Source organism: Gracilibacillus alcaliphilus (assembly GCF_016909015.1).
GTDB lineage: Bacteria > Bacillota > Bacilli > Bacillales > Amphibacillaceae > Gracilibacillus > Gracilibacillus alcaliphilus.
This window is the reverse complement of record NZ_JAFBFA010000037.1, coordinates 1-55096: the sequence shown is the minus strand read 5'-3', so window position 1 is coordinate 55096 and position 55096 is coordinate 1. Positions and strand designations below refer to the sequence as shown.

General features: G+C 39.8%; 42 protein-coding genes, 1 pseudogene and 1 riboswitch. Of the genes and pseudogenes, 13 read left to right on the top strand and 30 right to left on the bottom strand.

Annotated elements, in window-relative coordinates:
• Positions 1-118 precede the first annotated feature (118 nt).
• The 9 genes from JOD18_RS20275 to JOD18_RS20235 form a co-directional block, all read right to left on the bottom strand.
• A complete protein-coding gene (locus JOD18_RS20275) occupies positions 119-2170 on the bottom strand; it encodes a beta-galactosidase (RefSeq protein ID WP_204670947.1) in 2052 nt (683 codons plus the stop codon).
• Positions 2171-2198: 28 nt separating this feature from the next.
• A complete protein-coding gene (locus JOD18_RS20270) occupies positions 2199-3857 on the bottom strand; it encodes a glycosyl hydrolase 53 family protein (protein WP_204670946.1) in 1659 nt (552 codons plus the stop codon).
• Positions 3858-3887: 30 nt separating this feature from the next.
• Positions 3888-5036, bottom strand: coding sequence for a glycoside hydrolase family 53 protein (locus tag JOD18_RS20265; protein ID WP_204670945.1), 1149 nt, complete (start codon positions 5034-5036; stop codon positions 3888-3890).
• Between the two features lie 81 nt (positions 5037-5117).
• A complete protein-coding gene (locus tag JOD18_RS20260; RefSeq protein ID WP_204670944.1) occupies positions 5118-5960 on the bottom strand; it encodes a sugar ABC transporter permease in 843 nt (280 codons plus the stop codon).
• Positions 5960-7270: a carbohydrate ABC transporter permease gene (locus JOD18_RS20255; RefSeq protein ID WP_204670943.1), complete on the bottom strand. Its 1311-nt coding sequence runs from the start codon at positions 7268-7270 to the stop codon at positions 5960-5962. The genes JOD18_RS20260 and JOD18_RS20255 overlap by 1 nt, the downstream gene beginning before the upstream one ends.
• Before the next feature lie 60 nt (positions 7271-7330).
• Positions 7331-8569 (bottom strand): sugar ABC transporter substrate-binding protein, encoded by a 1239-nt coding sequence (locus JOD18_RS20250; protein ID WP_204670951.1) that lies wholly within the window; start codon positions 8567-8569, stop codon positions 7331-7333.
• A gap of 122 nt (positions 8570-8691) precedes the next feature.
• Entirely contained in the window at positions 8692-9534 is an 843-nt protein-coding gene (locus JOD18_RS20245) for a helix-turn-helix domain-containing protein (RefSeq protein ID WP_204670942.1), read from the bottom strand.
• Positions 9535-9680: 146 nt separating this feature from the next.
• The gene (locus tag JOD18_RS20240) at positions 9681-10868 is read right to left on the bottom strand and encodes an ROK family transcriptional regulator (RefSeq protein ID WP_204670941.1); all 1188 of its coding nucleotides are present in this window, start codon (positions 10866-10868) and stop codon (positions 9681-9683) included.
• Positions 10869-11002: 134 nt separating this feature from the next.
• A complete protein-coding gene (locus JOD18_RS20235) occupies positions 11003-11986 on the bottom strand; it encodes an aldo/keto reductase (RefSeq protein ID WP_204670940.1) in 984 nt (327 codons plus the stop codon).
• Positions 11987-12365: 379 nt separating this feature from the next.
• On the opposite strand from JOD18_RS20235, the gene JOD18_RS20230 reads away from it, so the two are divergent.
• Positions 12366-12980, top strand: a complete 615-nt coding sequence (locus JOD18_RS20230; protein WP_204670939.1) for a YesL family protein — start codon at positions 12366-12368, stop codon at positions 12978-12980.
• Between the two features lie 196 nt (positions 12981-13176).
• Here the strand turns inward: JOD18_RS20230 and JOD18_RS20225 are convergent, their stop codons facing one another.
• From JOD18_RS20225 to JOD18_RS20195, 7 genes and pseudogenes are all read right to left on the bottom strand, one after another.
• Positions 13177-14922, bottom strand: a complete 1746-nt coding sequence (locus tag JOD18_RS20225; protein WP_338029583.1) for a glycoside hydrolase family 35 protein — start codon at positions 14920-14922, stop codon at positions 13177-13179.
• Positions 14923-14955: 33 nt separating this feature from the next.
• Entirely contained in the window at positions 14956-16770 is a 1815-nt protein-coding gene (locus JOD18_RS20220; protein WP_204670938.1) for a glycoside hydrolase family 16 protein, read from the bottom strand.
• A 27-nt stretch (positions 16771-16797) separates the two neighbouring features.
• The gene (locus JOD18_RS20215; RefSeq protein ID WP_204670937.1) at positions 16798-17682 is read right to left on the bottom strand and encodes a carbohydrate ABC transporter permease; all 885 of its coding nucleotides are present in this window, start codon (positions 17680-17682) and stop codon (positions 16798-16800) included.
• Between the two features lie 156 nt (positions 17683-17838).
• Positions 17839-18688, bottom strand: a pseudogene (locus tag JOD18_RS20210) (ABC transporter permease).
• A 387-nt stretch (positions 18689-19075) separates the two neighbouring features.
• The gene (locus JOD18_RS20205) at positions 19076-20728 is read right to left on the bottom strand and encodes an extracellular solute-binding protein (protein WP_204670936.1); all 1653 of its coding nucleotides are present in this window, start codon (positions 20726-20728) and stop codon (positions 19076-19078) included.
• A 95-nt stretch (positions 20729-20823) separates the two neighbouring features.
• Complete coding sequence (locus JOD18_RS20200; protein ID WP_204670935.1) at positions 20824-22491, bottom strand: response regulator transcription factor; 1668 nt, start codon at positions 22489-22491, stop codon at positions 20824-20826.
• 32 nt (positions 22492-22523) lie between these two features.
• Complete coding sequence (locus JOD18_RS20195; RefSeq protein ID WP_204670934.1) at positions 22524-24263, bottom strand: sensor histidine kinase; 1740 nt, start codon at positions 24261-24263, stop codon at positions 22524-22526.
• A 234-nt stretch (positions 24264-24497) separates the two neighbouring features.
• Here JOD18_RS20195 and JOD18_RS20190 point away from each other — a divergent pair, with 234 nt between their 5' ends.
• The 5 genes from JOD18_RS20190 (at position 24498) to JOD18_RS20170 (ending at position 31090) form a co-directional block, all read left to right on the top strand.
• Positions 24498-26030: a response regulator transcription factor gene (locus tag JOD18_RS20190; protein ID WP_204670933.1), complete on the top strand. Its 1533-nt coding sequence runs from the start codon at positions 24498-24500 to the stop codon at positions 26028-26030.
• A 10-nt stretch (positions 26031-26040) separates the two neighbouring features.
• Complete coding sequence (locus JOD18_RS20185; RefSeq protein ID WP_204670932.1) at positions 26041-27795, top strand: sensor histidine kinase; 1755 nt, start codon at positions 26041-26043, stop codon at positions 27793-27795.
• 179 nt (positions 27796-27974) lie between these two features.
• Positions 27975-29276: an ABC transporter substrate-binding protein gene (locus JOD18_RS20180; RefSeq protein ID WP_204670931.1), complete on the top strand. Its 1302-nt coding sequence runs from the start codon at positions 27975-27977 to the stop codon at positions 29274-29276.
• 81 nt (positions 29277-29357) lie between these two features.
• Entirely contained in the window at positions 29358-30266 is a 909-nt protein-coding gene (locus tag JOD18_RS20175) for a carbohydrate ABC transporter permease (protein ID WP_420827813.1), read from the top strand.
• A complete protein-coding gene (locus JOD18_RS20170) occupies positions 30263-31090 on the top strand; it encodes a carbohydrate ABC transporter permease (RefSeq protein ID WP_204670929.1) in 828 nt (275 codons plus the stop codon). The genes JOD18_RS20175 and JOD18_RS20170 overlap by 4 nt, the downstream gene beginning before the upstream one ends.
• A 1081-nt stretch (positions 31091-32171) precedes the next feature.
• Here the strand turns inward: JOD18_RS20170 and JOD18_RS20165 are convergent.
• Complete coding sequence (locus JOD18_RS20165; RefSeq protein ID WP_204670928.1) at positions 32172-32666, bottom strand: LURP-one-related/scramblase family protein; 495 nt, start codon at positions 32664-32666, stop codon at positions 32172-32174.
• Between the two features lie 407 nt (positions 32667-33073).
• Here JOD18_RS20165 and JOD18_RS20160 point away from each other — a divergent pair, with 407 nt between their 5' ends.
• Complete coding sequence (locus JOD18_RS20160) at positions 33074-33718, top strand: YesL family protein (RefSeq protein WP_204670927.1); 645 nt, start codon at positions 33074-33076, stop codon at positions 33716-33718.
• 66 nt (positions 33719-33784) lie between these two features.
• Here the strand turns inward: JOD18_RS20160 and JOD18_RS20155 are convergent, their stop codons facing one another.
• A complete protein-coding gene (locus JOD18_RS20155) occupies positions 33785-34489 on the bottom strand; it encodes a tetratricopeptide repeat protein (protein WP_204670926.1) in 705 nt (234 codons plus the stop codon).
• A 190-nt stretch (positions 34490-34679) separates the two neighbouring features.
• Here JOD18_RS20155 and JOD18_RS20150 point away from each other — a divergent pair, with 190 nt between their 5' ends.
• Positions 34680-35432: an HAD-IIB family hydrolase gene (locus JOD18_RS20150; RefSeq protein WP_204670925.1), complete on the top strand. Its 753-nt coding sequence runs from the start codon at positions 34680-34682 to the stop codon at positions 35430-35432.
• Positions 35433-35678: 246 nt separating this feature from the next.
• Here JOD18_RS20150 and JOD18_RS20145 read toward each other — a convergent pair whose 3' ends face one another.
• From JOD18_RS20145 to JOD18_RS20115, 7 genes are all read right to left on the bottom strand, one after another.
• Positions 35679-36449, bottom strand: coding sequence for a DeoR/GlpR family DNA-binding transcription regulator (locus JOD18_RS20145; protein WP_204670924.1), 771 nt, complete (start codon positions 36447-36449; stop codon positions 35679-35681).
• Between the two features lie 129 nt (positions 36450-36578).
• Positions 36579-37433, bottom strand: a complete 855-nt coding sequence (locus tag JOD18_RS20140; protein ID WP_204670923.1) for a Cof-type HAD-IIB family hydrolase — start codon at positions 37431-37433, stop codon at positions 36579-36581.
• 167 nt (positions 37434-37600) lie between these two features.
• A complete protein-coding gene (locus JOD18_RS20135; protein WP_204670922.1) occupies positions 37601-38551 on the bottom strand; it encodes a sugar kinase in 951 nt (316 codons plus the stop codon).
• Between the two features lie 15 nt (positions 38552-38566).
• Entirely contained in the window at positions 38567-39208 is a 642-nt protein-coding gene (locus JOD18_RS20130) for a bifunctional 4-hydroxy-2-oxoglutarate aldolase/2-dehydro-3-deoxy-phosphogluconate aldolase (protein WP_204670921.1), read from the bottom strand.
• A 13-nt stretch (positions 39209-39221) separates the two neighbouring features.
• The gene (gene hxlB / locus JOD18_RS20125; RefSeq protein ID WP_338029582.1) at positions 39222-39788 is read right to left on the bottom strand and encodes a 6-phospho-3-hexuloisomerase; all 567 of its coding nucleotides are present in this window, start codon (positions 39786-39788) and stop codon (positions 39222-39224) included.
• 6 nt (positions 39789-39794) lie between these two features.
• Entirely contained in the window at positions 39795-40799 is a 1005-nt protein-coding gene (locus JOD18_RS20120) for a LacI family DNA-binding transcriptional regulator (protein ID WP_204670948.1), read from the bottom strand.
• Between the two features lie 246 nt (positions 40800-41045).
• Positions 41046-41918, bottom strand: a complete 873-nt coding sequence (locus JOD18_RS20115; protein WP_204670920.1) for a LysR substrate-binding domain-containing protein — start codon at positions 41916-41918, stop codon at positions 41046-41048.
• A gap of 136 nt (positions 41919-42054) precedes the next feature.
• Between JOD18_RS20115 and JOD18_RS20110 the strand changes: the two genes are divergently transcribed.
• The 5 genes from JOD18_RS20110 (at position 42055) to thiW (ending at position 47655) form a co-directional block, all read left to right on the top strand.
• Positions 42055-43029 (top strand): ABC transporter ATP-binding protein, encoded by a 975-nt coding sequence (locus tag JOD18_RS20110; protein WP_204670919.1) that lies wholly within the window; start codon positions 42055-42057, stop codon positions 43027-43029.
• A complete protein-coding gene (locus JOD18_RS20105) occupies positions 43026-44042 on the top strand; it encodes an ABC transporter substrate-binding protein (RefSeq protein WP_204670918.1) in 1017 nt (338 codons plus the stop codon). The genes JOD18_RS20110 and JOD18_RS20105 overlap by 4 nt, the downstream gene beginning before the upstream one ends.
• 58 nt (positions 44043-44100) lie before the next feature.
• Entirely contained in the window at positions 44101-45753 is a 1653-nt protein-coding gene (locus tag JOD18_RS20100) for an ABC transporter permease (RefSeq protein ID WP_204670917.1), read from the top strand.
• Positions 45753-46814, top strand: a complete 1062-nt coding sequence (locus tag JOD18_RS20095; protein ID WP_204670916.1) for an MBL fold metallo-hydrolase — start codon at positions 45753-45755, stop codon at positions 46812-46814. Before JOD18_RS20100 ends, JOD18_RS20095 begins: the two co-directional genes overlap by 1 nt.
• Positions 46815-46952: 138 nt before the next feature.
• Positions 46953-47068, top strand: a riboswitch (TPP riboswitch).
• 86 nt (positions 47069-47154) lie between these two features.
• Positions 47155-47655 carry an energy coupling factor transporter S component ThiW gene (thiW, locus tag JOD18_RS20090; protein ID WP_204670915.1) on the top strand — a complete coding sequence of 167 codons (501 nt, stop codon included), beginning with the start codon at positions 47155-47157 and terminating at the stop codon, positions 47653-47655.
• A 414-nt stretch (positions 47656-48069) separates the two neighbouring features.
• Here the strand turns inward: thiW and JOD18_RS20085 are convergent, their stop codons facing one another.
• The 5 genes from JOD18_RS20085 to JOD18_RS20065 form a co-directional block, all read right to left on the bottom strand.
• Positions 48070-48534 carry a GNAT family N-acetyltransferase gene (locus JOD18_RS20085; protein WP_204670914.1) on the bottom strand — a complete coding sequence of 155 codons (465 nt, stop codon included), beginning with the start codon at positions 48532-48534 and terminating at the stop codon, positions 48070-48072.
• A 135-nt stretch (positions 48535-48669) separates the two neighbouring features.
• Positions 48670-49413: an amidohydrolase family protein gene (locus JOD18_RS20080; RefSeq protein ID WP_204670913.1), complete on the bottom strand. Its 744-nt coding sequence runs from the start codon at positions 49411-49413 to the stop codon at positions 48670-48672.
• A 270-nt stretch (positions 49414-49683) separates the two neighbouring features.
• On the bottom strand, positions 49684-50523 hold the full coding sequence (locus JOD18_RS20075) for an aldo/keto reductase (RefSeq protein WP_204670912.1): 840 nt from the start codon (positions 50521-50523) through the stop codon (positions 49684-49686).
• A gap of 208 nt (positions 50524-50731) precedes the next feature.
• On the bottom strand, positions 50732-53104 hold the full coding sequence (helD, locus tag JOD18_RS20070) for an RNA polymerase recycling motor HelD (protein ID WP_204670911.1): 2373 nt from the start codon (positions 53102-53104) through the stop codon (positions 50732-50734).
• Between the two features lie 421 nt (positions 53105-53525).
• The gene (locus JOD18_RS20065) at positions 53526-54206 is read right to left on the bottom strand and encodes an adenine nucleotide alpha hydrolase family protein (protein ID WP_204670910.1); all 681 of its coding nucleotides are present in this window, start codon (positions 54204-54206) and stop codon (positions 53526-53528) included.
• Between the last annotated feature and the right edge of the window lie 890 nt (positions 54207-55096).

Genomic DNA, 55096 nt, shown 5'->3' with positions numbered 1-55096 from the left:
TTATGCCCTGCAAAGCATACATTTTATGATAGAGTACCTTCTCTTTTTTGGCTAGGGGATTTTTTATCACTTTCGAGTATTATTTTACACATACTGTGACCAATACTTGAGGTTAAAACTATCGCTTCAAAAGGCTGATACCTAATCCAGTTAATCGAACGCTGTTTGTTACTTGTTCACCGGAAAATAAGTCTGTATAAACACTTTCTTCTAACAAGACTTCTTTTGGTCGATCCGAAAAATTCATGAGAAACAGATAGTCATTGGTACCATCTGTACGAATTTGGGCACTTACATCTTTTGGCAAGATATGACCTGTGGCTCGTATTAAGCCGGTTTGATCAGCTAATTTCCGGAAAAATTCTTGATGAAATGCTGCATCGTTACGGGAAGCAATATAATAAGCTTTTCCTTTGCCTTGCTGATTGACAGTTAAAGCCGGCCGGCCAGCAAAAAAGTCGCTGGCATATTCGGCAAGCACTTCCGCTGTTTCGGCATGAATCAGATCACATAATTCTTTGGCTTCAAAGCTGCCTATCAGCTGCAGGTCATTTCCATCTCGACAGATGATCTGTTTGGTTTCCTCATCATAGAGACCATCTATTTCTTCTGACCAAATCCCTAATGTTTCTCGTAACGGGCCTGGGAAGCCGCCTAAGAAACAGAGATCATGCTCATCAACAATACCTGACCAATACGTAGCAACAAATGTACCGCCAGCTTGGACAAATTGTTCGATTCTTTCTGCCACTCCCGGTTTCACCATATATAACATCGGTGCCACGACGACTTTATACTTGGATAAATCCTTATCCGAGTCAATCACATCCACAGTAATCCCTTGTTCCCAAAAGGCCTTATAATGCTCCACTACCGTTCGTTCATAATGTATCCCTTGGTTGCGCGGCCCTTGGGCATCATTGACAGCCCAGCGGTTCTCCGTGTCAAAAATAACGGCCACCTCGGCGGCTACAGTCGTACCGGCAATCTCATCCAATTGATCTAACAGATTCCCTAGTTGCTGTACTTCTTGAAAGACACGCGTATGTTCATGTCCTGCATGATCAACCACAGCGCCATGGAATTTTTCACTAGATCCCCTGCTTTTCCGCCATTGGAAATACTGAACCGAATCAGAACCATGCGCAACTGCCTGTAAGGAAGATAAAACATGCATACCTGGTTTTTTCAGCTTACTGATTGGCTGCCAGTTTGTTAAACTGGGCGTGCTTTCCATTAACAGGAAGGGCTGGCCATCCTTTAAGGAACGGAACCAATCATGATTCATTGCCGTATAAGCAGCTAAATATGATGTGTCTTGCTGATCATGCCAAGTTGGATAGGAATCCCAGGAAATGATATCGATATCGTCTGCCATTTTTGCATAATCTAATCCTGCAAATAATTCCATAAAATTAGCTGTAGCAGGCAATTCCGGCTTTACCGCCTTCAATGGTTTTCTTTCATGGCGGTAAAAATCAAGTGTTTGCTCGGTTACAAATCGCTTCCAATCCAAGTTTTGCCCATGCACCATCGTCTCCCCATGAGGTGCAGGCGATTCTACTTGCGACCAGCTGGTATAGGTATGACTCCAGAAAGTGGTCCACCATGCCTTATTTAAGGCCGTTAATGTTTGATATTTTTGCTTCAGCCAGTTGCGAAAAGCGTCCTGACAGTAGTGACAGTGGCACTCCCCTCCGTATTCATTGGAGATATGCCAGCCGATAACAGCCGGATGGCTGGCATAGCGTTCTGCCAGCTTCGTATTCATGATCGTCACCTTTTCTCGATAAACTGGTGAGGTATAACAATGATTATGACGCATCCCATGCAGATTGCGGACCCGGTTAGCACCTACACGCAAAACTTCCGGATATCGCTCCGACATCCATGCCGGCCGTGCACCGCTGGGAGTAGCCAAAAAGACATAGATCCCATTTTGATGCAGACGATCTAATATTGCATCGAGCCACGCCAAGCTAAATTGTCCTTCTTCCGGTTCCAGCCTTGCCCATGAAAAAATGCCGACAGACATGACATTACAACGGGCTTGCTTCATTAAACGAATGTCTTCCGTCAATATATCTGGCCGATCTTCCCATTGTTCGGGATTATAATCCGCTCCATGAAGTATTTTTGGTATCTTGCTGCTTATGGGTTTGAATTTCATATGGTCACCTTGCTTTCTCTAGTGTCTGCTAATTTTTATAAAACTTCACATTATCTATATTCATCCAATTACCTGCATTGGCATAAGAAATAATGCCGATTTCACATTGGCCATTTGTGACAGTAATATGATCGATCTCTATCTTCACCCACTGATCAGGACTAACTGGTAAAGCCTGTTGTAATTCATTACTGCCAAAGTTTTTAGCGTAGATATATACATCATCTTGACCACCACTGTTTAATACCCATGCAGAGAAGGTATAGTCGCCATCTTCCAGTCCATCTATGACTTGATAGGTAGAAACCGTATAATCCTGATCACTCCAGTGCGTCAATTTATAATCACCATTAATTCCAGGACTTTCGGTAAATACCGCTTCTTTTGAACTGCCTGCTTCTGTCCACACACCCCAGTCTGTAGGTGTGTTTGTCCAGCCGTCTACTTCAAAGTCATGATTTTTTACCAAATTATCTGGTGTATTATATTGAAAAGCAGCCACACTCTCTAAAACATTACCATGAAAATCAAACAATGTTTGATTATCCCATGGATTGGATAACAAACCATGGTCATCATTATAAAGCTTCCCTGCTTCCGTGCCCCAATTTGCTCCTTCTACCGGAATCCATGCAGGTTCCCACCAGAATATTCCCCTGCCTCTGCCATCAGGAATATCCTCCACTATCTCTTGTAAATCGTTCATAAACTCCATTTGTCCTTGCGGGGAGGCTGGATAACCACCTATTCTTTCTTCCTCTTCAAAAAAAGAATTACCTAAGCCATCACCATCGTCAAGTGTAAAGCCATATGCCGTTTCCACAATCATGACATCTTTATTGTACCTGTTACTAATATCATTCATGTTATAATGCAATTCCCCCATTGTTCCGTGCCAAAACGGATAATAAGACAAGCCAATAATATCAAAATCCACCCCTAAATTAGTGATTTCATCAAACCACCATCTATATAAACGATTGTCTCCTCCATGGTCAAGGTGCAACACTATTTCTACCTCTTCTTCACTGCTAAGTGCATCCTGTATCCCAGATATACCTGCAGAGAAAAGTTCTGCCAGCTGGGTGAAGTCATTATAACCCGCTCCTACTTTCCCATCGTCCCATAAAATACCTGAAGTCGTTTCATTCCCTACTTGCACCATTTTCGGCAGTACACCTTCCTGCTTAAATGCTTCTATTACCCCTTTGGAATACTGATATACTTCATTCTTCAATGCATTGTAAGATAAGTTCTGCCATGATTTGGGCTTGGTCTGTGTACCTGGATCTGCCCAGAAGTCGCTGTAATGCAAGTTAAGTAATACTTCCATGCCTTGTGCCTTAGCGCGTTTTGCTAAAGAAAGGGCAGTTTGCAGGTCATTCGTTCCGCCTCCGTAAGGATTGCCTTGTGTATCATAAGGATCAACCCATAATCGCAGCCGCACATAATTCATTCCATTGGCACTGAGAATTTCTAGAGCATCCTTTTCTACACCTTGTTCATAAAAAGCACCTCCAAGTTCCTCCACTTCATGCAGCATCGATACATCGCCACCCATAATAAAGTCACTATTACTTGCAGCATAAACGTTATTGCTCATCTCTCTCAGGCTCAGCATACTGTCTGGAACAAAGAATCCTAGCCACAATACTGCTGCCAACAGGCAAATACTTATTTTCCTCATATCATGTCCTCCTATATTTTAAAATGTTGTTCAGAATAACTTAAAGACATTTAACGATTCTAAAGCATTTCCTTCAAAGTCAAACAAACCTTGATTGGCCCAATGATTTCCTGCATTGCCTAGGTCATCACCATATTTCATCCCTTCTTCACTCGCCCAGCTTGTGTGTTGAACCGGCAGCCATGCAGGCTCCCAATACACAATTCCTAAACCCCTATAAGTACCGGCTTGCAGGCCTTTTACCAATGCCATTAGATCCATTAAGAAGCTTTGCTGTCCGTCCACAGTTGGAGGATAGCCTGCTATATCAGATAATTCCCTATTAAAAATACTATCTTCTCCTTTAGGTGCCTCATCGGTAAAGGCATAAGCGGTTTCTACAATCAATAGATCCTTGCCAAAGCGATCACCTGTATCTCTTAAATTAAACGCTAAGTCTGCTAAACTGCCATGCCAGTATGGATAATAAGACAACCCAATAATGTCGAAATCTACATCTCTTTGACAAATCTCATCAAACCAAGTTCGATATAATATATTGGCACCGCCAAAATCGAGATGTAAAATAATCTTCATCTGATCGGAAGTATAGTCTTCTCTTACAGCTGCAATGCCAGCCTTCAATAAATCAGCCAATTGATCATATGCTTGTTCTCTTTCCTGTTCCTCCCAAGCTTCAAATTCCTTGTCTTCAAACTGGAACTTTGGTGTTTTACCATCCGGCCATAACATGCCATTGGTTATTTCATTCCCTATTTGTATATATTCTGGCCTCAATCCTTCACCGTCAAAAACGGCTAATACCTCTTTTGTGTAGTCATATACTTTATTTTTCAGTGCTTGCCCGCTTAAATCGGCCCATTCTTTTGGTTTCTGTTGTTTTTTTGGGTCTGTCCAGAAATCGCTGTAATGCAGATTAAGCATTAATGCCATTCCGTTTGCCTTCGCCCTTTTTGCTAGTTTAAGAGTCGTTGGTAAATCATTGGTTCCGCCTAAATATGGATTTCCTTGTGTATCAAATGGGTTTACCCACAGCCGAAGTCTGACCGTATTAACCCCTTTCACTTTTAATATATCGAATAAATCTTTTTTCTGAAAATCTAAAAAGAATTCACCGCCATATCTTTCAACCTCATCTAAAATGGAAATATCTACACCTTTTATAAATGTTTGTTTCAAAATATCATGTCCTTCCCCTATAGTTGTTTTTATTAATATAAAGTGAGACTGCCCGCAAAAGGCTGTTATACCGGAATAGCTTTATCCTTTTGTTCCGCCAGCGGTCAAACCAGATATTAAATATCTTTGCAGGAATAAATACAACACCGCTACCGGAGCTGCAATCAGAATGGCACCAGCTGCAAAACGAGTGAAATTATTGGAAAATTGATCATTAATAAAATTAAATAACCCCAATGCTAAGGTATAATTTTCGGAACTTTGCAGTACAATCGACGGCAAAAGAAAATCGAATAAAGGATTCATAAAATTAAATAAAGCTACTACGGCTAGAATTGGTTTTGCCAGAGGCATAATAACCCTTAAAAATACCGTAAAATGCCCTGCACCATCAATTCGAGCAGCCTCATCCAATTCACGGGGAATAGTATCTAAATACCCCTTTACCAGCCAAGCATTAAATGGTATTTGCCCACCGACATAAATAAGAATTAATCCGGTTAATGAATCTAGTAAGCCAACCAGATTTAGTAATATATACAAAGCAACCATTGCCATCATCGCTGGAAACATCTGCAAAATCAAGAACGTATACAATCCTGACTTCTTGCCGACAAAATTATATCTTGAGAAAGCATAGGCGACTAAAGATGTCATTACGACAGAAAAGACAGCCGTTGCGCCAGATACAATCATACTATTCTTATACCAGCTGAGATAATCACTATGAGGATCTGTAAACAGCCATTTATAATGAACCAGCGACCAGTTTTCTGGAATAATCGAAGATGAGTAAAAACTGGTGCTAGAGTTTAGTGACATGCCAATCGCCCAAATAATGGGGTAGACGATAATGACAGTCATGATACCAAAAATAAGATAGATCCCTGCTACTTCTAGGTTTGATTTGAATTTGGCATTCATTAGATTTTACCCTCCTGCTTAAAAGAACTGGTCCGGCGGAATTGTAATATGGCAAAGATAGAAATCAAGATACCGATAATTAAAGAAATCGCTGCAGCCATACTGTAATTATTCGTTTCGAATGTTAACTTATATACCCAAGAGATTAATATATCGGTTCCACCCGCATTCTGTCCCTGAACAGCAGGACCACCTTCATTGAATAGATAAATAACATTGAAATTATTAAAATTGGTCGTATATTGAATAATTAATAAAGGAGCTGTTGCAAATAACACATGTGGCAAGGTAATATTCTTAAATTTTTGCCATCTTGTCGCCCCATCGACTTCTGCTGCCTCATACCAATCCTTTGATACACTTTGCAATACACCTGAAAATAAGGCAAATACAAAGGGATAGCCTAACCATGTTTGAATCAGGATAAGAACGATTCTCGTGTAGAATGGGTCTGACAGCCATGGAATCCCGTCCCCTCCAAACAGAGGAATAATAATATCACGATTAATCGTACCGAATTCATTATTAAACATTGCTGCAAAAATCAAGATCGACACAAACCCTGGTACTGCCCAAGGTAAAATCAAAATAGTTCGAATTGCTTTCTTGAATTTAACTCTTGGATCATTGGCTAATAACGCCAAGAATAATCCCAATACAATTTGAAAAGTGGTTGCCACTAATGTCCAAATAATTGTCCATGCAAAGACACTTACGAAAGTATCCTTCCATAATGGTGCTGTAATTAACTTCGCGAAGTTTTCAAACCCTACCCAGTCTAATAAGTTTTTCGGCGGTGAATTATAGAGATCATAATTGGTAAAAGCCAACGAAACAGCAAACAATAGAGGCAGCAAAACAGAGAAAATTAGCAATATAAATCCTGGTATTGTCAATAGATAGACAAAGGATTTATCGTATGCGATTTTCATAGACTCTCTTATACTTGGCGGCTGCCACCCCTGTGCAATCAGTTTCGCCTGCTTTCTGGCATCTTTCACATTCAGAACATAGAAAATAACCACAAAAACAAGCAGAATCAGTGAGATTAAGCCATATACCAATAAAAAGATGGAATGATCTACTCCAGCTAGAGTTCCTAATGTACTGATTCCCCACAAACCTAAATTAATAAAATCGGCACATGTAATAAGAAAGGCTACCTCCAATAAAATCAGAATGGTCCCCTTCAAGTACCGTCTATTATATAATTGGCCCAGCCCTGCAAAAATAATAGACAGTATTGTTGCGATATTGGGATTGTGTTTCTTACCCTGAACATGGTGAGAAGAATTATCATGCTTGGACATTTCAATCATCCTTTATTTATATTTAGAGTGAAAAGGGAGCCTTTTCACTCTAATGAACTGCTATTCTGAAAGTTGTATCTTTTCTTTTATATTGTTTACAACATCTTGCAAATTGTCTTCCACATCACCGCCATTGACAATTAACTCGATGGCATCATCCATATCCCATACAACGGACATCTCAGGAATATTCGGCATTGACGTTCCGTTAGGAATTTGAGCCGTATACCCATCATAAATAGGATCTTCAATGCTATCTAGAATTTCCGGTCGTGGCGGAACCTCCCCTGTTAAGTCATAATAAAGCTGAGAATTTTCATCATTAGTCATATATTTCGCTAAATCAATAGCCCATTCCGGATATTCTGAATAAGAAGATACTAACCACGCCTTGACCCCGACAAAAGAAGGTGCCACTTCACCATTTATTTTCGGCAGCGGAGCCGTCGCTAAGTCTTCACCAAGCGCCTCCTGATAAACAGGGATATTCCATGGTCCGCTAATCGCCATCCCTACCTTGCCTTCTGTAAATAAGCCATCAATTACATCAACAGTTAAGCTCTTCGGTAAGATGCCTTCATCAATAAACTTCTTATACTCTTCTAAACCAGCAATCGAACCAGCATTATCTAAACCAATATCAGAGGTATCATAGACACCATCTTCTTCACCGAAAATATAACCGCCATATGCATTTATAAACGAATATAAGTAATAAAATTCTGGTGAAACTAAAAATCCATATTGATCCTTATCCGCCTCTGTCAATTCTTGTGAGAGTTCATACACTTCTTCGATAGTTTCAGGCGGTGCATCAACCAAACTCTTGTTATAATAAACAAAATACGTATCAATAGTGACTGGTGAGCCGTATAGTTCACCTTCATACGTAAAAGCCTCTATTGCCGCCTCACTATACCCAGTTAGTTCTTCTTCTGTATATTCCACTGGAACTGCTAATCCTTGAGCAATAACATCCCCTAATCTGTCCTGAGGCTGAAAGAATAAATCCGGTCCATCCCCTGTCGGTCCAGCCAAGCTGAGTTTCTGAAGCTGATCCGGCATCGGCACCTTTTCTAAAATGATTTCTATACCTGTTTCTTCGGTATAATTGCTAAACATTTCTTCCGCAGCTTCAATTGCCTCTTCTTCATCGTTGACCCATACCTTTAGTTGTTCTGGCTTCTCCTCAGATTGGTTCTCTTCTTGTGATACCTCTTCTCGCTCAGGTGCACAGGCAGCCAAAGCAACAGCGATGACAACCACTAATAACAAACCCCAAACTTTTTTTATCTTCATCAACTATGTGACCTCCTCTTAATAAATTAATTTAATTATGTCCACATATTTATTATAAAGCGATTACATATCCATTTATATATCAAATTATTCTAACTTAGTTTCAAAAAACAAAACCCGCATCAAGATTGATGCAGGTTTCGATAGGTACTTGGTGTTATTCCTTCACGCTTTTTAAAGGTAGCCACAAAATGACTGAGTCCGTTAAATCCTACTTGCTTCGCTATTTCTTTCAAAGATAGGTCTGTATCTGTGATTAGAATCCGTTTTGCCTCGCGAATGCGTAATTGAACTAAAAATGAATAAGGGCTGATCCCAAATGTATCATGGAACATACTGTTTAAATGCTGTGAGCTGACTTTTGCCTTTTTCGACATTTCTAGTAAGCCAATATCTTGTGGGTAAACTTGTTCTAACCATTCCACGACCTCTCTAATCTTCTCAAACGATTGCAAGACAGATAGTTTATTATTCATTTGCCCATACTTATTTAAATGCATCAGGAACTGGTACAGATCGACGGATATTTCATGTGACAAGTAATGCGGATCATCATAGCTTTCCAGTTTGTCCAGCATTCTTTCCATATGATCTGTAAACGAAATATTGGCCGTTTCTTCATAAAAGGCAGAATAATTCATATCTAAGGCATTTAAGATCGGATCAACAGCAACACCAGTAAACGTGATGTAATAAGTCTGCCAAAGTATATCTGCCTTATGGTCAGAATAATATTTATGCGGTGTATAAGGTGTTAATAAAACACCACAACCAGGCGGCAATAGATAAGCTTGACCGGCTATCTCGATAGACCCTTTTCCCACTATGGTTTGCAGCCAATGGTAGTATGGATATCCCTCCGGCCGATTAAAGTCCAATTCATGCGGATTGTATCCAATACTCTCAATAAATAACGGCAGCGGATTTTCTGAAATAGAAAAAGTGAATCGCTTTTTCTTATCCACTTCTATCCCTACTTTCTTATAGAGGTTGTTCAAAAAGCTCGATAAAATGAGATATCGTATGGCGGAGTTGGCGGTAGGGGCTTCTCTCAGAATACATTGTGAGGGCAATGACCTAAACAAGTACGCTACTCACCTATTCAAAGCGACTAAGTTTCCGGTTGAAACAATTCACTCAGCACTAAAGCAACAGCTCCAAGTGACGAGCCGTAATCACTCAGCTTCGATAACTGAACGACTGTATCTTGAGCTCTGTCATAGATGACACGTGACTTCATTGCTTCCATAATAGGTTCTAGAATGTAAGACCCTGCTTTCGCAACTCCGCCGCCAATAATAACGAAACCAGGGTTAAACGTATGAATAAGATTAGCTAATGCAATTCCTAAATAGGTTCCGGCCTCATGAAGAATCGCCCTAGCCAACTCATCACCTGCAACTGCCGCCTGATGGACCATTTCTGCCGTGAGCGGCATATGTTGCTGTGCCAAAATGGATGAATTGCCGGCATCGATCAATTCCTGAGCTCTGTCTGCAATCGCAGGCCCTGAGGCAATCGTCTGCAGACAGCCATGATTGCCGCAGCTGCATTTTTTCCCGCGCAGATCAATCATCATATGACCAATCTCTCCAGCAATACCATGCTCCCCGTGATATAACTTGCCATCAATCACCATACCAGCCCCAATACCTTGGCCAATATTTATCGCGATCATACTTTTCTCTGCTGTTCCTACTTGGAACCATGATTCACCAAGTGCTAACGCCTTGGCATCGTTTTCTACTTTTACATTCATAGCAAAGCTTTGTTCGAGCGTCTCCTTAATCGGAATATCGCGGAGGTCTAAATTAGGGGCAAAAATGGAAATACCTTGCTCAGCGTCTACCACCCCATGCATAGCTACACCAATACCAATGAATTGCAGGCTCGGATGTTGATTCATCAGCAATTGAATCCCCTGTTTTAACATCTTCAAAAAGGCTTCATTCTCAATAGATGGATCGATTTCCTGAAGCAGTTCATCAGCGATTTCTCCTGCTAAATCGGAAATAATAAAACGAATCTGACTCGGCCCCACATCGACGCCAATAATGTGGAAACCTTGCACATGTAACACAAGCATCGTTGGTTTTCTTCCGCCTTGAGAGGCGCCCAATTGACTTTCCTTAATCAGTCCTTGCGCTAACAGTTCCTTTACCATCGTTCCTACTGTTGGCGGTGTCAGTTCGGTTTCTTTAGCAATTTGCGCCCGGGAAATCGGGCCATCGATACGAATTTTATTTAAAATAATCGATTTATTTAAGGACTTCATCCATTGAAAGCTTCCTCTTTGCATACTTGTACCTACTTTCTTAAATCTCTTAATTAAGTATAGCACACTCAGAGAAGGTCTGTTAATCGATTCCAAATCCTTAAAAAACACACAAACATGGACAGCCAGTGTTTGTGTGTTTGCATATTTCATAAGAATTAATAAGGACCACGAATCGAATCATGCACCTCATCCTGATAAAATGTGTGCAATTGTTGCAGTTCTTCTTCTGTAAATGGAGGAACTTCCACTGCCGCTAAGTTATCCTCTACCTGTTTAACGTTTTTGAACCCGGGGATAACGGATGAGATCGCATCATAGCTTAAAATCCACTGTAAGGCCGCTCGTGTTAGATTACCTCTGTCTGCTGCAATCCAATTCAGCTTCTCACTCAGTTCTACCCCTTTGGCAAACGGCAGGCCAGCAAAGGTTTCACCAACATTAAAAGCCTCTCCATTTTGATTGAATTCGCGGTGGTCACTGCCTTCAAACTTATGATCCTTCGTAAACTTACCTGTTAACAATCCGCTTGCCAATGGAACACGTGCCAACAAGCCGACCTGCTTTTCTTTGGCAACCGGAAATAATTCTGCAATAGGTTTTTGACGAAAAATATTAAAGATAACTTGCAAAGCAGCAACATTTGGATTTTCCATCGCCAACAGCCCCTCTTCGACTGTTTCTACACTCACACCATAATGACGGATTTTTCCCTGCTCTTGCAGCTTACCTAATACCTCAAACACACTGCCGTCACGCAAAATCTCAATTGGCGGACAATGAATCTGAATCAGGTCTAACTGTTCACGCTGCAAACGACGTAAGCTGTTTTCTACATATGTTGTCACAGAAGCCTCAGAGTAGTTAGCCGGATCATGAATATCACCTGCCCGGCAGAATTTGGTCGCAATATAAATATGATCTTCTTTTCCTTTTGTTGCCTTTGCCAGTAGTTCTTCACTATGACCATCCCCATAAACATCGGCGGTATCAAAGAAGTTCACGCCTTTATCTATCGCACGTGCCAGCCCATTTAAAGCTTCCTTGTCATCTGTCTTCCCCCACGAGCCGCCAATGGCCCAAGTGCCAAAGCTCAATTCACTAATCTTCATACCTGTCTTACCAAATGAACGATACTGCATATGTGACCTCCTCTTTCCAATTTATTCCGATGTAAACGTCTGTCAGATCCTGATTTCCAGCGTTGGCAAGGTATTAACGAACGCGAACATCCCGAAACATTTTCTAGCCTAGTGGAGATAAAACACCAGCCCACTGATAAAAGGCTTCAGATATCTATCATTTCTAGTATATCTGATTGCAGCATTAGATGAAAGTATGCGGTTTCACGTGTAAACTAATTTGCACTTTCCCCTCCTTATTCCTTACTTTGATAGCGCTTTAATTCCTATTGTGAGTTATGGTAAAATAATAAAGAAGGTTTATGATTGTGCTTGTGAAGCATTTGCAGGCTGTTAGCACAATGATAACAGCTATACTATATCATTTAGGAGAGTAATTATGCGAAATTCATTTGTCGGTATAACAGAATGGATCACACGATTCGCTTATCTTAATGTATTATGGATTGCGTTTACCTTGCTGGGCGGGATTATTCTCGGCCTGTTTCCTGCTACGATTGCCATGTTTGCGATAACAAGACAATGGGTGAGAAAGGAAACAGATCAGCCAATTTTTTCGTCTTTTTGGAAGACTTATAAAAGGGAATTCTTCAGAAGTAATTTATTAGGCGTTTGTTTCTATGTGATCGGATTTATTTTTTATATTAATGTGCTGCTCTTAAGTGTGATTGACAGCGGTATATATGATTCTGTAAAAATCCCCGTCTATTTTTCGATGTGTGTGATTGGTTTAATCATGTTGTATGTGCTGCCTGTTTATGTTCATTATGATTTGCGTCTTCTAACAATTTGGAAAAATGCCTTCTTTATTATGATTAGTCATCCCTTACATAATATGATTATGGTGATTGCCTCAGCTCTTTCCATTTATTTGCTGCTGCAGCTGCCAGCGACCTTATTCTTTTTCTCCGGCAGTATGGTGACCTATATTATCATGGTTATTTCCTACCACGCGTTCACCCGAATTGCCATAAAAAAAGGGGAATTCGCATAAAGACAGCCTTCTAGCGGTAAGAATTTTGCAGTGCTGAATAACATAACTTTTCAGAAAAGCTCACACTTGCACGTCCTTTTCTGTTGATTAATGAACAGCCAATTATTAAGTGATAAACGTGGTAAAATACGGGGTTGCACTGATATTTATTCATATAAAAAACCAGCCTGGCCAGACTGGTTTTTTTATGATCGTTCTATCCTAATCTAGGGATATCGATAGATGAAACAACATCATGGTGTTGATGTAATTCAAATACAATAATCTCATTATCCCCTTCTTGTAAGAGAGGAGCAGGCAGATATAATGTGTGTTGCGGACCTATCTCCCAGTATCTGCCCAGATTATAACCATTAACAAACAGAACTCCCTTAGACCAACCGGACATATCAATAAAGGTATCTGCTCGTTCCTCTACATGCAATATACCGCGATGGAAATAAGGATGATTATTGGCAGCTGATTGATTGGTATAATGCAAGTGGCTTACTTCTGTTAGAGGCAGCGGATAGACCGTCCAATCAAATAAAAATTGATTATTTAGCCGCACACCTTCTGTAATACCTTTGTAGTCTACAAGGGCTGGTCCATAATTAACCCGTCCCATATTCTCTACAATAATGCACAGCTTTGTTTCTACTTCGGTTATATCCACCTCTAATTGTGATGTACCACTCATCCGATCTACCGTCCCTGCATATTTACCATTGAGATAAACCTGACCACGATCATGGATATCCTGTACAGTTAACACTTGCTTCCCATAGGCTCCTTTGACCTGTGTCTGATAGACAATAAAGCCGTACCCTTGCTGATAAGCTTCCATAGTTAACGGAGCTTCACTTTGCTGTGGAGCTGCTAATAAATCCAATGAATCTAATAACGCCGCTCGCTCATGAAAATGAATCTCACCATAAGATTTTTTAGCAGTTGGGGCTGGCAAGTTCAGTTCTGGAAGTTCTACATACTTCTCAAACGTCTTTCTCACCGCATAAAATTTTTCCGTCAGATCTCCTGATTCTGTTAACAATCCATCATAATCATAACTGGTAATCGTTGGCTGATAGACCTCTTCATGATGATTAGCACCATTATAAAAACCAAAATTAGTGCCGCCATGTGCCATATAGAAGTTAACAGAGCCGTTATTTTGCAAGATTTCTTCTAAAGACTCTATCACACTTGCTACAGGTCGAGTATGATGTTCTTCTCCCCAATGATCAAACCAGCCATGCCAAAATTCCATACACATCAGAGGGCCGTTCGGCTGATACGTCTTCAATTGCTGAAAAGCTTCTTCTGCCCTTGAGCCAAAGTTGACGGTCTCCAATACACCTTCAATCATACCGCCGTTTAACATCGCATGCTCTGGTCCATCTGATGTAAAAAGCAGTTCATCGCCGATCCGTCTTTGGATACTATCACGCATATATTGCAAATATCTTTGATCATTTCCAAAACTGCCATATTCGTTTTCTACTTGTATCGCTATAATTGGACCGCCATTAGAAGCTAATAAAGGCCGAAGTCTGTCAAATAGCACATCGAAATAGTTATCCACCTTTTCTAAATAGGGCTGATTGAAACAACGGAGCTTGATCTGTGGTACGGTCATTAACCAATACGGCAGTCCGCCAAATTCCCATTCTGCACATATATACGGACCTGGCCGCACAATCACATGCAGCCCTACCTTCTCTGCTGTCCGGATAAACTGTTCCACATCTGCCAGTCCCTCAAAGTGAAACTGACCTTCTTCTGGTTCATGTATATTCCAGGCAACATAGGTTTCTACGGTATTAAAACCACACTCTTTCAATTTAATCAGCCGGTCTTCCCAATATTCCGGAACCGTTCTAAAATAGTGCATGGCCGCACTTAATAATCTTATTTCCTCCCCATTCAACAAAAAGGACTGTTCATTAAAAGTCAGTTTGTTCACGGTTACATTCCCCCTCTTTCAATCTTTTTTCCATTATACAAGTTTGATTAGCTGGTGACCATATATTTCATTATCCAAGGAACAATCTCCACTGTCTTTCGCTTGGATAGTTGTTCTTGCCTGAACAACGATATATTGTCCAGCAGTTGCTGCACTAGATACTTCTAACAGACCTTGCTCACGATCGATGGTCACTCCTTCAAACTCCGCCACATCCAATAAGGCCGTTCCATCTGCTAACTGCCAAATACATGAGCCATCTGCTATTCTGCCATATTGATCGATCAGATTTGCCTGAAATGTCATTTGATAAATCGCTGTCTCTTCAGGTACCTTGATTCCGATAACCTTCTGTTTAGGTTGTATCTCCATAAAATGCGGCTTTGCTGGTTCTGTCGATACCCTTAGATGCCAAACTTTTTTCACCTGTTGATTGGCAGCTACCTTTGCCGTCACAAATAGATCCGCTATATCCGCTATATCCTTAGTCAATGTAATGTTACCTGTTTCTCTATCAATAGCAGCACCTGGAACAGGCTTTATCTCCTCACCAGAGATAGACTCAGAAAATTGCCATAACAGCGGTATATTTTCTAATGGCTGATCAAATTGATCGAATACATTTGCTGTGATAGAAAAGGTTGTATTGGTTGAAGCGGTCGGTTTCTTGACGGCATGATACTTACAGTCAAACTGGATATCATTGGGTACTGGAGGTGCATCCTTTTTATATACTCTAAAATAACCAATCACAAATTCCTTAGGAAAAATGTTATTTGCCTTCCCCATCCCGCCTTGTGCATATACACCTAAAAAAGTCATCATCCGATAATCAAAAGTACGATCTGTCTCTTGTACCAGCTTATTATCAACATAATATTTCGTCCCGTTGGCATCCCATTCAAATCCATAAATATGAAATTCATTCCCCGGATCAAATGGTAATTTTGTTTCAGGCACATGCAAATATTCTAAGGCAGTACTGCCATTCGGATGCATGACAGGCCTCCATAATGATAAATTATCCAGGCTAATCTCAATAACATCTACTTCTCCTGTTTCATTGGAAGAACGATGATCTGTAACTGTTTGGTCTTCTATAAATGGGAATATATTCTGATCATCCTGTACCCCAATCATCCACCAAGCTACATGACTGCCATCACCTGTATTTGGTAACTTAGCCCGTATTTCAAAATAACCATACTTTGTTGCCAAGCCATCAAAAGTCGGGATGATCCTGCTGAATTCATTTTTATTGGAACCAAATCTGTGCAGATAGGCTTTTTCAAAAGAAGTAATGCTGGATACCTCTGCCGAGTCATAGGGACTCCATTTATCGGAATCGCTATCTGCCTTCACGATTAGTTTATCATCCTCCAGTACATAATTTGCTTTAGAGCCGACATCATCCGACCAATTACGCAAATATTGTTCACTCCAAATCGAGCGATTCAGTGCCCCGGCATCAAATTCATCATGAGCAAATAACTCCCATCCCTCTTTCTCTATCGGGTTCGGCGGCATATCTCTCCCCTGAGCAGGGATTGTCTTGATTTTCATGATGCCATACTTGTTAGAATCTTCGGCATATTTTGCAATGATATAAAAGGTCCCTGCTTCCACTGTGGGTGTGATCGTTAAAAGCCCATCTTGATCAATCGACATTCCTTTAACTTGTGGAGATAGTGTCCAGATCACATTGGATAATAACACGGCTTCTCCATTGTTCGTTATTGCTTTCGCTCGGAATCTTCTCCTTGTGTACCCGGAGAAGGGAACTTTTAATTTCAGTGAACGAGGCATCTGCTTTTCTCTGTCCACTATCTTTATTCGCTTGATTTCCATGTGCACCTTCCTTTTTATCGCTGCTTATTACTCCTTCACGCTTCCCACTGTAATTCCTTTAATAAAATATTTTTGTAAAAATGGGTAGACCAGCAGCACTGGCAGAATCCCCATAAAAATCTGTGCTGTTCTTAATGTTTTCTCCCCCATTTGTTGTAGCATACTTAATTCTTCTACCGAAATCGCCTGCACGTTTATCGACGTAACCAAGGTAGACAGATAAGACTGTAAAGGGTAATTCGCTGGTGAATTCATATATAAAATACCATCAAACCAAGAATTCCAATGATTCACAATCGTAAATAATAAGATAGTGGCGATAGAAGGCAAAGAAATAGGCAAAAAGATTCTGAATAACATCGTCCAATGACCTGCTCCATCCACAATTGCCGCTTCCTCCAATTCCTTCGGTATATTGCGAAAGAAGTTTAATAACATAACCATAAAGAACACATTCAGTGCGCCTGGTAAGATCAATGCCCACAGTGTATCAAGAATTCCAGTAGCTCTAACCACCATATAGGTAGGGATCAAGCCACCACCAAAGAACATAGTCACGACAAAAAACCATACATAAATTGTCCGAAAACGAAACTGTTTGTTGCTTCTGGATAAGGGGTAAGCCGTAAAAATAATCAAGAGCATATTTAGTAAAGTCCCTAAGAACACTCTCTGAATGGTTACCCATAATGAAGCAAAGAACTCGGCATTCTCTGCTAAGTATTGATAAGAAACAGTAGTAAAATTAACCGGCCATAAATAGACTTCTCCTGCCATCGCTGCACTATTGGAACTTAATGAAATCGCCAACAAATGCAGGAAAGGCAAGATCCCCATTAACGTCACTGCTGTCAAAAAAATGATATTGGCAACATTGAACACCTTTTCTCCCAGCGATTCTTTATAAAACATGCGATCACTCCATTTCTGTTTAGAAAAAACCCATTACTGTTGAATTTTCAGTGAGATGTCAGCTCAGAAAGTCACGTTCCACTGGTGAGTCAATTTTTCTTTACTAAGCAGCCTGTGGAATGCGAAATCAACTCTTACCTATATTTTGATAGTAGATTAAAAGATACGATAATCAGTAAATTTATATGCCAAGTAGTAAGAAAGCCCAACTAACCCTAAAGATATAACGGATTTAAAGAGCCCGACTGCTGCTGCAGGTGCATATTGCTGTTCAAATAAACCAAGCCGATACACGAACGTATCAATAATGTCGGCACCTTCATACACCGTTGGATTATACAAGATTAAAATTTGTTCAAAACCGGCATTAAGAACTCCACCGATACTAAGTGTAGAAAATAACAATTGGTAATATACCGGGAAGCGTCACATGCCATACTTGCTTCCACCTTGTCGCTCCATCTACTTTGGCAGCCTCGTACAGACTGGGATTCACACCAACAATTGCCGCCAAGAAAATAATCATATTATAGCCCATTCCTTGCCATACATCGGTACCAATAATAATGGTTCGGAACCAGTTATTACTTCCCAGGAACATAATCGGTTCGATATGAAAAAAAGTCAATATGGCATTGATTGGGCCATTTAAGGAAAATAATTCAAAAACCACAGCACCTAGTACCGCCCATGATAGAAAGTAAGGCAGAAATATACTCGTTTGAATGAGGCGGGAAAACCAAATTTTCCTCACTTCATTTAGCAATAAGGCAATAATAAGCGGAACTAACAAGCCTAAGATCACTTTGGATACAGCAATAAGCAATGTATTATAGATTACTTGACCAAAACCTGGTAAATTGAAGATATATTCAAAATTGTCCATCCCTACCCATTCTGATTGAAAAAAACCTAAATATGGTTGAAAATCTTGAAAGGCCATCACAATTCCGAACATTGGCCCATAGGCATAAATCAGGGTGACGATAAGTGCTGGCAGCAACATAATATGTAATGGTAATTCTTTTTTAAAAGGATTTCTTTTCACATTTATAACCACCTTTCATGACTAAGATCTTGCAAACATTAGCTTCTTCCCGGTGGGAGGGCAGACATTTCAAGCTGTCTTCTCGATATTTTATTCATCACGACTAGGATGACAGACAGGTTTATTCCTTCCACTTGTGTTATGTCCGTCATTCTCGTTATGACGGACATTTCTTCAACATTTGCTCTTCTTTTGTCCGTCATTCTTATGGACTCTAGATTACTTTTTCTTCCGATTGTATCCATGAGGTCACACAACAGATTACTGCTTTTCTAGTGAAACGAAAGAGGGAGTCACCGCCCCCTCCTTCATTTCTATCAACACTTAAAAAGATTTCTTTGGTAACTATTGATTCTCTTGATACCATTCATTAACTTCGGCTGTAATGTCCTCACCACCGAGGCTGTTCCAACTTTTCACATAATCATCAAATGCATCGATCGATTCTGTTCCCATAATGATTTTGACAAATGTTTCGTCCGTCAATTTATCTAGTGAACTGCCTTTAGATACCATCGTTGGTGTGGTACCGCCTGCAAATTCATCGTAAATAACATTGCCGCTTTCTCGAATGCGTTCCACTACGCCCCAACCGCCATCTGGAGCAACACGGCTGTAATACATTCCCCAAGCTGACTCATCCCCGTCTAGATATTTTTGAGCTTCGTTAAATAAATCGATAGATGTGGAATGAGTTGAATCAATTTCTTCAACACCTTCTTCGATTGCTTGGTTTACTTCTTCATAGGCTTGCATAAAGTCATCCGGCTGGTATACTTTTGGCTGATACCAGTTATAGACATAACCATTCTCTGCACTCACTTCATCAGCATAATCTGGTTTACTCATTTCTGGATAGAAATTGATGGCTTTGATAGCCGCTTCTGGATGTTCAAATTCCTTATTCACCACCACCACATGCCCCAGCCTTAAGGATGGTATCAATGTCTTAGACTCTTCTCCTTGATAAGTCGGTAATTCTAGTGGAATCCAATCTGCCTCAGGGTTTTGATCTTTAGACGTATTCAACGGATGATTAGGGTACCACCATTCTCCAAAAGTAATGCCAACCTTGCCAGACACAATATCCTCGATTGCCTGTTCAATGTCTTTTAAACCAAATTCCTTATCTATAATCCCTGTCTGGTACCAATTACTCATTAATTCCAAAGCTTCTTTTGTTTCTGGCAATGTTTCTCCCGGCACTAACTGACCACTGCCGTCATTGATCCACGCCTTTGGATAGGCTCCCATTGTGTAGAACAATCCTCTGGCATCGAATCCCCAAGAAATAAGTTCTTGATTTAAAGCAATACCATAGGTATCATTTTGGCCATTACCATCAGGGTCTTCATCCACAAAGGCTTGGGCTACCTCTTCTAATTCCTCCAAACTTGTTGGTTCATCAAGCCCTAAATGATCGAGCCAATCCTTACGTATCCATAGAAATTGGGCAGACATGTAAGGGTCTTCAAAACTTGGAATACCTAATAGCTGTCCGTCTTGTTTAAATAATTCTAATGTTTTGCCATCATCAAATTCGTTATAGCTTTTAATTTCATCAGAGGCATAATCATTGTAAACATCCGTTAAATCGGCAAGAATGCCCTGGTTCTTAAATCGTTCAAACTGTTGCATATCAACTGTCATTACATCCGGCAAATCACCTGAAGCAATTGATAACGAGAATTTCTGTTCAAATTGTTCGGTAGGTACTGTCCAATCATACTGAATATCAATATTAAGCATGTCTTTTAGTTTTGTCACATAGCCATTCGTTTGTGGTGTAACCCCTTGTTTGGTGTTTGGATCTTCCGGCTGGCCATGCCCCAATACTTGGGTAAATGTCACTGTCTCCTCATATTTCCCCAAAGGATCCTTATCACCGCTGTCCGTGTTCTGTTCAGAACCCCCGCTACTCTCCTCCTGATTACAGGCAGCTAATATAAGACCAATTACCATCAAGAAAAGAAATAATAGACTTTGTTTCTTTTTCATCTTTACACCAACTTTCCAAAATTTATTTATCTATGTGCTTATGTTACATTTGTATGGAAACGCTTTCAATAAGAATATCTTTACATCCTTATACTCTATTTACTCCTTAAATACTGCTCCCGATAATCTTGTGGCGATTGGTTCTTATATTTTCTAAAAAACATCGTAAAATAAGATGGCGAACTAAACCCAAGTTTACAAGCAATATCTTGAATAAACAGATCCGTTTCACTCAAATAATATTCTGCCTTGTGAAGTTTTAATTGATTAATATAATCAGAGATATTGGTCCCTGACTGCTCCTTATAAAAGCGCGACAGATAAGAAGGATTAAAATGGACCGCCTTTGCGATAGCTACCAGTGACAGATCACCGGCAATATGCTCCTTGATATACTTATTTACAAAGGTAATGATGTTATTTTTCCCTTCCTTCTTGTTCATTAATTGATAGGCGCAAATCTTTTCTGTCAAATAAGCAATCTTCTCTTTTGAGTCTAGTATAATCGGGATTTTCCCCATCACTTCCTGCATAAAGGCGTCATTATCCTTACCTACAAAATGGTACAAATCTTTATGATGCAAAAAGCCCAGCAGCAAATGGGAGATGGCATACAAAAATTCCGTCACTTCTATTTTAGAATATTCTGGTACATGAAATAATCCCTCGAATAAACGATCAATAATATCCATTGCCTGGCGGTAATCCCCTTCTATAATCATGCTTTCCAGTATATGTAAGTCATTTTTCCAAGTAGGAGTTTTAGAGGAAGCTAGTTTCCCTTTCAGAAAAGGATTCTCCTCGCTGAGGTCAACGATCATCATTTCACCGCTGAAATAAGACATCATTTTGATGGTTTCATCAACTTGGGCAAAATCCTCACTCACATCATCAAGATTTGACGGGTGTTCACTAAGAACAAAGGAGATCGTCATTTGTGTAAGCCGATAGCAATTTTCCTGTCCATTCTCTAAAAAACCTTTCAGATATTCTTTAATAACTAACCATTGAGGCTGTTCCTGCTCATAAAACACACCTTGCAGCTGTTTAGGCTGGACAAACCAAACAGCAAGCTGATCTACCGTGACATATTCTACCGCTAATTGCTCATGTAATTCATGCTGAAATAAATGCTGCAAATAATACAAGCATTGCTGTCTGCTACGATTAGCTTTAGTTAATCCTTGCTCCTCTATTTTGGCGGCAATCGTCAGCCAGGGCTCATTTAGATGAATAGTAAAGATGGATTTATCAATCATCGAGTGATTCCAATGGTCTAATGAATACTCCCCTTTCACCGCCATCTCTAATAGATCCCTTTTGGCATAAGGGATCATCAAGTCATACTGACGCTTGCTTGATTCGATTAAATGGTGCAGTGATCTCTCTTCCTCTATCTTGGTAATCGATTTTTGTACGGCTTGCAGCAACACATCATCGCTCTCTGTCTTTAAAATATAACTATCAATATTTCGTTTGACGGCATCATACACATAGTCAAAGGTATCATATCCCGATAAAAAAATAATGCGGCATTGCGGCCAAAGAGCTTGCAATTCATCGACAAGTCTTAGACCGTTCTTTTCTGGCATTCTCATATCGGTAATCAGTATATCTATCTTCACCTTGACAGCTTGTGCCATCGCCGCTTTCACTGAATATGCTGAATAAAGATCAACATGCAGTTCCTCTTGCTCCACAAAAAGTTGGATTAATCCATCCACAATAATGGGTTCATCATCTACAATTAACAATCGATACATGTGTCTTTTCCTCCTTTTTCTTTCTCTCGGGGTTAACCGTTCCCATGAATTTTCATGACTATTTTTAAGCCGCCCATATGGCTTCGGCTTGCAAACACTCCATTGGCTGCATTTTTCAATTTCAAGCGAGAACAGACATTAAATATACCTGTCTTTTCTAACTCCTGCTCTGGGGCTAGCAATCTCTGCTGCATGTCCTCTAACCTCTCATCTGTAAGCTGATCACCGTTATCCTCAATCGTAATCGTCAATTCTTTCCGATCGTATTGTACTCGGATATTAATAATTCCTAGCTCCGCATGTTCAAATGCATGTTCAAACGCGTTCTCGATAATCGGCTGGATAAGCAGGCGTGGTACTGCAATGTCTTGCATCTGCTCCGTTAACTCTGGGGCGTAAAAGTGAATCCGATTGGAAAACCTAATCTTTTGAATCGTACAATAATCTAATGCATGCCTGTATTCCTGTTCAAATGGCACGTCATCCTTTCCGCTCTTCGTAATAAATTGATAATAACTCGCTAATTTTTGCGACAAGGTGGCCACTTGCTCCAGATTGTTCATCTTACTCAAACGATAAATATTATAAAAGCTGTTATATAAAAAATGGGGATTAATCTGAGACTGCAGCTGCTTTAATTCTGAGTTCTGCAGCTCCAATTTTTGCTGGTAATTTTCCTTAATCGATTGATTGAGCCGGTCGGTCATTTCATTAAATTTGTAGTATAAATAAGCGAATTCCCCATCAATTCGCGCAGGATTAATTTGTTCTCGGATATTTTCTTGATGATATTGAAATAACTCCACCAGCTTATTTAAAGGCTTATGGATCATCTGGTTTACCAGCCAGGCAAACAAAATAAACAAGAGGAAGGAGACAATTGTCAAGATCAAAAAACCACTCTCTAATGCTGACAGCTGCTCTGTCATTTCATTACTGTTCACATAGGTGTATAACGTCATATTCAAGAATGGCAGATCGCTAGTCGTAATTTCATATGGATTGTCTCGGATATTTTTTGTCTTGACCTCATGCTCAGCAGATTCATTCGTGGATTGATCTGTATTCCCTGGGCTTTCCATGATTTCATCAATCAAAGCTTGATTTGCATTTGGGCTGGTAATTATTTTACCGGTAACATGGTCAACGAGAAATACACCGGCATCTTGCTTTCCTTCAATAATAGCCGCTAATTTATGAATTAACTGTTCCTCGGATAATTGAATATACGAAATGATCTCTTTACTCATATCAGAAGCAATGATATAGAGCTGATCATCTATAAATTGCAAAGCCGTATCGTTGTTATCATGCACTTCCATAATGACATTATCCCATTCTATCCGCTGATATTGGGAGGAAACATTATTAATTGGCACTACTTCCCCATACGATTTCAAATAGATGCCGTTATTGGTCACCAGTTCACTAGAGTTGTTGATCATATATAATTCCTCTTTAATTCCGCGCACCAATTCCACTTCCTCATAGGTTGTTGCAAAACCGCCAAGAAAATTGAGCTTTTCCACGTCCGAATCAGCAAAAAGCTGCAACTGCCGTGTTCTAATAAAGGAAATATGTTCCCCTAATAATTCCCCATAAAAATCCACCTTGGAGATCACTGATTCATGGTATTGCTCCTCAATGCTCTGTTTCCCATAATTAGTAAACATCAGACTGACAATATAGAAAAATAACAGCAATACAGCAAAAATAACAATCATTTTTTGATAGACTAACAGCTTATTGAAAGCGGTTATTATTTTTTTCATAAAAACTCCCTTCTTCCTAGCAAGATATAGACAAGATTAGACAGCTTTCTGCTTTAGTATCGACATAAATATATCACACTCCATGTTGTAGTGGAATACAGCAATTATCATACCTCTATCTATTGATCGTACATATTTTCTTACAGCTGTTCCGTCCATTGAATAACTTTCATTCTTTCAAAGAATTCTGTTAAAGTATTAATCAAACACTATTCACAAGGAGGTTAGACATATATGAAATCATTTTACAAAGTTTTAGTTGTCGATGATGAACTGCTCATTCGTCGCGGCATTATTAATTATTTGGATTGGGAACAAGAGGGCTTTCAAATTGTCGGGGAAGCTTCTAATGGGAAAGAAGCGATTAAACTGATCACTGAACGACAGCCGCATATTGTAATTAGTGATATTGTTATGCCTGAACTAAACGGAGTGGAATTAGTAAAATATCTGAAAGAACACCATCCTCAAATAGAGATTATTGTCCTGAGCAGTTTTGAAGATTTCGAATATGTGAAACAGGCCTTCCAATATGGCGTAGCGGATTACATCCTCAAGCCAAAGCTGCAGTCAGATGATCTCTTACATACACTGCAAGGAATTACAAAAAAACTGGCCCATATAGACAACGAACAGCCAGCCGTCTCGATTCAGGAAATATTGCGTAAAATAATCGACGGTTACCAAACCATTCGTGAAATGGAAACAGTAAAAAAACATTTTTCATTTGATCACTTCGTATTAATTAAGATCTTCTGGAAAAAAGGGGTGACACACCATATCAGCTATCATCCTTTTGAACAAATCCTAACCACATCCTTTTCAGCTTGTGAAATTATCGATCTATCTAATGATCATGACCATTGTTTGGCGCTTATCAATTTCACCAAGGAACAATGGCCGGCTATGCAGCAAGCACTATTGCAAACGATAGATTATTTTGACACCAATCATAACCAGCAAAAATGGATGATCAGTACACCATTTACCAGCCTAGATCAGTTGGCAGGAATCTGCCAAGAGCAATTCGCTGAAATGGAAAAGGATCATTTTTATTTACCTGATCAGAAATGGCTCCAATATGGACAACTGCCAGCTAAAGAAGCTGTACAAGAGGATTTTGATTTAAATCATTTTATCGATCTCTTTAAACAAAAACAGTTTGAGAAGGCAATTCATTATTTACGCAAACATATCCAACTATTACAGCAACAGCGGGAAATGGAGATCTTTGCCTTTAAATCTTGGTTGGAGAATATTATTTTTAATATCGTGGTTTTACTGAGCAATATGGCGTTAACTGCTAAAGGATTTGAAGAACAAAAATATCAATACCTGACCAGAATCACAGACGCCTTTCATATTCAAGAAGTAATGGATATCTTGGAGGAGTTTATATCAGAAGTGGAACAGCAGCTGCCAGATGAGGAGGAGCATGCTGCTTCTCATTTTCAATTGATTCTGGACTATATCGAGACATACTATCATCAACGTTTGACATTACAAACATTGGCAGATCAGTTTCATTTCAATCCCTCTTACCTTTCTAGTTATTTTACTAGGCATCATCAGGAAGGTTTTAGTGAGTATTTAAACAAAGTAAGGATTAAATATGCAAAAGAAAGATTACGAACAACCAATGAATCCATCACTGCGATCAGTGAAGCGGTAGGTTTTTCTGATCCAAGCTATTTTACTAAGGTCTTTAAGAAAATGGAGCAGCAATCGCCAAGAAGCTATCGAAAGGCAATGAAACAAGCGGAATGAGGTTACCCAGTTGAAAAAAATAAAGAAGCTTATCTACCGCAATGCACTATTCTTAAAAATATTCTTGGTGATGATTCTTAGTATTGGCACGGTTGCCCTGCTCATCACCTTTAGCAATATTCGCATGTCCAGTCAATTATTTATCGATACTTTCAGCATGACGAATACCAAAAGCATTCGTCATATTTCAGCACAGCTGACCTCCTTTAGTGATTCGCTGCTTCTGGCTTCCAAAGAGGTAGAAACCAATCCTGTTATTAAACAGTATTTGCATAATAATCCCAGCTCAGCTGTGGAAAAATCGCAAGCATTTTACCATATTCAGCAAGAAATCGAACAAATTCATGCCATTTTAGAACCACGAGAAACCAACATTGTCCTGCTTGCTAACTACCTGGATACCTTCACCACCAATTATGTAAATTGGGATGTAGCGGGAGAAGAATTATTACAGCATGAACTGACCAATCGGGCACAAGCCAATAAACATGATATAACCTATCAATTTGAGTCGTCTGAGATCACTAATCATATTCCAATGTTTATTGCCTCCAAGGCCTTACGTTATCAACAAAACAACAATGTCTTCGGCTATCTGTTTCTATCAATACGCGAGAACGATTTGCGAAGCCTCTATGAAGGGTATACATCAGAAGGTAATGACATTCTATTGATGGATGCAACAGGTACTATTTTTTCCAGCAGCAAAGGAGAATTATTAGGTCAACATGCAACCAGCTTACTCCATCATGTCCAAGCTGATCAGGACGAACTAAGCGGATATTCTGATGTCAATGTCTTGGGTCAAAATTATCTCTGTTTCGCCGAATACATTCCCAGCTTAGATATCTATCTTGTTAATTTGATTGATCACGAACTGATTACCAGCAACTTAATCAACACACGGGAAATTCTGTTTATCAGTGCGACTATTACTTTAATTGCCCTGATATTCTCGTTTCTCACCTTGCGAAAAATGACGGTTTCAATTAGTAATATCGTCCATAATATCTCCGACATGGCACGTTATCAGTTCACACGGGCATTGCCGGTTAAAGGGGGCTATGAATCGAAAAAAATTGCCATTGCCTTCAATTATATGCTCAATGAGCTACAGGACTATGTCAATATCTTACTGAATACACAAGAAAAACAGCGTAAGGCCGAATTAACCGCTCTGCAGCATCAGATTAATCCACATTTTATTTATAATACACTAACGTCGATCAAGTTTATGATTAAACAAAAACAAAACGACAAAGCGCTTACGACAATGGATTCCTTTATCTCGATGTTACAGGCCTCTTTAAATACAGTCGATCAAACAACGACAGTGGCAGAGGAAGTAGAAACCTTACGCCATTATGTACAAATTAACCATGCCAGATATGGGGAACAAATCCAAGTGAACTTCTTAGTATCACCGGATTGCCTGTCTTTACAAATACCAAAGCTGATTATTCAGCCATTTATTGAGAATGCCTTCTTCCATGCCTTTGTCGATAAGAAACAAGGCTTTATCAAAATATTAATTGCTCAGAAACAAGACATGCTTGTCTGTGAAGTAATAGATAACGGAGATGGTATGGAGCAGACCAGAGATTTTGCTCATTTAAAGAACAAAAAACAATTATTCAGCGGTATCGGCATCAAAAATGTGCATGAACGAATCCAGCTATTATACGGCAATAAGTATGGTGTTACCGTAACAAGTGAGCCGCAACAAGGTACAAATGTTACGATCAAGCTGCCCATCCTTGCCTAACTAAAGAAATTACCAAACCTAAAGATTTTACCATTGTCAAAATAGACACCTAAAAATAGTCTTATTTTTTGCTAAAAATCTTCCTAGAGGTTTTTAGCTTTTCTTTGCTAAGATAGGATCAACATGGTTGAAAGCGGATTCAATTATGTTAAATACACAATTTACAGGGGGTTTCACAAATGATTAAAAATAGAAACAAATGGATCAGCACGGCATTAATCACGTGTTTTACAGTATTTATTCTGGCTGCATGTTCCAGCAATGATAATGAATCTGGCAGTGATGAAGGCGGTAGCACAAACAGTGACAGTATTGTAGTCTGGGCATGGGATCCAAACTTTAATATCGCTGCCATAAATTTAGCAGAAGAGCATTATGAGGAAGAAGGTTTCACACTAGAAATCCAAGAAAATGCACAAGATGATATCGTACAACGACTGAACACGGGGTTAAGTTCTGGAACGATGAACGGTATGCCAAATATCGTATTGATTGAAGATCAACGTGCACAAAGTTTCTTGCAATCTTATCCGGATGCCTTCTATCCTCTTGGTGATTATTTTAATACAGAAGACTTTGCCGAATACAAGATACCTCCAACTAGTTTAGATGGAGAACAATATGGACTGCCTTTTGATACAGGTGTAACAGGATTATTTTATCGAAGCGATTATTTAGAGGAAGCAGGCTACACTCATGAGGACCTTGTCGATATTACTTGGGAAAAGTATATCGATATTGCTAAAGATGTCAAAGAAGAAACAGGACACCCTATTTTCTCATTTGATCCGAGTGACTTTGGCATTATACGGATGATGATTCAATCAGCAGGTACTTGGTTTACAACCGAAGATGGAGAAATCAACTTAGAAAATAATGAAGCCTTAAAGGAAAGTTTAGAAATTTTACATCAATTAGTCGATCAAGATCTTGTAAGCTTACACAACGATTGGAGTGGCTTCTTAGCTTCCTTTAATAGCGGCGAGGCGGCTACTGTACCGACAGGTAACTGGATTGTCCCTAGTATTGAAGCAGAAGAGTCACAAGCAGGACTATGGAAAATGGCACCAATCCCTCGCTTAAGTACAGAGGGTTCTGTCAATGCAACCAATAATGGCGGCAGTTCCTTCTATGTACTGAATATCGATGGAAAAGAAGCAGCAGCTGAATTCTTGGGAGCGACATTCGGCTCTGACATTGATTTCTATAACGACTTAGTACAGGAAGTAGGAGCTTTAGGTACATTTATTCCAGCAGCAGAAAGTGAAGGCTATCAGTTTGAAAATGAATTCTTTGGCGGCCAGCAGCTTATTTCTGAACTATCAGAATGGATGGAAGACGTGCCTGCCGTTAACTATGGACTAAATACGTATGGACTCTCTGATATTTTAGTAGAACAATTTCAGCAAATGTTAAATGGGAAATCTGTCGAAGATGTGCTGTCTGATGCACAAACCCAAGCAGAAAACCAATTCAGATAAAGCTATCCCTATATTCCCATATAGAGGCTTACTCTATATGGGAATCCCTTTCTATACGTTATCGGTAAAATGAAGGAGGTTATAACGTTGGCTTCGATAAACGATCAAGCAAAGTGGAAACCCCGCAGGCTTCATGCTGGTTTTATCGGCTGGGGGTTTATTCTATTATCGATTATTGGTATCAGTATTTTTTACTTTTATCCAATGGTGCAGGCCTTGATCCTATCTTTTCAATCCGGAATGGGAGCAAGCCTTGAGTTTGTTGGATTTGATAACTATATACGGTTATTTAATGACCCTACATTCACCTCTGCATTAACGAACACCTTTATCTATCTATTGATACAGGTACCAGTAATGATTCTGTTCGCTCTAATCTTTTCTGTGTTACTAAATGATCCTACGTTAAAGTTTAGAGGCTTTTTCAGAACCGCTATTTTCTTACCTGCGGTGACTTCTTTGGTTGCCTATGCCGTCGTCTTTAAATATTTATTCGCAGCAGATGGCTTAGTGAACCGTTTTTTGTTAAATATAAATATCATTGACCAGCCCTTACAATGGCTGAATGACCCTACTCTGGCCAAATTTACGATTATCATTGCGATTACCTGGCGTTGGACAGGGTATAATATGATTTTTTACTTATCTGCTTTACAGAATGTTGATAAATCGATGTATGAAGCGGCTAGAATCGATGGCGCTTCTGCCCTGCAGCAGTTCTTTTTTATTACGATTCCATTATTGAAGCCGATTATCTTATTTACATCGATTATGTCAACAATTGGAACCTTACAATTATTTGATGAGGTCATGAACATCACTAGCGGCGGACCTGGTAACGCCACCCTGTCGATATCGATGTATATTTACAACTTATCGTTTGAGTATACGCCAGACTTCGGATATGCTGCTACCGTATCTTATGTGATTGTGTTCTTGGTAGTCATCTTATCTATCATTCAATTTAAAGTGGCAGGTGATCGAGATTGAAGAAATTTAAACGTATTTTCACATATGCCTTTCTTGGTGTGGCCTCCTTTATCAGTATCTTTCCCTTCCTTTGGATGGTTGTCAGTACAACGAATAAATCAGTGGATGTAACACAAGGAAGGCTGCTTCCCGGCGCTCATTTATTAGAAAATCTCCGTACGCTGTTTGAAACCGTTAATTTAGGTACTGCACTATGGAATTCATTTGTCATTGCAGCGATTACAACCATTCTGACTTTACTAATCGGTTCGCTTGCAGGATACGGATTTGAGATTTACCGCAGCAAAGGCAAAGATATCGTATTTAACATCTTATTATTATCGATGATGATACCTTTTGCAGCGATTATGATCCCGCTCTATCGTTTCTTTGGCCAAATCTCAGCTCATGCACCGCTGATCGGTATAGATACACTGGCAGCAGCTTTGTTACCTACGATTATTACTGCCTTCTTCATCTTTCTGTTCAGACAGAACACAAAGATGTTTGCGAAGGAATTAGTAGAAGCAGGCCGCATTGACGGTTTAGGCGAGATAGGGATCTTCTTCCGCATTTATATCCCAACGATGAAAACTACTTATGCGGCAGCTGCGATTATTGCTTTTATGAATAGCTGGAATAACTATTTATGGCCATTAGTAGTCTTACAGTCGCCAAGTAACCAAACCATCCCTTTATTGATCTCTAACTTGGGATCTGGTTACTCTCCTGATTACGGTGTAATTATGACAGCTATTGTTATTGCAACCTTGCCAACAGCGATTATTTTCTTCATTATGCAGCGTCACTTTGTTGCAGGTATGATGGGATCTGTCAAAGGGTAACACAGTGAAACTTCGTTCAGCGTGGGTTGGATAAATACCTGTTCAGCTTGGGGCTGTTGCAAAATGTAAATATTGCATATTGCAGCAGCTTTTGTGTATTAGATGATTCTGCTTGATTTATATTCAACTTTCATACACATAAACAAACACATACACCTTGTTATCCTTGTGTAATCAGTTCTTCCTTATTGCTTTTGCCATGTCATTATTTTGACTGAATAAGGGTGCAAAGATTCGCTCCGGCCAACCACTTCGCTTTTCGTGGGCACGGCATCAGCTAACTTGAAAAAGAAGAGCATTTTTCAAGTGGATCTTCACCCCGTGCTGTTCCCACAGAAGTCTTCGCGGTTGGCCTGCGCTGAAAAATAGTTCTACACTTTATGCAAGAAATAGCATCATGACTGTATGGTCCCTAGAACAGCTTATCTGTTTACTTCTTATGGAAACATTCTATAAAGGGAAATGGATAACATCACTATCAAAGTTCCTTTCATTCCTTACAATCAATGAAACAACATGATGGTCAGCTATCCTGAGTTACCCCAGCCATAATAGTTAAGCTTGATCCACATCATGTCATTATCCTAACATCTGTTATCCTTTTATCATTCCTTGAGGAACTAACAGAAGATGTTCTCACATGGTAAGACTCCCAAACGTTGTAGAATCAAACCACAGCGGAGGATGACCGTTTCGACTCCTGAGGGATTCGCATGATCTGAAGATCCACTTTTGTCAAGTGATCTTCTTGGCGAAAGTTAGCTGAAGAGCATGCCCCTAGGAAAGCGAAACGGTCAGCCGCAGCGGCTGCCTTACTCACGATATCTTCCATAAGTTGAAACATCTGCAGCTTTCTTTGTCCAGAAGTCAATCGAACTAACTACAAATACTTATGTCTATAGATGGTATGCAGTTTTTCGGGGGATCATCATATACGCTCAGTCGATCTGCATGTGTTAGTGCATAGATAAAAAAAAGCTGTTGCACAATCATTACCTAATTGTGCAACAGCCACATTTTCTAGAAAGTCATCCCTATAACTCCTCTTACTCTAAACCGTGTATACAATTAAGTTCTCATTTTAATTGGCATTTGATGAATTGGCCGCTTGATCAGCCTTTACGCAATCAATGGCAACAACAAGTGCAATCATGATGGTCTCCATCTCGTCCTTCCATACTTGAACTTTATAGCTATCACCCCAAGTGAACCACTCCTTACTCACTTCCCCAACCTCTTCACCATGCTGATAGACTTGAAAGTTCATGTTCAACCAGTTTCCGCGCACTTCAATACCTGCTGCATCAATCGTATAGCGCGGCTTAAAGAGAGAAAATTCTTTCTTAATTTTTAATACCTCTTGACCATCCACTTCAACCAAAAAAACTGGTAAAAAACTGAACACCTTTTTTGTAATCAAGGCGACTTCTTCTCTTTGTTGATTCATAATAGAAAAAGTCTTGGGAATTCGCATAAAACTGCCTTCCACATAATAAGCATCTTCCTCTGACTGATTCTTGATGGTGAATTTCTCACTTAGACTAAACACCTTCTGTTTTATGTACAACTGATTCATGATTTACCTCCTTCATCAAACCAGTATGTCTTAGCAGACACCCCTACCCCTATTGATATCAACAGCCTCTCTTCTTTTTATTTTATCATGCCTTAACACCGATTCGAAATAGTAAAGAGTAAGAAGAGCTCGATAGAAGTTTCTCACCTGTGATTCGACTGCCAAAAGGTAACTCTTGGATAAAGTGAAACTTCGTTCAGTGGGGTTTTTTCCCCACTGAACGTTAGTTGAACCAATCGGGCCGTTATTGGCTGTTGGATCTCCCACTTAGACATGACGTATTCACTTATTGCTTGAAGTGGGAGTCTTACAGCCAGTTACACTGCGATAAACTAAATGACAGCGTTTTAATCACACCATATTTATGTTAGAATAAGTGTATATTATTTCATCTAGGAGAGAAAACAATGCGAAATACACTGTTTGCTATTACAGAATGGATTACACGACTTGCCTATATTAATATTCTTTGGCTTGGCTTCACCTTGTTGGGGCTGATTGTCTTTGGACTATTTCCAGCAACAATAGCCATGTTCACCATTACAAGAAAATGGATTATGGGAGATACAGACCTGCCAGTCTTCACTACTTTCTGGCAAGCCTACAAGCAAGAATTTTTGAAAAGTAACTTGTTTGGCCTCATATTCTATTTCATCGGTTTTGTCTTTTTTATCAATACAACATTCTTATTAACCGTGGATGCCGGCAGTTTCTTTAACACTATCAAAATACCACTATATGTTGCTATGATTGCCCTTGCGTTAATCATGGTATACGTTATTCCGACTTACGTCCATTATGATTTGAAATTCCTGCAAATTTGGAAAAATGCCTTTCTGATTATGCTGATTCATCCGTTGCATAATATTGCGATAGTGGTTGGTTCGGTTGCTGTTGTATATTTAATGCTTCGCTTCCCAGCTACACTGGTCTTCTTCTGCGGCAGTGTACCAACCTTTATCATCATGGGAATCTGCTATCAGGCCTTCAAGCGAGTTGCCATGAAGCAAGAACAATGGGCAGAAAATGAAGCAGAAACTTCTGCCAACTAAATAAAATCAGACAAACACCTGACGCTCCCTGCGTTCAGGTGTTTGTCTGATCGGTATATGTCGCACTTATTCCAGTCCTCTTACCAAATGCTTACCCCATTCTCTCATAGCAACTGATTCACCGGCATCTGCTGCCTTTTTCAGCCAGTATTCGCCTTCTTCTACATTCTTCTGCAGAAATTCACCTTTTATTTGAAAAATCCCTAGACAACGCATTGCAACCAATTCTCCCAATTCCTCTGCTGCCTGCCGTAATATGCGTTCACCTGCTTCAATGTCCTGTTCTATGCCCATCCCTGTCACCAGCCGGTAACCTAATATCCTCACAGCCACCGGATCACGACGTTCGACGGCTCTCTCCAGCCAGTACATTCCTTCTTCAGGGTTTTTGGCCACGATTTCTCCATCTAGTAATCTTGCAGCTAAATCTACCATTGCCCATAGATCATTAGCTTCTGCAGAACGGCGCAGCCATTTCTCTCCTTCTTCTCTATTAAGTGGCAGCCCATTGCCTGTTAGAAAACTGTAGGCAAGCTCATTCATAGAACCAGTATCACCCATTTCAGCAGCCTTACGAAGCCACTTTTCTCCTTCTTGCGAATTGTTCCTCTCTTTCTCCGCTGCAAAATCGATCACATTAGAGACGTCTTTCTGAGGTGTTGGAGGCACCTCTTGTTCTGTTTTCTCTTCCTTATTTGATTGCTGTAAACCAATGGATTGGAGTATTTTATTAAATCTTGAACGTTTTCTTTTATCATTACCGTCTGTCAATCTAAAAACCTCCTATATGTCTACTGAAAAAGCTGGAATAAGACTTCCCATCCACCATTGTTGCTGCTTCCTGCAGCTGTTGAATCAGGGTGAATGAACCGTCTATTTTTCTCTATTATAGCACGCTTGACTTCCAGTGAAACTATATTAGACTAAGGATGAGCGATAAGTACTATATTGGAGTGGTAAAATGAAATTTGTCTTTGACTTGGATGGAACCATTTGTTTCCATGGCAAGCCTGTATCTGAACAACTATTACAAGCATTACTAGCATTAGAAGCGCAAGGCCATCAAGTAATATTTGCTTCTGCTAGACCAATCCGTGATTTATTACCGATTTTGCCGGAAGATTGGCATCGCCATGCCATGATTGGCGGAAATGGATCGATGACTTATCAAGATGGGAAACTGCTTTCCATCGCTCATTTCGATTCATATACTCAAAAAGAGATTCTATCACTAATCAAGGCCTATCATGCCACTTATTTAATAGATAGTGATTGGGACTATGCTTATACTGGTCCTTCTTCCCATCCCATTCTGCAAAATCTGGATCCGCAGCAGCGCGCTAAGAAGATGGAACTAGTTCAACTATCATCCATGTTAAAAATATTAATCTTAACCGCTGATAATATGGAGGAATTAGCAGCAGATCTGCATAAACTAGAAGTTGTCGTCCATTCCCATGGAGAAGAAGGAGTATTAGATGTCAGCCCTAAAGGCATAGATAAATGGCGTGGTCTGCAGCAGTTAGGTTTAACAGAGGCTAGCTATACCGCCTTTGGTAATGATGCTAATGACCAAACCATGTTTCAACATGCCGCATACAGTGTGATGATTGGCGCCAACCAACAGCTCGCACCTTATGCAAACGAACAAATTCCATTCGATGACACAGTTGAAGACAAGATTGTGAAAAAACTGCACGAACTGATTCGATAGACTATGACTGCCATCAATAGAGAGGCATCCTCCCTATTAATGGATACACCGCGTCTTATACACCTAGGATGATCTATCTGTCTTGTTTCTTTGGTTCTTCTCACTATTGAAAGTCAATTGTCGATGACTAGCGCATCGAAAAGCGAAACGGTCATCTGCAGCGATTGCCTTGCTCTCTATATCTTCTTCAAATAACTAAAATTAGCTGACATTGGATATACTTTCTTTAAAAAAAGCACTTCATTATTATTGAAATGCCTTCATTACTTCTATTCCAGCCTCTTGAAGAAGTAAAATATCGCTCTCTTCTGCTTTACTATCCGTAATCATCCGGCTTACCTTATCAAGTGAAGCTACATGGGCAAATGCTTGTTGATGGAATTTATGATGATCGGCTAAAATATAAACCGTATCTGTCATCTCAATCATCTTCTGTTTCACATGTGCTTCTTGTTCATTGGATTCACTAATCCCATAATCCATGTGAATACCTTTACAAGAGATAAAGGCTTTATTGACATGAAATAAATCCAGCGCGCGTTCTGTCAGCGGTCCTACATAGGATAAAGATCTGCCTTGCAGCGTTCCGCCAGTCGAGATTACCGTAATATTACTTTTTTTACTCAATTCCAGTTCTACCTTCAATGAATTGGTTAATACCGTCATCACTTGATTGGGTAAATTTCTGGCCACATACCAAGCGGTAGTACTGGCATCTAATAGTATCTTATCTGACTTCACAATATGCTTTACGGCCTCTTGCGCTATCTCTCGCTTTTCATCTACATACATTACTTCTCGCTCTTGCACCGGAATCTCTGGTTCTTCTTGAGCAGGTGCGATACTTACTGCCCCGCCATGACTTCTGGCTAGCTTTTTTTCTGTTTCTAATTTCTCCAGATCCCGCCTGATCGTTTCATCAGTCACCGAAAAAAGCTTGGCCAATTCTGATACTCTAACACTCTTGCGTTGATTTACCACCTCTAACAATCGTTGGCGACGCTCCATTACTAGCATGATCCACCTTACCTTTCCCTCACATCATCTATTCCCTTTACACATGTGGTTTTTCTTTTGTTTATGTTGTTTTTTTATTCTATCATAAACAAAGAAAAGCCTCTATCAAAAAGAGACTTTTCACCTTTTCTATATCTGTAACCATTTTTGCAAATACTGACAGGCTCCTTCTTCGTCATTATCAGCAGCTGTTATTTCTTCAGCCAGTGCCTTGATTTCATTGGTTGCATTCTTCATGGCCACTGGATATCCTACATATTTCATCATTGGAATATCGTTATTACTGTCTCCCATTGCTAAAGCCTCTTCGGGTCGCAGCTGATAATGCTCTAACAATATCTGAATGCCTGTTGCTTTATTGATTCCTGCTGCCATTACTTCGACATTATGCGGGGAAGAGGAAGATGTAGTAAAATCCGCGTCTTGTTTTAGCTGTTCTAACTTCGCAATCCAAGCCTGCATTTGCTCATGATCACTTGCAAAACAATACAGCTTGGCTGCCTTTTGTTCTTGATATGTCTCCGGCCAAAGGATATCTCCATCCATCGCTGCCACTCGGTCAGTCCACTCATGAACTCCTACATCCTCTGGTTTCTCTTGGGCGATCATTGCTTCCATGTAAGAATAGTCCGCCTGCAGAGCCCAGCGATGATGATTATTTGGATGTACTTCATAGTAGATCTGATCTTGCTGTGCCAGTTGTATGACATCTTTCACAATGCGGGGAGATAACTCATACTCCGCTATTTTGTCTTTACCTCTATAAGTGATCATACCATTAGACGTAACCAAGCCGTCCAGCTCTATATCGGCTGGTGCTGCATCATACACTTCTTTTAATGAACGGCCTGTGACAATAAACACGCGAATGCCTTGCTGTCTCAGCTGCTGAATCACTTGCAGCGTATGCTCTGTAATCGTATTATCATGATTTAAAATGGTTCCATCCATATCCAAACAAATCGCTTTTGGTTGAAATGCCATATTAGGTCCCCCTTTTTTCATCTATTGTTTCAGTATAGCAAAATAAGACAGGGAAAGCATGGGGAGAAACAAATAAGAGTCCAAACTTCACTTATCCACAAGTTTTTACGACATATATTTTTGCAAAAAAAGAAGCCAATGTCTCCACACATCGGCTTCTTCTATTTTTACCGCTCTACTCGCTCAATCTCGCCTAATCGTTCCTGTACATCCTCATAATAAGGTAATCCCTCATTATCTCCCACAACCCCTACTACCATAGAGCCGATTGTATTAGCAAAATGCAACGTGCGTTCTAAAGACCAGTCATGTAAATATCCATATAAGAAGCCTGCATTAAAGCCATCGCCTGCCCCTACGGTATCGACCACTTTGCTAGCCTTTACAGCAGGGGAAATCACTGTCTCCCCCTTATCATACCCAACAGAGCCTTGCTCTCCTTGCTTGATGGCGATAGTAGGTACTCCCAATCCTTTTACCTGTTCGATAATCTTCGCTGGATCCTTCTCACCAATAATAATTTCCATTTCTTCATCACCTGCTAACAGGATATCCACATGCGGCAGGATCTCAAGCAGTGTCTTCCTCGCTTCTTCTTTAGACCACATTTTCAAGCGAATATTAGGATCAAAGGCAACCTTGACACCATGTTTTTTGGCAAGTCTGATCGCTTGAAATAATATGTCGCGGTTCTGACCGCCAATAGCTGGAAATATTCCGGTTAAGTGCAAGACACGAGCCTGTTTTATGTAGTCTTCATTCAGCTCTTCCGGTGTCATGGTTAATGTGGGAGACTTATCTCGATAATAGAAAGTCCTGACACTGCCATCTGCCGATATTTCCTTAAAATTAAGAGAAGTGGGATAACCATTTACAAGCAATACTTCCGAGGCATCAATTCCCTCTCCTTTAATAAACGTACGAATCGCTTTGCCAAATTCATCATTCCCCAACCGGCTAATATAACCCGTATTTAAGCCTAAACGGGCACAGCCAATCACTAAATTTAATTCCGCTCCGGCCACCTTTTTGTGAAAGCTGTCAACAAACTTCATTGGACCAGTTGTCCCTGGATTAAACAAAACCATTGCTTCTCCTATTGTAATAACATCCTTCATCTCTGTTTCCCCCCTTTACTGTTTATCTATAAGATCTGCCTGCTGCCGATAGGCTTTAGCCTTATTTGTCAGTTCTTGATAATCTGCGGTTGTTTTTAATGTGAGCGCATCGACCAAATTACTTCCAATCCCTACTGCAGAACTGCCTGCCTTCAGGTAATCCTGCATGTTGTCCAGTGTAATTCCGCCGGTGACCATCGCAGTCACATGTGGCAATGGACCGCGAATATTCTTGATATAGTTTGGTCCAACCGCATCGGCCGGAAATATCTTGACCATTCGGGCGCCATGTTCATAGGCAGTGGAAATCTCTGTAGGTGTCAGTACACCTGGTATATGCTCTACACCATAACGCTGGCATAATCGCAATGTATCCAGATTCCAAGTAGGTGATACAACAAATGCTGCTCCAGCCATCATAACAGTTCGGGCAGTTTCAGCATCTAAAACTGTACCTGCGCCAACTTTAATCGATGTACTCACCTCTTTTACCGCTTTTTCAATTAGTTGCGTAACATGAGGTGTTTCTGCTGTTATTTCGACATGATGCACACCGCCATCGGCAAGCGCTTCCAAAATAGGTACGATATTGTCTTGATTGGCCTTTCTAATAACGGCAACGACTTTCTCCTGTTTGATTCCTTCAATAATAGACATGTTCTTTGCTCCTTTATTCTAAATTGGTATGTTGCTGTTGTAAGCTGCTTTCACTGCGATCAGCAGGATAGGTTTGCAGTAAGTACACAACAAGCGCATCCAGCAGCAAGTGTGCAGATTGATCAAATTGACTGCCCAATGGCTGGATTGTATTCGGCTCAGAGACTAACCGCTTTTTCGTTGCAGCCCGAATGTGAACAGTTAGATCGCATTCCTCCCCAATAGCTGACTGTGGATTGGTGGTGACAAGTGCCACTTTTGCCTTGATCTCTTTGGCTTTTCTAGCATAATGCAGTAAAGAAGGGGTTCCTCCTGATCCAGAGATCAATAACAGCAAATCACCTGATGATAAGCTTGGAGTAATGGTTTCTCCCACAATATAAACGGGATATCCACTATGCATCAGACGCATTCCAAACATTTTTCCAGCCAAACCTGAACGGCCAGTACCAGCAATAAAAACCCGCTCCGCTGTCTGAATGAATTCTGCCAATTGAATAACTTCTTTCTCACTCAAATTAGTGAGTACTTCTTGTATTTCATTGGTGATGGTTGTGATAATATCTTTTATTGTAAACACCCTTTCTTAACATGATTCTCTTCTGTTCAATATCGGTTCAAAGCGGTAGATAGTAGCTGGCTGCGGCTGACCAGAGGGATGAATGAAGGCAAACAATACTTCTGCCGCCTTTCGCCCCATGTCAAATGCCGGTTGTGAAATAGTAGACAGGGGCGGGGTATAGAAATGAGCAAAAGAGACATCATCAATACTAATCACACCTACATCGTCCGGTATCTTCATTTGCTGACTTCTTGTATAGGCAAGAACCTCGTGTAATACGCGATCATTAATCGCAAATACAACATCTGGAGGTTGCTCTTTATCAAATAATTTCGCCAATTTCGGCTGCAGTTCACTCATCTCTCCACTTACAATATAATCATCAAACAAATCTAGTTCTTGTTCTGCCAGCACTTGCTGAAAACGGTGAACCCGCTCCACCCTAGGTGTCAGCTGCGGACTTAGAGGTGAACTAACAATAGCTGGCCGCTGGTAACCTTTTTCGAGTATTTCTGCAACTACGAAACGAACAGCTTGATGATTGTCTAATAAAACGGCAGGAATATCTAGCTCAGCTACAATACGATCCATAAAAACAAGCGGGTATTGCTCATCCAACAACTGTTGATATAATTCAACATTATCTCCTGTCGGAAAAACAATGATGCCATCTACTTGCTTTGCGCGGAGCATCTGGATATAATTCCGCTCTTTGTCGGGGTTATCATCGGCATTACAGACAATTACATGAAAACCTTTCTCCTGACAAAAATCTTCAATTGCACGAATGACTTGTGTTGAAAAAACATGTAAAATATTCGCCACAATCACCCCAATCGTTGTGGACGACTTTTGTTTCAGACTTCTTGCTACCATATTTGGGCGATAATTTAATTGCTGAATAGCAGCGGCAATCTTCTGTTTGGTTGCTTCCCCCATATAATCAAAACGATTATTCAAATATTGAGAGACAGTACTCTTAGACACACCTGCTAATGCTGCAACATCGGCAATGGTTACCTTCTTCATAGCTTTCATTCCTTCATTTTTGTTCATGTCTGTTCCTCATTTGGATCTAAAAATGGTTAATTCGAACAGACTACGTAAAAATAAAACGGTTTAGTAAATCGGTTTAGTAAAAGTATAAATGATAAGCTATAATTCTACAACCCTTTGCATCAAAAATCTGTTGCTTTCATTGCTCCTCTTAACGAAGGGAAGCAACCTTTTTCCGAGGTGTTTTTTTATAATGATCAAGTTTATAGCCCCCTCCGTCTATTTTAATCGTTGTACTTGCTTTAGAAAATATTGAAAAGGTTTACTTTTCCATAGATTACGGTGATAAACAAAATAAATCTGTCTTTCTAAATCTTGGTTTTGCAGTTCGATATAAGACAAATTGTCTTCTTTTTCTATTAATCTTTTAGAAATAAGCGCTACTGCCTTCCCATAAGACAGCATCTTAGTAATGGTAGAAACAGAATCTAGCTGAATAGTTTCCATCCTTAATTTCTTCTCGTATAACCATGACTTCGAAAAGTAGCCTGTCGAACTGGATAATCTATGCACAAGCAGGGTCTGATCATATAAATCATTCGCTGCCAATGTTGTCTTCCCTGCAAACAAATGAGTTTTACTGAAAGCTAGTACTATCTTATCTGTTGTGATCGGTTCATAAATAAGATCTGACTTTTTATTACCCGTTTCCATCATTAATGCACAATCCAACTCTTGTAATAACAGACTGTTTTCTATTTCCGGGGCAGTATTTACATTTAATGATACCTTAATTCTAGGATAGCGCTCTGCAAGTTGATGAATTAGTTCTGGCATGAACAAATGTGCCGGAACTCCACTTGCTCCTAGTTTAATTGATCCCTGTTCTCCATTCTTATAATCTTCGATACTTTTTTCTAGCGTACGGTTGATTTGACTCAGCTGCTTGGCATAATAATAGAGCAGTTCTCCCGCCTCGGTGAGTCGGTACCCCCCGGCATTGGTTCGAAAGATTTTAATACCATAGTCCTCTTCCAAAGTCTTGATATGGAACGACACAGTGGGAGTGGACAATCCTAATAAATGAGCAGTTTCTGTCATTTTCCTCGTTTCCACAAGTGAAATAAATACACTTAGTTTTTGAATATTCACTTTATCACCCTAAAGTATTTTAGATTTTATCTAACTAGATATAAACTTTATCAGATTAGTTTTAATTTAATGTTAACAGTTAGTTAATATTTGCTAAACATTCCTACTCTAGACTTAATCGTAAGGAGAGGATAACATGATTATTCAACTAAAAGGCGTTGAAAAAAAATTCGGTAATGTCCACGCAGTCAAGCCTATTGATTTAACGATCAAAGACACTTTTGTAACGATTCTCGGCCAATCCGGCTGTGGCAAAACAACTCTGTTAAAAATGTTAGCAGGGCTGACAGATCCCACATCTGGAGAAATCCTGTTCGATAACCAAACCATCTTCTCAAGATCGAAGAAAATTCATGTTAAGCCAAACAAACGGCAAATTGCCATGGTATTTCAAGATTTTGGATTATGGCCACACATGACGGTCTTTGACAATGTGGCCTTCGGTCTTCGTGGCAAAATGTCCAAATCACGGCGGTCCGATATTGTGCATGACGCCTTACAAAAAGTGAAATTGGAGGCAAAAGCAGCGATGAAACCTGGCGAATTGTCTGGAGGTCAACAACAGCGTGTCGCTTTGGCACGGGCCATCGCTATTAATCCCAAACTGGTTTTATTTGATGAGGCACTCAGTGCACTGGATGCCATTTTGCGAGAACAAATGCGTGAAGAAATTTTGACCATTGTACAATCCATCGGTGCCCAAGCGATCTTTGTCACCCATGATCAGACAGAGGCAATGGCTATGTCTGACAGCATGGTTGTTATGGATAGTGGCGATGTTGTCCAAACTGGCTCGCCAGAGCAGATCTATCATTCCCCAGCTAATCCTTTTGTAGCTAACTTCATTGGAAAGACAAATTGGGTAGAAGACTGTAAGAAGATGATTCGTCCAGAGAACATCCATCTTCATCCATATAAACATACAACGGTTAAATCAGGGGTTGTTAAGAAAAGCATGTATGAAGGCGATCGCTATCTTATCCTTGCAGAGGCGGATGGTTACATATGGAAATTCTATGATAGCCATCCTCACGAACAAGGGCGTGACATCAAGTTTTATGTCGAAGAAAACTATATCCATTCTTTAGAAAAAAAGGAGGCATTATCATGAACAAACTAAAATTAACTACATTAGCAGGACTGTTTACATCAACGTTACTCTTAGGAGCTTGTGGGGCAGAGAATAATGAAGCCGCCGGCAGCGAGACTGCTGCTGACAACCTTGACAATATGATTACTGTTTATTCTGCTGGACCTAGCGGACTCGCAGAGAATATTCAAGAGGCGTTTGAAGAAGAAACAGGAATAAAAGTAGAAATGTTTCAGAGCACTACCGGCAAAATTTTATCACGATTAGAAGCAGAGGCAAATAACCCAGTAGCAGATGTTGTCGTACTAGCTTCCATTCCATCCATGGAAGGCCTGAAAACAGAAGGCAAGTTACAGCCATATGAAGCAGAGAGCAGGGACAGCTTCCATCCAGAGTGGAGCGATGAAGAGTTCTATTACTATGGGTACAGCGCTACTGCTTTAGGGGTTGCCTATAATACTAATCAAATCGATTTCCTTGACGCAGATTGGAGCGAGTTCAGTGAACAGGAATGGCAAGGACGGGTGACAATGCCTGATCCTACATCTTCTGGTTCTGCCGTTGATTTTGTCTATGGCTTAACGAACGCCAATGAATCTGGATGGGATATTATACAGAGCTGGATGGATAATGATTTACTGGTGGCCGGAGCAAACAAAGAATCATTAGACGCAGTCATCACCGGCGATAAGGATGTGGTTGTTTCTGCGGTTGACTATATGACCTATAAGGCTAAGAGTGACGGTGAACCTATTGATATTTACTATCCAGAGAGCGGAACGGTAATCAGTCCACGGGCTGCTGCTATTCTAGCCGACGCACAAAATATGGAGGGTGCCCAGACATATATCGATTTTCTATTATCAGACACGGCACAAGAGATGGTAGCCGAGGCTTATATTTTACCTGGTAATCAATCGATCGAACTAAATGATCGTGCGGCCTTAGATGAGATCCCTACTCTTCCAGTAGATTGGGAAAATGCAGAAGAGAAACAGATTGAAACAATCAACCAATTCACATCAATGAATTAATATGTCTTGATCATTGCATAAGGTTCCTGTGCAAATCATCAGGAAAGGAGGAATACACATGCTTGTACGAAGACAAGCACCTTTTATTATCTTATTTATTACCATTAGTATCTTAGCCCTGTTACCGCTTTTCGCCGTACTCGGTTATACCTTCTTTGAAGATGGGGGCTTATCCTTTGAATCAATACGGTTGATCTTACACAATAACAATATTATGCAAACGATGCAAAATTCATTATTACTCGGCCTTTATGTGATGGCTGCTACGACTTGTATAGCCCTCCCCTTAGCTGTAATAAGAACTAAGACCTTTCTCATTAAAAGTAAATGGCTGGATATTCTTTTTCTTATCCCTTTTATGACACCACCATATATCGGTTCGATGGGGTGGATTCTGTTTATGCAGCACAATGGTTATTATGAGCAGATCTTTACTCAAGAGGCCCCGTTTACCTTTTTCAATGTCGCTGGAATGGTGTTTATCATGAGCATGCATCTCTATCCTTTTCTTTATTTAATGCTCAAGAATGCCTTACTGAGAATGAACGGTTCCTTTCAGGAGGCGACACTCATTTACGGTGGTCACCCATTGTTAAATTGGATCCGGGTTACCTTGCCCTTGCTACTGTCCAGTTATGTGATGGCTGCACTACTTATTTTTATCAAGACATTAGCAGAGTTCGGGACGCCTGCTACGTTCGGTAAGCGAATCGGATATGATGTCTTTACGACAGAAATTCATGCTTACTTATCACGCTGGCCTATTAATATTTCAGGCGCAACTAGTTTATCGTTGGTTTTGCTGAGTGCGTGTATGTTAATTTGGTACATTCAGAATATAATCAGTCGTAAATACACTTACGGCATCCATTCTGGTAAATCACCAAGCACTGCTTCAATCAAAGATTCAATTCTGATTCGATACATGTCAATCGGATATGTGTCTCTTATATTAGGGCTTTCTATTGGGGTTCCTTACTTTTCTATTATTGTTACTTCTTTATTGAACATTCGCGGAGAAGCCCTATCATTCAGCAATCTCACACTCCGTCACTATGGCGAGCTCTTTACCGTTGGTTCTTCCAGTTTCCAGGCATTGATGAACAGCCTTAGCTTTGCCTTTGCAGCTGCAACAATTGCCGCTTTGATAGGGTTCTGTATGGCGTTATATATCTTTGATGCCAAAAGGAAATCACAACAACTGCTTGATTTTACCAGTTTGTTATCCAATATTATACCTGGAATTGTCTTTGTAGTAGGTCTAATTCTATTCTGGAATAGTGCTTTGCTGCCTGCAACCATTTATAATACCATCTGGATGCCTATACTTACTTATATTGTATTGTTCTTGCCTTATTCTGTTCAGTATACCAAGTCAGCATTATCACAGCTTCATCCATCCATACATCATTCTAATGCGATTTTTGCAAATAACTATTCTGTCATTCTATTGAGGGTCTGGCTGCCTTTACTAGGACAGGGAATTTTAGCCGGGTGGATGATGACCTTTATTATTTCAATGCGTGAATTAGTTGGTTCTTTGCTTATTCTCCCTCCATCAGTTGAGACTAGTGCTACCTTTATCTACAGCCAATTTGAACAAGGGGATGTAGCTAAGGGAATGGCCATGGCAGTAATTACAGTATTATTAACCATCCTATGTATCTTTCTTATGGAACGATTACAGCGAAAGGCACTGCACACCTCTTAATGACTGATGTAAGCGCCCTTGGAGGAATAGGAGAATATGGCCGTAACTGCTTTTTAGTGATGGATCAAGCAACCAACACACGCATCATGCTGGATTGCGGCGTTCGCAACGGCAATCCAGAAGTATATCCACCTATTACAGAGACAATCGCACAATCAATCCAGACCGTATTTATTTCACATGTGCATAATGATCATATCGGGGCACTACCTTTGTTAGCTCAAAAAGGGTTTACAGGGGATGTGTGGATGAGTGAAGCCAGCTTTAGACAATTATCAGCCATATTAGGCAAATGGCACGATCCATTAATAAACAATCTGCACTTTCGGTCTTTTGCCAAACATACACGTGGACAGGCTATCTCATTTACAGAAGATTTTTCGATTACATGGGGCTATAGCGGGCATATGCTTGGGAGTGTATGGTACAGCCTACAGCTGCGGGAGAAATCAATCTTCTTCTCAGGGGATATCGTGCTTTCTTCTCCCTTGCTAGTAACCGATATGCCGGATAAAGACAGGTATGAGTATGCATTGATAGATAGCGGACATGCCGCACAAATCATGCCTTATAAAAGGAGTCTCACCAACATTCTATCAGCAGTAAATGATTCTTCCGAGAAATATTTTCTGCCTATTACTATCTCAGGAAAGACTTGTGATCTCTTATTTTCTTTGTTTCAGGCACTTCCAGATAGACCTTTTTTTATCGATGAGCCTTTATATGAACATATAAACAGCTATCTACACTATCCAGATAACTTACGTCCGGAACGACGGGAAAGATTACAAGCTATGCTTCAAAGTAAACGATTAGCGATCAGCCGACAATTCGAAGGACCAGGTATATATTTATTAGAAAACAAACCAGAGGGATGTCATGAAATCAATACCAATCTATATCAAGGCATTGATTCCTTTTTTTACAAATCACATCCTGATAAACAAGACCTTAAAACATTAATCAGAAAAGTTTTTGCGAAGAAATATATCTTCTTTCATAGTAAGCAACATGATTTAGATCATATATTACAAGATTTATCTCAGTACAACCATCCGTAACTCCCGCTTCAAAACTTTAGATTTCCAAGAAGGCTAAATGAGGGCAGGTGAACTAACCCCCCGTTTAGTCTCGCTTTATATAAAGAAGCTGTTGACTTTCCAGCAAGGTTTGATACAATTACTTACAATTATATATGCATGTACTACTAGGGGTGCCTATCAGTATAGGCTGAGAGAAAAGCACTGGGAAGCTTTTTAACTCTATGAACCTGATCTGGTTGATGACCAGCGGAGGGAAGTAGCTTTATTTCTATGCGAAAGCCAACTTCTAATGTGCTGAGGAAGCTGGCTTTTTTCATTGCCTCCCCAGCATGTTATTTTAATGAAAGGAGGAAACCAAATGAATAGAGTACTCCTATTAACTACAATGGCAGTACTGATTGCAATTGGCACACTGGGCTCTCAATTTCTCTGGTTTCCAACGGGGGTTGCACGTGCTTATCCGGTGCAGCATGCCGTCAACGTAATAGCTGCTGTGATGCTTGGTCCTATACCAGCGGTCATTATCGCCTTTATTATTGGATTATTACGAAATTTGCTGGGATTAGGTACATTATTAGCCTTTCCTGGCGGGATGATTGGCGCCTTATTAGCTGGATTGCTCTATCAGTGGACCAAACGCAAATGGGCGGCAGGGATTGGAGAAATGGTTGGAACAGGAATTATTGGATCACTGCTTTGTGTTCCCTATGCTAAACTCTTGATGGGAACATCGGTTGGAGTATTGGCCTTTCTGCCAGGTTTTCTGGTAAGCAGCATCACCGGGGCGATTATTGGTATTTTATTGCTGTCACGGGTGAAACATACATCACTTGGTAAACAGGCACAACTAACTAAATAATTTGGTACTCCAATCAACCATAATTTGCTCAACGAAATAATCAAGGCGTTTATATCACGATAAAACAGAAAAAATCGGGGAAAGTTCTTTATCGATCTCAAGGTTTTCAGACAAAAAAGGTGATACCTGTTATACAAAAGCAGTATCACCTTTTTTATACTTTCTCAAATACTCGGCGTATCTTTGCTAGTATTAAAAGACGCTCCTAGTATAACTTTCAGAATAGAGTCTGACTAAAAATGCTGTCCAACACCCCCATTTTGAAATAAGAGAATCTAAATGGGGATTTTCATTTTAATTGATGATGCCCCTTTTATAAACGTGTTTGATCATTTCTGAATACTGTTATTCCATAATCACGCCCATTTGTTGAAGATCGTTCTAGCATTTGTTAGTGTAATAACCATTATTGTGCTATAGATGCAATTTTAATCCTTCATGCGATGCATGAAAACCTAATTTTTCATAGAAAGAAAGTGCTTCAGGTCTTTTTTTATCTGTTGTTAGTTGAACCATATGACAGCCTCGCTCTTTGGCACGTTGAATTGCCCATCGAATTAGCATAGATCCTACACCCTTGCCTCGTTCTAAAGAAGCAGTGCGAACACCTTCAATTGTAGCTCTCCATCCTCCTTGGTAAGTAATGAATGGAGTAAATGTAATCTGTTGAACACCTATTATCTCTTCACCATAACAAGCCACAATCAATTCATTATTCGGGTCAGCGTCAATAGCTTGAAATGCTTTTATGTAACTTTCTGGCATAGGTTGTTTATAAAGCTCTCTTTTGTTTCCTAAAGCATCGTCTGAGAGCATATACACAATCCTGTCGAGGTCTTGTATAGTTGCTTCTCTAAATGTAACTTGATTTGTGTTCATTAAATTTCCTCTCCCATATAATTATGATAAGTGTATTCCTACCATTACATAACATCCGAGATTTGAAATAAAAACACCACAGTCTAAGTGCCTCTAAAACTTTATTCACTCATTCTGAATCTAATAGGAACCAAACTACTTAAAATACCATTTTAGAGCGTTTGTATATAGGATTTTATCAGTAGCTTTTTCATCAAATAGATGTCGAATCAATTCAATATCTTCATATTCGAAAGGTCTTTTCGCTCTTGTTGATGGCAAATCTGTGCCAAACATAAGTGCATCAGGATTTGTTTCATAGATCGATTTCAAAGTATTTTCAACATTTAATTCCACACGTCCAAAGCCTGTTGCTTTTACGTGTATACCTTTATCCACTAATTTTAATAAATGCGTTAGTCCTTCTTCAGACAATCCTAAATGGTCTATTGAAATAGCAGGTAAATTTTCAATAGTCGAGGCAATTTCAGATAATTCTTTTGCATCCACATAAAGTTCACTGTGCCACCCAACCAAATCGTAAACTCTTCTTGCAAAATAATCAAGCTTTGATAAATCTTCTGACCCGCCCCGTTTGATATTAAATCGTAATGCTCTTACCCCGTTGTTATGCAGGCTTACAATTTCATCATCCGTCACAGTAAAGGGCAATTGTGTAACACCGCAGAATGCGGGTCCCATTTGTTTAAGTGCATTCAATAGATATCCTTGGTCAAATCCTTGAAAAGATCCAGACACAACCGCTCCGCCTACTACATTCAAATCAGCAGTTTCATTTTGATAATCTGTTACCATGTAGCTTGGCGGTGTATATCCTTGATTCTCGAAAATCGGAAAATCAAAATCAATAATATGAAAATGGGCATCAAAAACTCTCACTGCACACCCCTCTCCCAACATATTAAACACAGAATAAAAAATTGCGGCTTAACAGTTTTTCTTATTGGACTAAAAGTGCGTTCCTTTACAGCATACCTCTGATTTGCCATAACTATTTTATCCCACAATCTGTTCCAATTGTGGGATAAAAAAATTCTACCTATCATCATAGGATTTTTATTAAACTATGTTACCAGATCCAACTTAAAATAAAGATGATTCGCAAAGCTATAGACGAAACCCGCCGTTCCTCCAGTTGATCTTGCCAGCTTAATACTTATTCATCTCATCTGGGTCTGAACCAACACGTTCATCTTTATTCATTGCTTCAATTTGTTTTATCTCTTCATTTGTTAATTCAAAATCAAAGATATCGGCGTTTTCATGAATACGATGTTGTTTGACCGATTTAGGAATCGTGATCACTTCCTGCTGTAAATCCCAGCGTAAAATCACCTGTGCAGTAGATTTACCATGTCGCTCGGCAATTTCTATTAAAGTCGGGTCGTTCAGTAATTCTCCTTGTTTTAACGGAGACCATGCCTCTAGCTGAATATTATGCTGTTTACAATACTCATGCAGGCTTTTTTGCTGCAGGTGTGGATGGTATTCTACCTGATTAACCATCGGTGTAATCGCTGCTTCTTGCAGGAGATCATCTAAATGATGCTCCTTGAAGTTACTGACACCAATTGCACGAATCTTTCCGTCATTATAGAGTTCCTCCATTGCCTTCCACGATTCTTTATATTTATTCTGCTTCGGAACCGGCCAATGGATGAGGTATAGATCCAAATAGTCCAATCCTAGTTTATCCAGACTGGCTTGATATGCTTGAAATGCCTCCTCATAGCCTTGGTCACTGTTCCAAAGCTTAGAGGTAATGAATAATTCATCACGAGGAATACCAGAGTCCTTAATAGCTCGGCCTACCCCTTCTTCGTTGCGGTAGATAGCAGCAGTATCAATGCTTTTGTAGCCATGTTCTAATGCCCATTTCACAGAATTATATACTTCTTCTCCATCTTCTACTTGAAATACACCAAGCCCAAATCGCGGCATTTCGACTCCATTGTGTAACGTGGTTGTTGATTGTAAATGAAGCACCAAATTCCTTCCTCCTCTAATTCATTTATATTCATCCATCTGCAAAAAATTTCACCGCAGATGACAAGCAAATTTATCAAAGTGCTGTCATCCGTATCCCTGCTTTTCACCTTCCAGAGTTCAGCAAAAAAGGGAAAGCCGACGATTTGCACCATGATAAATTGCACACTTTGGTATGTTATTCCCTTCTGGAACCACATTGAAACCTATTTTATGATTTGCCTTTCTTGGCAGTTATTTGATGCACCTTGAAACGCCGGTACAGGGACTGTGGTACCTCTTCAATAAACTTTGTCGGCTCTTCTACTGTAAAAAGTGCCAGCTGGTGCATTGCTCTGGTACACGCAGTATAGAATAAATGTCGTTCTAACTCACCTTGATAATTATTGTGTGAAGCATCAGCAATAACGACCGCATCAAATTCAATTCCTTTTGCCAAATAAGTTGGGATTACCACAATCCCTTTTTCAAACGTATGAGCAGATTGTGTCATTAACTCCATCTGCAGATAACGGCGGTAGCGCCGGTATAATTCTTCGCATTCCGCCATCGTCTTCCCAATTAATGCAATGGTTTCATGGCCTTCTTGTAAGTATTGATTAATTTGTTCGACAATTTTCTGATCTAATATTTTCTGTTGTTCGACCTCCATCAACAGCGGCTTATCGCCCGGCCGCTCAAAAGGCTCGATTAATTCTCCATTTTCGACAAATGATTTAGTAAACTCTACGATTGGTGCTGTAGAACGATAGCTTCGGGTTAAAACAATTCGTTCATGTTTTTCCGGCCACCTGTCTGACAGCAATGATTCTTCTCGAAGGGCATGAGCATAAATCGCTTGATTTATATCTCCCAACAGGGTCATTCGACTCACCGGGAACATCTTTTTCATCAAATGAAATTGAAATGGTGTGTAATCCTGTGCTTCATCAATAAACAAGTGCTGAATCGTCCGCTGTGCCTTAAACCCTAATATATTCTTTTGAAAATAAATAAATGCAGGTGCTTCTTCCCATGTTAAATATTTCCGTTGGAGAAATTGCTCACTTATTTGACAAATCGCTTCCCAACGACTTGGAAGGATCAAATCGGCATCTTGTGCCCAGTCATTATCTGTAAATAGCTGACGAAAAGTCTGCAATATATCAACAAAGGCTAATCGTTTAATTTTTTTGCGAAGAGGCCTCAATTTATCAGTAATAACACGTTTTCGCAGCAAAGCCTCTTCTCGATCAAAGTCATCAAAGCTATCCTCCGTGAAACTATTTTCTTCCTGCAATGTATGATGAACATCAACATAATCTTCTGTATCAAGCAGTTCACTTTCCTCTAACACCCAATCTTTTTCTAACTCTTCCGCTTCGACTTTCTTTATGTGCTGAAGTATCCAATGGGCTACCTTTTCCATCCGTTCTACAAGCGGTAAGGAGTCATCTGTTTGATAAAATTGTTTAGAGATAATTGCTTTTGGTATAATCGTTTCGCCACGGAAAGAAATGTTACGAAACTTAAGGCCTTGATGTGCCAGCCTTTCCAGGAAAATATCGACAAGGCGCTTATAATCGAGACTCGCCTTATAATGCATAGCCTCTATCCTAGCCTGGTAATCATTCGATTCTTTCTGCAAATAGAACTCCATTTGTTCAAATGGTGTCTCTAATTGGAATCGGTCATCTAATTGGCGATGCAAATATTGATAAAACGTCATTTGCTGCATATTATCTTCCCCTAATTCAGGTAAAACCGTGGCAACATAGCTGTTAAACAACGGATTAGGAGAAAACAGCACAATTTGTTCGGATGTCAGCGTCTCTCGATAGCGGTAAAGTAAGTAGGCAACCCGCTGCAAGGCAGCAGACGTTTTCCCACTGCCAGCTACACCTTGAACAATTAGTATCTTTGCCCGTTCATTACGAATGATTTGATTTTGTTCCCGCTGAATCGTGGATACAATACTTTTCATTTTTGTACTTGCCTGATTGCCTAGAACAGATTGAAGCAAGTGGTCGCCAATTGTCAGTCCTGTATCGAACATGCCTTTTAATTGCCCTTGTTGAATCATATATTGTCGTTTTAAGGTTATTTCCCCGGAAATATTTCCTTCTACGGTGTCATAATTTGCCGGACCAGGCGGAAAATCGTAATACATACTCGAAATTGGCGCCCTCCAGTCGTATACTAGGAAATCATTCTCGTCCTTATCCAAAACAGAAGCTAAACCGATATAAATGGCCTGTTCCTCAGCGTGTTCATCATCCTTAAAATCTATCCGGCCAAAATATGGCTTATCCATTAAACGTAATAACGTATCAATCCGTTCACTGATTTGTCCATGGCTGCGCTCTCTCTCAGACAAGAATTCTGCTTGTTGCTTAATACTTGCCTCTGTCTCAATCTTGTCATCCATTTCTTCAATATTGACTGTAACATCCTCCCAAAAGTCTCGTCTAATATCAATGACATCTTCTTTCAGGCCTTTTTTTCTGCCTTCTAACTCAGAAATTCGTTTCTCAATCTCTTTGACTACTTCTGCCACCCGTTGCTCCTCTTGCTGCCACTCATGCTTATTTTCTTCTTCTGTCATTGATTACACCTCCATGACTTTTTTGCTTTGTTATTTTATATAAAATGATTTCGTCATCAACAGCATATTTGTAGCTGTTCACACACTGATAAAGGGAGACCTTCATCTGCAGGGCATTTTCCTGCTCAGCTTGGCGAAACATTACAGCGGTTGTGCTTTATTTTCTATTTTACCTTTTTCCCCCTCCTGGAATCCAGAGGCGGGAGTCTTTATGAACGGTTCAACTAATACCTTTATTCTATCTCTACACAGATCCGTTCATCCAGTTTTCTGCATACCACATATGCTTAGTATGAAAACTAGATTAGCATAAAATACATGATCTTTCATTAATAAAGTAAATACAGCACAAAAATTAGCTTCATTCCTGATAAAAAAGGGAAAGCTCCCATCAAAAAATGGGAGCCTTGCTGTTTTTTCATTATTTGATTGCGTTAGGGGGATCGGTTATCTTGCCTGTACATATATCTTCGGTAATGTGTACCTTGCTTACCTTCCCTTGGTCATTTACAAACTTGAATATACCATTATTAAAGTCGGTACCTACTTCTTTGTAGAAGATACCTTCATATAAATTATGCTTTGAACGCGCAAAGCTTAAACGATAGATTCCTTCCTCGTCTTTTTGCAAAAAGCCGCGCACACCTTTCTCGTAAGGAACATCATCTATCCCTTTTAATGTTCTTTCTAAAGATACAATATGAAGATCGATAAATGTTAGTTCCCGTAACAGAACATTGACAAAGGAACCTTTGGTAATCTCTTCCCAGCGTTTTTGCGGGCTTTGTCCCATAATAATTTGTGTGATATTTAACTGATGCGCTACCTCTTTAATTACTTTTACAGAAGGACGTTTCTCATTATCGCGAATAATAAACTCATCTACTTCCAGTTCATCACAAAGCTCTTTCCACTTTTCTACATATTCTGATTTTTCCGGATCAAATTCATCGTATGGTAACCGATCGACTGTAAGAACATATAAAGGGCAATCCATAATCTGTGCCAATTTATGTCCTCTTCTAATTAAACGTTCGCCATTCGGGCCATAGTATACACAGACAAGGATGCTTTCGTCCATACAGCTCTTTACTTTTTTCATGCTAACAACGCACCTTTCTTTTCATTTTCCCTTTGGCAAACCGTGAACAACCATTGTGTCACTGTTTTGTGCAAATGGGACTTACTTTCTCATAATTCTCCGTTCGACAAACTTTTCTATTTATTTTAAGAAAACGTTAATTCTTACTATTTACTACGTATTAACGCTTCTAATAGTTTCATCTTTTTGAAACTGTATCATTCTAACATGTATTCTGGTAATAGTATAGTCCTTTTTCAAAATTTTTTTCAAATATTTAACTCTTTATTCATTTAGCATGATTTTCAAGGCTTTCTGGGCAGTCTTATACATAAAAATAGAGTAGAATCATAAATCCTTCCTTTCTTGTGTTATATGCTTCCGCGGTACATAGTTACATCTTATTCCTGTAGCTGCTATAATGCTATCCATATCATGGTACATGAGTAACGGACTGACACAGGGAATGCTGAGTTTTACACGGCATACACGATGTGAACATTTAATAAAAATCCCCCTATTCCCATCTCCGATATCCGACCTGTTATTTTTATTTAACATTTATACGAGAACATTAAACCCAGCAGTTGTTTGATTCACGCGAAAAAAATTAGAAGGGCGGTTAAAGTTTTCATAGCAGCGTATGTTAGTTTTATTTACCTCTTAAACAGATCAAATATTCATTAATCTAATACAAATCAATGCGTATGTGTAAAATAATACTCGAAAGTGATAAAAAATCCCCTAGCCAAAAAAGAGAAGGTACTCTATCATAAAATGTATGCTTTGCAGGGTATAATACATTTACGAAAGAGACCTTCTCATGGAACTAATTATATCAAAACTATATGAATTAATAAAGGATACAACGAATGTCATTGAAATGGAGGAAGAAGCCCATCGCCTGATGT

What these genes read in the sequence shown, in the direction of transcription:
- JOD18_RS20275 (WP_204670947.1), bottom strand. Translation starts at nt 2,170, where the DNA reads ATGAAATTCAAACCCATAAGCAGCAAGATACCAAAAATACTTCATGGA.
- JOD18_RS20270 (WP_204670946.1), bottom strand. Translation starts at nt 3,857, where the DNA reads ATGAGGAAAATAAGTATTTGCCTGTTGGCAGCAGTATTGTGGCTAGGA.
- JOD18_RS20260 (WP_204670944.1), bottom strand. Translation starts at nt 5,960, where the DNA reads ATGAATGCCAAATTCAAATCAAACCTAGAAGTAGCAGGGATCTATCTT.
- JOD18_RS20255 (WP_204670943.1), bottom strand. Translation starts at nt 7,270, where the DNA reads ATGTCCAAGCATGATAATTCTTCTCACCATGTTCAGGGTAAGAAACAC.
- JOD18_RS20250 (WP_204670951.1), bottom strand. Translation starts at nt 8,569, where the DNA reads ATGAAGATAAAAAAAGTTTGGGGTTTGTTATTAGTGGTTGTCATCGCT.
- JOD18_RS20240 (WP_204670941.1), bottom strand. Translation starts at nt 10,868, where the DNA reads ATGCAAAGAGGAAGCTTTCAATGGATGAAGTCCTTAAATAAATCGATT.
- JOD18_RS20235 (WP_204670940.1), bottom strand. Translation starts at nt 11,986, where the DNA reads ATGCAGTATCGTTCATTTGGTAAGACAGGTATGAAGATTAGTGAATTG.
- JOD18_RS20230 (WP_204670939.1), top strand. Translation starts at nt 12,366, where the DNA reads ATGCGAAATTCATTTGTCGGTATAACAGAATGGATCACACGATTCGCT.
- JOD18_RS20220 (WP_204670938.1), bottom strand. Translation starts at nt 16,770, where the DNA reads ATGGAAATCAAGCGAATAAAGATAGTGGACAGAGAAAAGCAGATGCCT.
- JOD18_RS20215 (WP_204670937.1), bottom strand. Translation starts at nt 17,682, where the DNA reads ATGTTTTATAAAGAATCGCTGGGAGAAAAGGTGTTCAATGTTGCCAAT.
- JOD18_RS20205 (WP_204670936.1), bottom strand. Translation starts at nt 20,728, where the DNA reads ATGAAAAAGAAACAAAGTCTATTATTTCTTTTCTTGATGGTAATTGGT.
- JOD18_RS20200 (WP_204670935.1), bottom strand. Translation starts at nt 22,491, where the DNA reads ATGTATCGATTGTTAATTGTAGATGATGAACCCATTATTGTGGATGGA.
- JOD18_RS20195 (WP_204670934.1), bottom strand. Translation starts at nt 24,263, where the DNA reads ATGAAAAAAATAATAACCGCTTTCAATAAGCTGTTAGTCTATCAAAAA.
- JOD18_RS20190 (WP_204670933.1), top strand. Translation starts at nt 24,498, where the DNA reads ATGAAATCATTTTACAAAGTTTTAGTTGTCGATGATGAACTGCTCATT.
- JOD18_RS20180 (WP_204670931.1), top strand. Translation starts at nt 27,975, where the DNA reads ATGATTAAAAATAGAAACAAATGGATCAGCACGGCATTAATCACGTGT.
- JOD18_RS20165 (WP_204670928.1), bottom strand. Translation starts at nt 32,666, where the DNA reads ATGAATCAGTTGTACATAAAACAGAAGGTGTTTAGTCTAAGTGAGAAA.
- JOD18_RS20160 (WP_204670927.1), top strand. Translation starts at nt 33,074, where the DNA reads ATGCGAAATACACTGTTTGCTATTACAGAATGGATTACACGACTTGCC.
- JOD18_RS20150 (WP_204670925.1), top strand. Translation starts at nt 34,680, where the DNA reads ATGAAATTTGTCTTTGACTTGGATGGAACCATTTGTTTCCATGGCAAG.
- JOD18_RS20145 (WP_204670924.1), bottom strand. Translation starts at nt 36,449, where the DNA reads ATGCTAGTAATGGAGCGTCGCCAACGATTGTTAGAGGTGGTAAATCAA.
- JOD18_RS20140 (WP_204670923.1), bottom strand. Translation starts at nt 37,433, where the DNA reads ATGGCATTTCAACCAAAAGCGATTTGTTTGGATATGGATGGAACCATT.
- JOD18_RS20135 (WP_204670922.1), bottom strand. Translation starts at nt 38,551, where the DNA reads ATGAAGGATGTTATTACAATAGGAGAAGCAATGGTTTTGTTTAATCCA.
- JOD18_RS20130 (WP_204670921.1), bottom strand. Translation starts at nt 39,208, where the DNA reads ATGTCTATTATTGAAGGAATCAAACAGGAGAAAGTCGTTGCCGTTATT.
- JOD18_RS20120 (WP_204670948.1), bottom strand. Translation starts at nt 40,799, where the DNA reads ATGAAGAAGGTAACCATTGCCGATGTTGCAGCATTAGCAGGTGTGTCT.
- JOD18_RS20110 (WP_204670919.1), top strand. Translation starts at nt 42,055, where the DNA reads ATGATTATTCAACTAAAAGGCGTTGAAAAAAAATTCGGTAATGTCCAC.
- JOD18_RS20105 (WP_204670918.1), top strand. Translation starts at nt 43,026, where the DNA reads ATGAACAAACTAAAATTAACTACATTAGCAGGACTGTTTACATCAACG.
- JOD18_RS20100 (WP_204670917.1), top strand. Translation starts at nt 44,101, where the DNA reads ATGCTTGTACGAAGACAAGCACCTTTTATTATCTTATTTATTACCATT.
- JOD18_RS20095 (WP_204670916.1), top strand. Translation starts at nt 45,753, where the DNA reads ATGACTGATGTAAGCGCCCTTGGAGGAATAGGAGAATATGGCCGTAAC.
- thiW (WP_204670915.1), top strand. Translation starts at nt 47,155, where the DNA reads ATGAATAGAGTACTCCTATTAACTACAATGGCAGTACTGATTGCAATT.
- JOD18_RS20085 (WP_204670914.1), bottom strand. Translation starts at nt 48,534, where the DNA reads ATGAACACAAATCAAGTTACATTTAGAGAAGCAACTATACAAGACCTC.
- helD (WP_204670911.1), bottom strand. Translation starts at nt 53,104, where the DNA reads ATGACAGAAGAAGAAAATAAGCATGAGTGGCAGCAAGAGGAGCAACGG.
- JOD18_RS20065 (WP_204670910.1), bottom strand. Translation starts at nt 54,206, where the DNA reads ATGAAAAAAGTAAAGAGCTGTATGGACGAAAGCATCCTTGTCTGTGTA.